49 protein-coding genes and 3 pseudogenes (1 of these 52 only partly in view) are annotated in these 57,072 nt (G+C 72.9%); 27 read left to right on the top strand and 25 right to left on the bottom strand.

From position 1 onward, the window contains the following. A protein-coding gene (locus tag AB0J72_RS14610; protein WP_363398743.1) for a VOC family protein crosses the window boundary here: on the bottom strand, positions 1-151 show its beginning. Its footprint begins 200 nt before the window's first position; only the first 151 of its 351 coding nucleotides appear in the window; the start codon lies at positions 149-151; the stop codon falls past the left edge of the window. Beyond that, positions 148-2,220, bottom strand: a complete 2,073-nt coding sequence (gene pta, locus AB0J72_RS14605) for a phosphate acetyltransferase (RefSeq protein ID WP_363398741.1) — start codon at positions 2,218-2,220, stop codon at positions 148-150. The genes AB0J72_RS14610 and pta overlap by 4 nt, the downstream gene beginning before the upstream one ends. An 18-nt stretch (positions 2,221-2,238) precedes the next feature. Between pta and AB0J72_RS14600 the strand changes: the two genes are divergently transcribed. Next, positions 2,239-3,357, top strand: a complete 1,119-nt coding sequence (locus AB0J72_RS14600; protein WP_363398739.1) for an acetate kinase — start codon at positions 2,239-2,241, stop codon at positions 3,355-3,357. Here the strand turns inward: AB0J72_RS14600 and AB0J72_RS14595 are convergent. Further along, positions 3,354-4,307: a CPBP family intramembrane glutamic endopeptidase gene (locus AB0J72_RS14595; protein WP_363398737.1), complete on the bottom strand. Its 954-nt coding sequence runs from the start codon at positions 4,305-4,307 to the stop codon at positions 3,354-3,356. The genes AB0J72_RS14600 and AB0J72_RS14595 overlap by 4 nt on opposite strands. A 447-nt stretch (positions 4,308-4,754) precedes the next feature. Beyond that, complete coding sequence (locus AB0J72_RS14590; RefSeq protein WP_363398735.1) at positions 4,755-6,146, bottom strand: aminotransferase class I/II-fold pyridoxal phosphate-dependent enzyme; 1,392 nt, start codon at positions 6,144-6,146, stop codon at positions 4,755-4,757. 163 nt (positions 6,147-6,309) lie between these two features. Between AB0J72_RS14590 and AB0J72_RS14585 the strand changes: the two genes are divergently transcribed. From AB0J72_RS14585 to AB0J72_RS14550, 8 genes are read left to right on the top strand one after another with little or no spacing between them, the layout of a single operon-like run. Beyond that, on the top strand, positions 6,310-7,149 hold the full coding sequence (locus AB0J72_RS14585) for a nitrilase-related carbon-nitrogen hydrolase (RefSeq protein WP_363398733.1): 840 nt from the start codon (positions 6,310-6,312) through the stop codon (positions 7,147-7,149). Then, complete coding sequence (gene hydA, locus AB0J72_RS14580) at positions 7,146-8,549, top strand: dihydropyrimidinase (RefSeq protein ID WP_363398731.1); 1,404 nt, start codon at positions 7,146-7,148, stop codon at positions 8,547-8,549. Before AB0J72_RS14585 ends, hydA begins: the two co-directional genes overlap by 4 nt. Before the next feature lie 17 nt (positions 8,550-8,566). Further along, positions 8,567-10,051 (top strand): CoA-acylating methylmalonate-semialdehyde dehydrogenase, encoded by a 1,485-nt coding sequence (locus tag AB0J72_RS14575; protein WP_363398729.1) that lies wholly within the window; start codon positions 8,567-8,569, stop codon positions 10,049-10,051. A gap of 3 nt (positions 10,052-10,054) precedes the next feature. Beyond that, positions 10,055-11,050 carry a TIGR03842 family LLM class F420-dependent oxidoreductase gene (locus tag AB0J72_RS14570; protein ID WP_363398727.1) on the top strand — a complete coding sequence of 332 codons (996 nt, stop codon included), beginning with the start codon at positions 10,055-10,057 and terminating at the stop codon, positions 11,048-11,050. Further along, positions 11,047-11,907, top strand: coding sequence for an ABC transporter permease subunit (locus AB0J72_RS14565; RefSeq protein WP_363398725.1), 861 nt, complete (start codon positions 11,047-11,049; stop codon positions 11,905-11,907). The genes AB0J72_RS14570 and AB0J72_RS14565 overlap by 4 nt, the downstream gene beginning before the upstream one ends. Continuing rightward, entirely contained in the window at positions 11,904-12,686 is a 783-nt protein-coding gene (locus AB0J72_RS14560) for an ABC transporter ATP-binding protein (RefSeq protein ID WP_363398723.1), read from the top strand. The genes AB0J72_RS14565 and AB0J72_RS14560 overlap by 4 nt, the downstream gene beginning before the upstream one ends. Next, positions 12,683-13,441 carry an ABC transporter permease gene (locus AB0J72_RS14555; RefSeq protein ID WP_363398721.1) on the top strand — a complete coding sequence of 253 codons (759 nt, stop codon included), beginning with the start codon at positions 12,683-12,685 and terminating at the stop codon, positions 13,439-13,441. The genes AB0J72_RS14560 and AB0J72_RS14555 overlap by 4 nt, the downstream gene beginning before the upstream one ends. Positions 13,442-13,484: 43 nt before the next feature. Further along, complete coding sequence (locus AB0J72_RS14550) at positions 13,485-14,618, top strand: ABC transporter substrate-binding protein (RefSeq protein WP_363398719.1); 1,134 nt, start codon at positions 13,485-13,487, stop codon at positions 14,616-14,618. Here AB0J72_RS14550 and AB0J72_RS14545 read toward each other — a convergent pair. The 4 genes and pseudogenes from AB0J72_RS14545 to AB0J72_RS14530 form a co-directional block, all read right to left on the bottom strand. Beyond that, positions 14,593-15,162, bottom strand: a complete 570-nt coding sequence (locus AB0J72_RS14545) for a PfkB family carbohydrate kinase (protein WP_363398717.1) — start codon at positions 15,160-15,162, stop codon at positions 14,593-14,595. The two genes, AB0J72_RS14550 and AB0J72_RS14545, sit on opposite strands and share 26 nt — an antisense overlap. A gap of 143 nt (positions 15,163-15,305) precedes the next feature. Beyond that, positions 15,306-15,632, bottom strand: a pseudogene (locus AB0J72_RS14540) (PfkB family carbohydrate kinase); the annotation flags it as partial. Between the two features lie 270 nt (positions 15,633-15,902). Further along, positions 15,903-16,538: a response regulator transcription factor gene (locus tag AB0J72_RS14535; protein WP_360561707.1), complete on the bottom strand. Its 636-nt coding sequence runs from the start codon at positions 16,536-16,538 to the stop codon at positions 15,903-15,905. Then, on the bottom strand, positions 16,490-17,788 hold the full coding sequence (locus tag AB0J72_RS14530; protein ID WP_363398715.1) for a sensor domain-containing protein: 1,299 nt from the start codon (positions 17,786-17,788) through the stop codon (positions 16,490-16,492). The genes AB0J72_RS14535 and AB0J72_RS14530 overlap by 49 nt, the downstream gene beginning before the upstream one ends. Before the next feature lie 130 nt (positions 17,789-17,918). Here AB0J72_RS14530 and AB0J72_RS14525 point away from each other — a divergent pair, with 130 nt between their 5' ends. The 3 genes from AB0J72_RS14525 to AB0J72_RS14515 are packed head-to-tail and all read left to right on the top strand — an operon-like array spanning position 17,919 to position 21,137. Then, on the top strand, positions 17,919-18,890 hold the full coding sequence (locus AB0J72_RS14525; protein WP_363398713.1) for a DUF4034 domain-containing protein: 972 nt from the start codon (positions 17,919-17,921) through the stop codon (positions 18,888-18,890). 2 nt (positions 18,891-18,892) lie between these two features. Further along, the gene (locus tag AB0J72_RS14520) at positions 18,893-20,746 is read left to right on the top strand and encodes a M48 family metallopeptidase (protein ID WP_363398711.1); all 1,854 of its coding nucleotides are present in this window, start codon (positions 18,893-18,895) and stop codon (positions 20,744-20,746) included. A gap of 10 nt (positions 20,747-20,756) precedes the next feature. Further along, positions 20,757-21,137: a hypothetical protein gene (locus tag AB0J72_RS14515; protein ID WP_363398709.1), complete on the top strand. Its 381-nt coding sequence runs from the start codon at positions 20,757-20,759 to the stop codon at positions 21,135-21,137. Between the two features lie 22 nt (positions 21,138-21,159). Here AB0J72_RS14515 and AB0J72_RS14510 read toward each other — a convergent pair whose 3' ends face one another. Then, positions 21,160-21,555, bottom strand: coding sequence for a hypothetical protein (locus AB0J72_RS14510; protein ID WP_363398707.1), 396 nt, complete (start codon positions 21,553-21,555; stop codon positions 21,160-21,162). Positions 21,556-22,978: 1,423 nt separating this feature from the next. On the opposite strand from AB0J72_RS14510, the gene AB0J72_RS14505 reads away from it, so the two are divergent. Together AB0J72_RS14505 and AB0J72_RS14500 are read left to right on the top strand one after the other, a co-directional pair. Further along, positions 22,979-23,536: a hypothetical protein gene (locus AB0J72_RS14505; RefSeq protein ID WP_363398705.1), complete on the top strand. Its 558-nt coding sequence runs from the start codon at positions 22,979-22,981 to the stop codon at positions 23,534-23,536. Beyond that, positions 23,446-24,474, top strand: a complete 1,029-nt coding sequence (locus AB0J72_RS14500) for a hypothetical protein (RefSeq protein ID WP_363398703.1) — start codon at positions 23,446-23,448, stop codon at positions 24,472-24,474. Before AB0J72_RS14505 ends, AB0J72_RS14500 begins: the two co-directional genes overlap by 91 nt. Before the next feature lie 46 nt (positions 24,475-24,520). Here the strand turns inward: AB0J72_RS14500 and AB0J72_RS14495 are convergent, their stop codons facing one another. After that, complete coding sequence (locus tag AB0J72_RS14495; RefSeq protein ID WP_363398701.1) at positions 24,521-25,867, bottom strand: aspartate aminotransferase family protein; 1,347 nt, start codon at positions 25,865-25,867, stop codon at positions 24,521-24,523. A gap of 67 nt (positions 25,868-25,934) precedes the next feature. Here AB0J72_RS14495 and AB0J72_RS14490 point away from each other — a divergent pair, with 67 nt between their 5' ends. After that, entirely contained in the window at positions 25,935-26,564 is a 630-nt protein-coding gene (locus AB0J72_RS14490) for a pyridoxamine 5'-phosphate oxidase family protein (protein ID WP_363398699.1), read from the top strand. Here the strand turns inward: AB0J72_RS14490 and AB0J72_RS14485 are convergent. From AB0J72_RS14485 to AB0J72_RS14460, 6 genes are all read right to left on the bottom strand, one after another. Next, positions 26,552-27,133, bottom strand: a complete 582-nt coding sequence (locus AB0J72_RS14485) for a DUF4240 domain-containing protein (protein ID WP_363398697.1) — start codon at positions 27,131-27,133, stop codon at positions 26,552-26,554. The genes AB0J72_RS14490 and AB0J72_RS14485 overlap by 13 nt on opposite strands. Beyond that, positions 27,126-27,242, bottom strand: coding sequence for a transposase (locus tag AB0J72_RS14480; protein WP_363398966.1), 117 nt, complete (start codon positions 27,240-27,242; stop codon positions 27,126-27,128). Before AB0J72_RS14480 ends, AB0J72_RS14485 begins: the two co-directional genes overlap by 8 nt. 880 nt (positions 27,243-28,122) lie before the next feature. Further along, the gene (locus AB0J72_RS14475) at positions 28,123-28,881 is read right to left on the bottom strand and encodes an alpha-ketoglutarate-dependent dioxygenase AlkB (RefSeq protein ID WP_363398695.1); all 759 of its coding nucleotides are present in this window, start codon (positions 28,879-28,881) and stop codon (positions 28,123-28,125) included. Beyond that, on the bottom strand, positions 28,865-30,067 hold the full coding sequence (locus AB0J72_RS14470; RefSeq protein WP_363398693.1) for a hypothetical protein: 1,203 nt from the start codon (positions 30,065-30,067) through the stop codon (positions 28,865-28,867). Before AB0J72_RS14470 ends, AB0J72_RS14475 begins: the two co-directional genes overlap by 17 nt. After that, the gene (locus AB0J72_RS14465) at positions 30,064-30,693 is read right to left on the bottom strand and encodes a hypothetical protein (RefSeq protein ID WP_363398691.1); all 630 of its coding nucleotides are present in this window, start codon (positions 30,691-30,693) and stop codon (positions 30,064-30,066) included. Before AB0J72_RS14465 ends, AB0J72_RS14470 begins: the two co-directional genes overlap by 4 nt. A gap of 70 nt (positions 30,694-30,763) precedes the next feature. Next, positions 30,764-31,732: a zinc-binding dehydrogenase gene (locus AB0J72_RS14460; protein ID WP_363398689.1), complete on the bottom strand. Its 969-nt coding sequence runs from the start codon at positions 31,730-31,732 to the stop codon at positions 30,764-30,766. A 29-nt stretch (positions 31,733-31,761) separates the two neighbouring features. Here AB0J72_RS14460 and AB0J72_RS14455 point away from each other — a divergent pair, with 29 nt between their 5' ends. Both AB0J72_RS14455 and AB0J72_RS14450 read left to right on the top strand, forming a co-directional pair. After that, a complete protein-coding gene (locus AB0J72_RS14455) occupies positions 31,762-32,535 on the top strand; it encodes a putative protein N(5)-glutamine methyltransferase (protein ID WP_363398688.1) in 774 nt (257 codons plus the stop codon). A gap of 56 nt (positions 32,536-32,591) precedes the next feature. Then, the gene (locus AB0J72_RS14450) at positions 32,592-33,350 is read left to right on the top strand and encodes a serine protease (RefSeq protein WP_363398686.1); all 759 of its coding nucleotides are present in this window, start codon (positions 32,592-32,594) and stop codon (positions 33,348-33,350) included. 46 nt (positions 33,351-33,396) lie between these two features. Here AB0J72_RS14450 and AB0J72_RS14445 read toward each other — a convergent pair whose 3' ends face one another. Further along, positions 33,397-33,891, bottom strand: coding sequence for a DUF892 family protein (locus AB0J72_RS14445; RefSeq protein ID WP_363398684.1), 495 nt, complete (start codon positions 33,889-33,891; stop codon positions 33,397-33,399). Between the two features lie 131 nt (positions 33,892-34,022). Here AB0J72_RS14445 and AB0J72_RS14440 point away from each other — a divergent pair, with 131 nt between their 5' ends. From AB0J72_RS14440 to AB0J72_RS14430, 3 genes are all read left to right on the top strand, one after another. After that, positions 34,023-35,447, top strand: coding sequence for a cellulase family glycosylhydrolase (locus tag AB0J72_RS14440; RefSeq protein ID WP_363398682.1), 1,425 nt, complete (start codon positions 34,023-34,025; stop codon positions 35,445-35,447). Positions 35,448-35,547: 100 nt separating this feature from the next. Next, positions 35,548-36,954: a bifunctional 3-(3-hydroxy-phenyl)propionate/3-hydroxycinnamic acid hydroxylase gene (locus tag AB0J72_RS14435; RefSeq protein ID WP_363398680.1), complete on the top strand. Its 1,407-nt coding sequence runs from the start codon at positions 35,548-35,550 to the stop codon at positions 36,952-36,954. Then, on the top strand, positions 36,923-37,462 hold the full coding sequence (locus AB0J72_RS14430) for an RNA 2'-phosphotransferase (protein ID WP_363398678.1): 540 nt from the start codon (positions 36,923-36,925) through the stop codon (positions 37,460-37,462). The genes AB0J72_RS14435 and AB0J72_RS14430 overlap by 32 nt, the downstream gene beginning before the upstream one ends. On the opposite strand, the gene AB0J72_RS14425 is transcribed toward AB0J72_RS14430, so the two are convergent. Beyond that, complete coding sequence (locus AB0J72_RS14425) at positions 37,449-37,859, bottom strand: hypothetical protein (RefSeq protein WP_363398676.1); 411 nt, start codon at positions 37,857-37,859, stop codon at positions 37,449-37,451. The genes AB0J72_RS14430 and AB0J72_RS14425 overlap by 14 nt on opposite strands. A gap of 119 nt (positions 37,860-37,978) precedes the next feature. Between AB0J72_RS14425 and AB0J72_RS14420 the strand changes: the two genes are divergently transcribed. The 3 genes and pseudogenes from AB0J72_RS14420 (at position 37,979) to AB0J72_RS14410 (ending at position 42,070) form a co-directional block, all read left to right on the top strand. Next, positions 37,979-39,754, top strand: coding sequence for a DEAD/DEAH box helicase (locus AB0J72_RS14420; RefSeq protein ID WP_363398674.1), 1,776 nt, complete (start codon positions 37,979-37,981; stop codon positions 39,752-39,754). A 305-nt stretch (positions 39,755-40,059) separates the two neighbouring features. Further along, positions 40,060-40,719, top strand: a pseudogene (locus AB0J72_RS14415) (IS5 family transposase); the annotation flags it as partial. A 148-nt stretch (positions 40,720-40,867) separates the two neighbouring features. After that, positions 40,868-42,070, top strand: coding sequence for a hypothetical protein (locus AB0J72_RS14410; protein WP_363398672.1), 1,203 nt, complete (start codon positions 40,868-40,870; stop codon positions 42,068-42,070). 32 nt (positions 42,071-42,102) lie between these two features. Here the strand turns inward: AB0J72_RS14410 and AB0J72_RS14405 are convergent, their stop codons facing one another. The 5 genes from AB0J72_RS14405 to AB0J72_RS14385 all read right to left on the bottom strand — a co-directional run bounded on the left by AB0J72_RS14405 (position 42,103) and on the right by AB0J72_RS14385 (position 48,090). After that, complete coding sequence (locus AB0J72_RS14405; protein WP_363398670.1) at positions 42,103-43,320, bottom strand: adenylosuccinate synthetase; 1,218 nt, start codon at positions 43,318-43,320, stop codon at positions 42,103-42,105. 3 nt (positions 43,321-43,323) lie between these two features. After that, positions 43,324-44,286 carry a hypothetical protein gene (locus AB0J72_RS14400; RefSeq protein WP_363398668.1) on the bottom strand — a complete coding sequence of 321 codons (963 nt, stop codon included), beginning with the start codon at positions 44,284-44,286 and terminating at the stop codon, positions 43,324-43,326. Positions 44,287-44,299: 13 nt separating this feature from the next. Further along, positions 44,300-45,247 carry a serine/threonine protein kinase gene (locus AB0J72_RS14395; RefSeq protein ID WP_363398666.1) on the bottom strand — a complete coding sequence of 316 codons (948 nt, stop codon included), beginning with the start codon at positions 45,245-45,247 and terminating at the stop codon, positions 44,300-44,302. After that, a complete protein-coding gene (locus AB0J72_RS14390) occupies positions 45,244-45,993 on the bottom strand; it encodes an NUDIX domain-containing protein (RefSeq protein ID WP_363398964.1) in 750 nt (249 codons plus the stop codon). Before AB0J72_RS14390 ends, AB0J72_RS14395 begins: the two co-directional genes overlap by 4 nt. Before the next feature lie 141 nt (positions 45,994-46,134). Next, positions 46,135-48,090, bottom strand: a complete 1,956-nt coding sequence (locus AB0J72_RS14385) for a BTAD domain-containing putative transcriptional regulator (RefSeq protein WP_363398664.1) — start codon at positions 48,088-48,090, stop codon at positions 46,135-46,137. A 604-nt stretch (positions 48,091-48,694) separates the two neighbouring features. On the opposite strand from AB0J72_RS14385, the gene AB0J72_RS14380 reads away from it, so the two are divergent. Beyond that, on the top strand, positions 48,695-48,817 hold the full coding sequence (locus AB0J72_RS14380; protein WP_363398662.1) for a hypothetical protein: 123 nt from the start codon (positions 48,695-48,697) through the stop codon (positions 48,815-48,817). A 39-nt stretch (positions 48,818-48,856) separates the two neighbouring features. Here the strand turns inward: AB0J72_RS14380 and AB0J72_RS14375 are convergent, their stop codons facing one another. Next, the gene (locus AB0J72_RS14375) at positions 48,857-49,222 is read right to left on the bottom strand and encodes an MmcQ/YjbR family DNA-binding protein (protein WP_344502548.1); all 366 of its coding nucleotides are present in this window, start codon (positions 49,220-49,222) and stop codon (positions 48,857-48,859) included. Positions 49,223-49,393: 171 nt separating this feature from the next. Between AB0J72_RS14375 and AB0J72_RS14370 the strand changes: the two genes are divergently transcribed. From AB0J72_RS14370 to AB0J72_RS14360, 3 genes are all read left to right on the top strand, one after another. Further along, positions 49,394-53,014 (top strand): DUF4132 domain-containing protein, encoded by a 3,621-nt coding sequence (locus tag AB0J72_RS14370; protein ID WP_363398659.1) that lies wholly within the window; start codon positions 49,394-49,396, stop codon positions 53,012-53,014. A 286-nt stretch (positions 53,015-53,300) separates the two neighbouring features. Further along, positions 53,301-54,413, top strand: coding sequence for an AAA family ATPase (locus AB0J72_RS14365; protein WP_363398657.1), 1,113 nt, complete (start codon positions 53,301-53,303; stop codon positions 54,411-54,413). A 5-nt stretch (positions 54,414-54,418) separates the two neighbouring features. Next, positions 54,419-56,950 carry a DUF5682 family protein gene (locus tag AB0J72_RS14360; protein ID WP_363398655.1) on the top strand — a complete coding sequence of 844 codons (2,532 nt, stop codon included), beginning with the start codon at positions 54,419-54,421 and terminating at the stop codon, positions 56,948-56,950. A gap of 23 nt (positions 56,951-56,973) precedes the next feature. Here AB0J72_RS14360 and AB0J72_RS14355 read toward each other — a convergent pair. Continuing rightward, a pseudogene (locus tag AB0J72_RS14355) lies at positions 56,974-57,069 on the bottom strand (pentapeptide repeat-containing protein); the annotation flags it as partial. Positions 57,070-57,072 lie beyond the last annotated feature (3 nt).

The raw sequence follows: 57,072 nt of genomic DNA, 5'->3' as shown, positions 1-57,072 counted from the left end.
GCTGGAAGCTGAGCTTCGTCGTGCCGTCGCCGATGTCGACCCAGTCGCCGTCGACGCGGGTGATGGGCAGGTCGAGCAGCTCGGAATAGAACCGGGCGAGGGCATGCGGATCAGGAGAGTCGAGCACCACCGAGGTAAGTTTCGCCGTCATCCCTCCATCGTGCCCGACGGGTATGACAAAAAACCCTGGGCCTGGATCGCCGTGATGGCGACGGTGTTGACGATGTCCTTGACCGTGGCGCCGCGGGACAGGTCGTTGACGGGTTTGCGCAGGCCCTGCATGACGGGGCCGACGGCGACGGCGCCGGCGGAGCGCTGGACGGCCTTGTAGGTGTTGTTGCCGGTGTTGAGGTCGGGGAACACGAACACGGTCGCCTGGCCGGCGACGGCGCTGCCCGGGAGCTTGGTGGCGGCGACGGAGGGGTCGATCGCGGCGTCGTACTGGATGGGCCCCTCGACGGGAAGTCCGGGGCGGCGGGAGCGGACGAGCGAGGTCGCCGAGGCCACCTTCGTCACGTCGGCGCCGGCGCCGGACGTCCCGGTCGAGTACGACAGCATCGCCACCCGCGGGTCGATGCCGAACTGCGCGGCGGTCGAGGCCGACGACAGGGCGATGTCGGCCAGCTGCTCCGCGTCGGGGTCCGGGTTGACGGCGCAGTCGCCGTACACCAGCACACGATCCGGCAGGAGCATGAAGAAGACGCTGGAGGCGACGCTCAGGCCCGGCACCGTCTTGATGATCTCGAACGCGGGCCGGATCGTGGCGGCGGTGGTGTGCGTCGCGCCCGAGACCATGCCGTCGGCGAGGCCGAGGTGGACCATCATCGTGCCGAAGTAGCTGACGTCGCGGACCACGTCCCGGGCCAGATCCAGCGTTACACCCTTATGTACCCGTAAATCCGCGTAAACCGGGGCAAAGCGCTCCAGTAGCGGGGAGGTCGCGGGGTCGATCACGGCGGCGTCCGAGATGTCCAGACCCAGGTCCCGCGCCTTCGCGGCGATCACCGCAGGGTCCCCCAGCAGCGTCAGCGCGGCCACACCCCGGCGCAGCAGGATGTCCGCCGCCCGCAGGATCCGCTCCTCCGTCCCCTCCGGCAGGACCAGGTGCCGCTTCGCGGCCCGCGCCCGGTCGATCAGGTCGTACTCGAACATCAGCGGCGTCACGCGCGTCGACGCCGTCAGTTCGAGGGCCGCCTCGAGGGCCGCGGTGTCCACGTTCGACTCGAACGCCCCGAGCGCCGCCGCCACCTTCCGCGGGTTGGCGGGGCCGAGCCGGTGCTCCATCCGCGTCGAGGCCGCGATCGTGTCGTAGCTCGCCGCCGGTACCGACAACACGGCGAGACCGGTGTTGAGCCGCTCGAACAGGGCGAGGGCCGCCGGGTCGGGCGCAATCCCGAGCGTGAGCACGATCCCGGCGAGCGGCACGGTCCCCGACGCGTGCGCGGCGGCCGCGGCGACGAGCAGGTCGGCCCGGTCGCCGGGGGTGATCAGCAGGCAGTTGGCGGTCAGGTGGTCGAGCAGGGCCGGCACCTGGGCGGCGCCGACGACGTAGTCGAGCACGTCGCGCTCGAGCGACGCGGGGCCGGCGCTGACGACGGTCGCGCCCAGCGACGCGGCGACCTCCGCGACCGTCGGCGCCGCGACCGTCGCCACGTTCGGGATCGTGTAGCAGGGCACGGGCAGCGCCGGCGGCTTCTCCGACGACTTGTTCACCACGACCGCGGCGACGGTGGCGTCGTGCTCGACCAGCCCGTGGTACGCCTGCCGCGCCACCGACTCGACCGTGTCGGCGTCCAGGCCGGCGCCGTTGACGACGGCGACCACGACCGCGCCGAACTCGTTGGCCAGGCGGGCGTTGAGCGCGAGGCTCGGCGACTGCTCGTCGTCGAGGTCGCTGCCGATGACGACGACGGCGTCGTGGTCGCGGGCGATCGGCCGGAACCGCTCCACGATCCGCCCGACGAGGCCTTCGCCGTCGCCCGCGGACAGCATCTGCGCGGCCTCGGCCGCCGTGACGCCGAAGAGCTCCTGCTGGTCGCTGTCGATGTGGTACCGCTCGCACAGCAGCGCCAGGGTCGAGTCCTTCGCCGTCCCGTCGACGAACGGGCGGAACACCCCGATCCTGGGCACCTTCCGCGACAGGAGCTCGGCGAGGCCGAGCGCCACGGCGGACTTGCCGGATCCAGGTCCGTGTTCGACCAGGTACACGATACGAGCCACACCGCTAGTCTGCCTGTCATGATCCTCGTGCTCAACAGCGGCTCGTCGTCGGTGAAGTTCCGCGTCGTCGACCTGTCCGACCCGGCGGCCGCCGGACCCCACGGTGTCGTCGAGCGGATCGGCGAGCCCGGCGGGGTCGCCGACCACACGGCCGCGCTCGGCGAGATCCTCGGCGGCCTGGACACCGCCGGCATCGTCGCCGTCGGGCACCGGGTCGTGCACGGCGGCTCCACGTTCACCGAGCCGGCCCTCGTCGACGACGCGATGTTGTCGGTACTGCGGGAGCTCACGCCCCTCGCGCCGCTGCACAACCCGGGTGGCGTCGCCGGCATCGAGGCGGCCCGCGCGGCGCTGCCCGGCGTCCCGCACGTCGCGGTGTTCGACACGGCGTTCCACGCCTCCCTGCCCGCGGAGGCGCGCACCTACGCCCTGGACCGGGACCTCGCCAAGCGTTTCGGGATCCGGCGGTACGGCTTCCACGGCACCTCGTGCGACATCGTCTCCCGGCGTACCGCGGCGCTGCTCGGCCGCCCGCTCGCCGCGCTGAACATGATCGTGCTGCACCTGGGCAACGGCGCCAGCGCCACGGCGATCCGCGGCGGCCGCAGCGTCGAGACGTCGATGGGCCTCACCCCGCTCGAAGGCCTCGTGATGGGCACCCGCTCCGGCGACGTCGACCCCGCGGTCCTGAGCTACCTGCACCGCGCCGCCGGCCTCTCCGCCGCCGAGGCCGAGGAGCAGCTCCAGCGCCACGGCGGGCTGAAGGGCCTGTCCGGCGCCAACGACATGCGCACCGTCCTTGCCCGGCGCGAGTCAGGCGACCCGGACGCGTCGCTGGCCTTCGACGTGTACTGCCACCGGATCCGCAAGTACGTCGGCGCCTACCACGCGGTGCTGGGCCGCCTGGACGCGATCGCCTTCACCGCCGGCGTCGGCGAGCACGCCGCACCGGTCCGCGCCGCCGCCCTCGACGGCCTGGACACCTGGGGCATCACGGTCGACCCGGCCCGCAACGCCGCGCACACCCCGATCATCTCCCCGGACGGCGCCCCCGTGACGGTGTGCGTGGTGCCGACCGACGAGGAGCTGGCGATCGCCGAACAGGTCCGGGCCGTGACCGCGCCGGACGGGCACTAGACCGGCTCCGGCTCCACGACGTTCGACCCCACGGTGTACGACCCTGCGGCCGGCTCCGCGCTGACGGTGACGAGGCCCCGGCGGCGCGCGAGCCGGGTGACGACCGCGGCGTACACCAGGTTCACGACCAGGTTCAGCGCGAAGATCTGCCAGTCCAGGTCGTCGTAGGTCCCGGAATAGGTGAGCCAGCCGAACAGCGCGTCGTAGCCGAGGCCGGTCAGGTAGAGGCACGTCATCAGGGCGATGCCCGCCTCCAGGCCGCCGGTGCGCACCGCCAGCCAGCCCAGCACCGCCCCGGTGACCAGCCAGTCCGCGAACGACCACGGCCCGTCGGTGCCGAATGCGGCGGCGTAGAGGACCGCCTGGACCGCGATCGCCTGCCACGGCTTCGCACCGAACGCGCCGGCGGCCTGCAGCAGCCAGCCCCGGAACGCGTACTCCAGCGCGACGGCCATGAGCACCGTCGGCCCGAGGAAGATCAGGACGTTGCGCCCGAACTCACCGGCGCCGACCGGCGTTCCGTTGTCTCCGTCGCCCATCGCCTCGTAGACGAGTTCGCCCCCGGCGATCCACCCGACCGTCGTCACCGCCGCCACGAGCAGGCACCCGCCGAGCCAGCCCAGGCGGACCCGGCCGGTCACCGACGCGAGCGTGCCGACCGGGCGGTTCTGCACGTCGCGGGCGGCCAGCAGCGCCGCCGGCAGGAGCAGTCCGACGGTCAGCACGGACAGCCAGGCCGCGCCGGTCGGGCTGATCCTCAACACGCCGTTCACGCCGGTCAGCTCGTGCACGATGACGCTGACCGCGTCGACGGCGACGCCGAGAGCGGGCAGGGTTCCGAACCAGGCGACGGCCAGGATGAGCGTGCCCGCGACCGGCCGCCACCACCGGTGCGCCTCGGTGCGGGCGAGGCGATGGAACGGCGTCCCCGGCTCGGGCAGGCTCAGCATGCGCACATCAGAGCAGGACGGTGACTGGCACCCGCAGGTGGCGAGTGTCCGCCGGGTGGGCGTCCAGGAACCCCGGGACGGGCGGCCGGCGAGCGACCTGATCTCCTGGGCCCGGCCCGGCCGGCGGCACCAGCGCCGCTGCAGGATCGGGCGCCGACCTGCGAATCGGCGCCCCGCACGTCGGCGGTGGCACGCACGGCACGGCGGCCGTCGGCAGCGCGAAGGGCGTGTGCCGCGTCGGCCCGTCGAGCGTGGTCGGTCGAGCGTTCGGCCCGTCGAGCGTCCGGCGGGCGTCCGCCGGATGGGTGCATGCGGATTGGGCGACCACGGGATGCCGCGCATGCGCCGAAGCGGGCGCGCCAGCGCTGGCCGTGCGAGCGCAGCGAGCATGGGGGCCGCGGGTGGGAACCCCCGCCCCGCGCCGGGAGGCGCGGAGTATTACAGCGTTCAGCGCCAGCCGCGGGGGTGGTTGGCGGTGCGGGGGCCGCTGCCGCGAGTGGTGGCGCCGGCGGCTTCGGCGAGGATGTCGGCGAGGTCGTCGAAGCCGTCGCGGACCAGGCCGGCCGTGATCCGGACGTGGTCGCTGTCGAGGTGGCTCACCTCGAAGGGGGCGCCGGGGGCGACCGCGATGCCGTGTGCCGCCAGGGTGAGCATGGCGACCTGCTGGTTCGCCACGGCCATCCAGAGGTTGATGCCGTCGGCGGCGGTGGCCGTGACGCCGCGGGTGTCGAGGGCGTCGAGCAGGGCGGTGCGGCGGCGGGCGTACTCGTCGCGGGCGTGGACCACGGCGTCCACTGTGGACGGGTCGGTCAGCAGTTCGACGAGCACGGCCTGCAGGAGGCGGCTGGACCAGCCGGGGCCGAGCAGGCGGCGGTCGGCGACGGCGGTGACCACGGCGGCGGGGCCGCCGATCGCGGCGAGGCGCAGGTCGGGGCCGTGGCTCTTGGAGAAGCTGAGCACGTGGACGGTCCGGTCGGGCAGGCGGCGGCCGAGGCTGACCGGGGGCGCGGTCGCGATGTCGCCGGCGTGGTCGTCCTCGATGACGGTGACGCCCGGGTGACGGGCCAGGACGCGGGCGAGCTTGTCGGCGCGGGCCTGGGTCATGCTCGCGCCGGTCGGGTTGTGGGCGCGGGGTTGCAGGTACACGGCGACGGGCTCGCACTGCGTCACAGCGAGCGCGAGGGCGTCGGGGCGCATGCCGTGCTCGTCGATGGCGACGCCGACGACCGTGGCGCCGACGGCTTCGAGGAGGTCCAGCATCGGCGGGAACGCGGGGTTCTCCACCAGGACGTGGTCGCCGAAGCGGACCACGGTGCCGGTGATCCGGTCGAGGGCGTCCATCGCCCCATCGACGACGGTGAGCTGGTCAGGCGGGAACGGCCACCGCGCCCGCAGGACGTCCTCCAGCGCGGGCAGGACCGCGCCGTCGAGGTAGCTGGTGGTCAGCCGGGCGTCGCCGATGCGGCGCAGCGCCTCGGTGAGCGACGGCAGCAGGTCGTAGTCGGGCACGCCGGTGGAGAAGTCGCGCAGCAGCTCCGAGGGGCCGAGCTCGCCGACGCGTCCGCCGAGCTGCGCGTACCGCAGACGCTGGCGCGGCAGGGAAGGCGTGGCCACGAACGTGCCGGAGCGGCCCCGGGTTTGGATCGCGCCGGCGCGGGCAAGGCTGCGCCACGCCTCGGACACGGTGGTGGGGCTGATGCCGAGCTCGCGCGCGACGTCCCGCACGGTCGGCAGGCGGGAACCCGCGGGCAGCGTCCCGGCGGTCACCAGGCGGCTGACGGCGGCGGCGATTCCCCGGGCGCTGCGGTCGTCGACCGCCCCGGCGATGAGCGCGAGCAAATTACATCTCCGAAACATTCTGTAACGCTTGGACCATTGTCCGCCTAGATTTGTGTCGTTAGTGTCCTACGGCATCCGACCCGAGACAAGGTCAATGCCGCAGAGACCGCAGCACGACCGCCGCTGAAGCCCAGCACCGCCAAAAGCCCAGAGAGGGGCAGCCATGGCAGACGTGATCCGGGCCGCCATCGTCCAGACGAGCTGGACGGGCGACAAAGAGTCGATGATCAAAGCCCACGAGGAGTACGCGAGGCAGGCCGCGGCGCAGGGCGCCAAGGTCATCTGCTTCCAGGAGCTGTTCTACGGACCCTACTTCTGCCAGGTGCAGGACAAGGCCTACTACGAGTACGCCGAGTCCATCCCCGGCCCCACCACCGAACGGTTCCAGGCCCTCGCCGCCGAGCTGGGCATGGTGATGGTGCTGCCGATGTACGAGCAGGAGCAGCCCGGCGTCCTGTACAACACCGCGGCCGTGGTGGACGCGGACGGGAAGTATCTCGGCAAGTACCGCAAGAACCACATCCCGCAGGTGAAGGGCTTCTGGGAGAAGTTCTACTTCCGTCCGGGCAACCTCGGCTACCCCGTCTTCGACACCGCGGTCGGCAAGGTCGGCGTCTACATCTGCTACGACCGGCACTTCCCGGAGGGCTGGCGGGCGCTCGGTCTCAACGGCGCGCAGATCGTCTTCAACCCGTCCGCGACCAGCCGCGGCCTGTCCGCGTACCTGTGGCAGCTGGAGCAGCCGGCGAGCGCCGTCGCCAACGAGTACTTCATCGGCGCGATCAACCGCACCGGCGTCGAGGACCTCGGCGAAAACGACTTCTACGGCACGTCCTACTTCGTCGACCCCGAGGGCAAGTTCGTCGGCGAGGTCGGCGACGCGCACAACCCCGAGCTGATCGTCCGCGACCTCGACATGGGCCTGCTCGCCGAGGTGCGGGACCGATGGCAGTTCTACCGGGACCGGCGCCCGGACGCGTACGGGGACCTGGTGAAGCCGTGATCCTGATCAAGGGCGGGACGGTCATCGGTCCCACGGGCGCGCTGCTCGCCGACGTGCTCGTCGTCGGCGAACAGGTGTCGGCGATCTTCGCTCCCGGGCAGGGGCCGACCGAGGGCGACTTCGAGACGATCGACGCGACCGGCAAGTACGTCATCCCCGGCGCCGTCGACGCGCACACCCACATGGAGCTGCCGTTCGGCGGCACGTTCGCCAGCGACACGTTCGACACCGGCACCCGCGCCGCCGCCTGGGGCGGCACGACCACCATCATCGACTTCGCGGTGCAGCGCACCGGCGAGGTGGTGCAGGACGGGCTCGCCGCCTGGCACGGCAAGGCCGACGGCAACTGCCACATCGACTACGCGTTCCACATGATCCTCGGCGGCGTCGACGACGAGTCGCTCAAGGCCATGGACACCCTCGTCACCGACGAGGGGATCACCAGCTTCAAGCTGTTCATGGCGTACCCCGGCGTCTTCTACAGCGACGACGGCCAGATCCTGCGCGCCATGCAGAAGGCCCGCGACAACGGCGCCATGATCATGATGCACGCGGAGAACGGGCCCGCGATCGACGTCCTGGTCAAGCAGGCCCTCGAACGCGGCGAGACCGACCCGATCCACCACGGCCTCACCCGCCCCGAGGCCCTGGAGGCGGAGGCGACCAGCCGCGCGATCTGGCTCGCCGGGGTCGCCGCCGACTGCCCGCTCTACATCGTGCACCTGTCTGCCAGCAAGGCCCTGGAACAGGTCGCCGCCGCCCGCGACCTCGGCCGCAACGTCTTCGCCGAGACGTGCCCGCAGTACCTGTACCTGACGCTCGAGGACCAGCTCGGCGCGCCCGGCTTCGAGGGCGCCAAGTGGGTCTGCTCGACGCCGCTGCGCAGCAAGCACGAGACGCACCGCGCCGACCTGTGGCAGGGGCTGCGCACCAACGACCTGTCCGTCGTGTCCACCGACCACTGCCCCTTCTGCTTCAAGGACCAGAAGGAGCTCGGCGTCGGCGACTTCTCGAAGATCCCCAACGGCATCGGCAGCGTCGAGCACCGCGTCGACCTGCTGTACCAAGGCGTCGTCGACGGCAAGCTCAGCCTCGCCCGCTGGGTCGAGACGATCGCGACCACCCCCGCGCGCATGTTCGGCCTGTTCCCCCGCAAGGGCATCATCGCCCCCGGATCCGACGCCGACATCGTCCTGTACGACCCGGCGGCCCGCACCCGCATCGGCGTCGAGACGCACCACATGAACATGGACCACTCCGCCTGGGAAGGCTACGAGATCGCCGGGAAGGTCGACACCGTCATGTCCCGCGGCCGCGTGATCGTGAAGGACGGCGCGTATCACGGCGGCAAGGGCCACGGGCAGTTCGTCCGCCGCGGACTCTCCGACTACCTGATCTGAAACCGAGGCAACAAGACATGCGTGAGATCAAGCATTGGCTCGACGGTGCCGCCGTGGAAGGCACCAGCGGCCGCCAGTTGCCGGTCTGGGACCCGGCGACCGGCGAGCAGCAGGCGTACGTCGTCGCCGCGACGAAAGCGGAGACCGACAGGGCGGTCGCCAGCGCCCTGAAGGCGTTCCCGGCGTGGCGGGCGGCGTCGCTGTCCCGGCGCGCCGAGGTCATGTTCCGGTTCCGTGAGCTGGTGGACGCCAACCGCAAGGAGATCGCGGCGCTCGTCAGCGCCGAGCACGGCAAGACCGTCGCCGACGCCGCCGGCGAGGTGGCCCGCGGGCTGGAGAACGTCGAGTTCGCCACCGGCGCCCCGCACCTGCTCAAGGGCGGCTACAGCGAGCAGGCGTCCAACGGCGTCGACGTGTACTCGATCCGCCAGCCCCTCGGGGTGGTCGCCGGCATCACCCCGTTCAACTTCCCGGCGATGGTCCCGATGTGGATGTTCGCCAACGCGCTCGTCTGCGGCAACACGTTCGTGCTCAAGCCGAGCGAGAAGGACCCGTCCGTCTCGCTGCTCCTCGCCGACCTGCTCCGTCAGGCCGGGCTGCCCGACGGTGTGTTCAACGTCGTGCAGGGCGACCGGGAGGCCGTCGAGACCCTCCTGGTCCACCCTGACGTGCAGGCGCTGAGCTTCGTCGGCTCCACCCCGATCGCCAAGGCCGTCTACGAGGCCGGCACCAGGGCCGGCAAGCGGGTCCAGGCGCTCGGCGGCGCGAAGAACCACATGGTCGTCCTGCCCGACGCGGACGTGAGCTCCGCCGCCGACGCCGCGGTGTCCGCCGGGTACGGCTCGGCGGGGGAGCGCTGCATGGCGATCTCCGTCGTCGTCGCCGTCGGTGCCGTCGCCGACCCCCTGGTGCAGGCGATCAGCGACCGGATCGGCCGGATCGCGGTCGGCCCGGCCAGCGACCCGGCCGCGGAGATGGGCCCGCTCATCACCCGCGAACACCGCGACAAGGTCGCTGGCTACCTGAGCGAGCCCGGGACGGCCGAGGTCGTCGTCGACGGCCGCGACGCCCCGGTCAGCAGCGGCCCCGGGTTCTTCCTCGGCGCGTCACTGGTGGACAAGGTCAGCACCGACTCCCCGCTGTACACCGACGAGATCTTCGGCCCGGTCCTGTCCGTGGTCCGTGTGGACTCCTACGACGAGGCCCTGAAACTCGTCAACGACAACGAGTACGGCAACGGCACCGCCATCTTCACCCGCGACGGCGGCGCCGCCCGGCAGTTCCAGTACGACGTCGTCTGCGGCATGGTCGGCGTCAACGTCCCCGTTCCGGTCCCGGTCGCCTACTACAGCTTCGGCGGCTGGAAGTCCTCGCTCTTCGGCGACCTGCACATGTACGGCCCCGAAGGAATCCAGTTCTACACGCGCAGCAAGGTCGTCACCTCGCGCTGGCCCGACCCGGCCACGTCGGAGGTCGACCTGGGCTTCCCCAAGGTGAGGTGACGTATGGACGTAGGGGTGGTGCTCCAGTGTGACCCGCCTGCCATGCAAACGGTCGAGCTCGCGAAGCAGGCGGAGGCGGCCGGGTTCAGCCACGTGTGGACGTTCGACTCGCACGTGCTGTGGCAGGAGCCGTTCGTCATCTACAGCAAGATCCTCGCCGACACCGAGCGGGTGATCGTGGGGCCGATGGTCACCAACCCCGGCACCCGCGACTGGACCGTGACGGCGTCGCTGTTCGCCACCCTCAACGAGATGTACGGCAACCGCACCGTCTGCGGCATCGGCCGCGGCGACTCCGCGGTGCGGGTCCTCGGCAGCCGGCCGACGACCCTCGCCGAGCTGCGCGAGTGCGTGCAGGTCATCCGCGAGCTCGGCAACGGCCGGGAGGTGCACCTGCGCGACCGGGACCTGCGGTTCGCGTGGGCGCCCGACAGCCGCCTCGAGGTGTGGGTCGCCGCGTACGGCCCGAAGGCCCTCGCGCTCACCGGCGAGGTCGGCGACGGGTACATCCTGCAGCTCGCCGACCCCGACATCGCCGCCTGGATGATCAAGGCGGTGCGGGACGCGGCCGAGAAGGCGGGCCGCGACCCGGCGGCGATCAAGTTCTGCGTGGCCGCGCCCGCGTACGTGGGCGACGACCTCGAACACCAGCGGGAGCAGACCCGGTGGTTCGGCGGGATGGTCGGCAACCACATCGCCGACATCGTCGAGCGGTACGGCAGCGACGGCGCGGTCCCGACGGCCCTCACCGACTACATCAAGGGCCGCAAGGGCTACGACTACGCGGAGCACGGGCGGGCCGGCAACCCGCACACCGACTTCGTGCCCGACGAGATCATCGACCGGTTCTGCGTCCTCGGCCCGGTCGAGCAACACCTGCAACGGCTCAACGAGCTGAAGGAACTCGGCGTCGACCAGTTCGCCGTGTACCTGCAGCACGACGCGAAGGAATCGACGCTGCGCGCCTACGGCGAGCAGATCATCCCGGCGCTGTCATGAAGAAGGTCCTCGGTGCTCTCGGGGGGCTGGTCGTCTTCGCCCTGTTGTGGGAGGGGTACAAGGCGGTCGGCGACCCCGAGGGCACCGCGGTCCTCGGCGTGAAGGTGCTGCCCCGCGCCGACGACCTGTCGATGCCGCACCTGTGGACGGTCGCGCAGCGGCTGGGGCGGCCGGAGCTGACCGGCGGCCGCCCCGTGTGGCAGGTCGTCGCGGACGCCTGCCTGTTCACCCTGGGTGTCACCGCGGTCGGTTTTCTCGCCGGTACGGCGATCGGCTTCGTCCTCGCCACCGTGATGCAACGCTTCCGGGTCGTGGAGCGGGGCCTGCTGCCCTACGTGGTGCTGTCGCAGACCGTGCCCCTGGTGGCGCTCGCGCCGCTCGTCGCCGGCTGGAGCGGCGCCCTGTCGTTCGGTCCCTACCCGTGGCAGGACTGGATGACGGTCGCCGTCATCGCCTCCTACCTCGCGTTCTTCCCCGTCGCCGTCGGGCTGCTGCGCGGCCTGCAGTCCCCGTCGGCGTCGGGCGTGGAGCTGATGCGCTCCTACGCCGCCGGCTGGTGGCGCACGTACCTGAAGCTGCGGCTGCCCGCCGCGCTGCCGTTCCTGTTCCCCGCGCTGCGCCTCGCCGGCGCGGCCGCGGTCGTCGGCGCGGTCGTCGGGGAGATCTCCACCGGCACCCGCGGCGGGATCGGGCGGCTCGTCATCGAGTACTCCAGGGAGGCCACCTCTGACCCCGCGAAGGTCTACACCGCCATGCTCGGCGCCGCCGTCCTCGGCCTCGTCGTCGCCGGCACCGTCAGCCTGCTCGAGCTCCCGCTCATGCGCCATCGACGGAGGGTCGAGGTGAACGTCGTATGAGCGCCGTCTCGATCGCCGGTGTCAGCGCTGTCTCGATCGCTGGTGTCAGCAAGGTGTTCAACGCGGGTCGCCCCGACGAGGTGACCGCGCTGTCCGACGTGGACCTGACCGTCGACAGTGGACAGTTCGTGTCGCTGATCGGGCCGTCCGGGTGCGGCAAGAGCACCCTCCTGCGGCTCATCGCCGACCTCATCGAGCCTACCGCGGGCACTGTCACCGTCGCAGGGAAACCGGCCGCGCAGGCCCGCCGCGACCAGGAGTACGGCATCGCCTTCCAGCAGGCCGGCCTCTTCGAGTGGCGCACCGTGCGGCGCAACGTCGAGCTCCCCCTCGAACTGCGCAAGGTGCCCAAGGCGGAGCGCCGGCAGCGGGCCGAGGAGATGCTCGCCCTCGTCGGCCTCGCCGACTTCGCCGGGCACTACCCGGCCCAGCTGTCCGGCGGCATGCAGCAGCGGGTCGCGATCGCGCGGGCCCTGGCGGTACACCCGCCGCTGCTGCTCATGGACGAGCCCTTCGGCGCCCTCGACGAGATGACGAGGGAACGGCTGCAGGGCGAGCTGCTGCAGATCTGCGCCAAGACCGGCACCAGCACGGTCTTCGTCACGCACTCGATCTCCGAGGCGGTGTTCCTGTCCGGCAAGGTCGTCGTCATGTCCGCGCGGCCCGGCCGGATCACCGCGACCGTCGACATCGACCTGCCGGCCCGCGACGAGGCGGCCCGGCAGTCCCCGGCCTACTTCGAGCACGTCACCGCGGTCCGGAAGGCGCTGCGGGCATGAAGTACCTCCGATCGGTCCTGCCCCCGGTGCTGGTCGGCGTCGTCGCGGTCGTCCTGTGGGAGGTCGTGGTCACGGCCGGGCGGATCGCGCCGTTCATCCTGCCGGCACCGTCGGCGATCTGGGCGCAGCTGGTGGAGCAGCGCGGCAACGTGCTCGACGCCGCGCTCGCCAGCGGCGCCAACGCCCTCGTCGGGCTCGTCGGCGGCACCGCCGTCGCGATCCTCGCCGCGCTCGCCACCAGCCGGTCGAAGCTGCTCAGCGACGTCGCCGTGCCGTACGCGGCGGTCGTCAACGCGCTGCCGATCATCGCCCTCGCCCCGATCCTCAACAACATGTTCGACTCCACCAGCAGCCTGCCGCGGCGGGTCGTCGCCGGGATCATCGTGTTCTTCCCGGTCTTCATCAACACGCTGCGCGGACTGCGGGAGGTCGACCCCACCCACCGCGAGCTGATGGCCAGCTACGCGGCGGGCGGCTGGACGTTCGCCCGGCTCGTGCGCCTGCCCGGCGCGCTGCCCTACGTGTTCACCGGACTGCGGCAGGCGTCCTCCCTCGCCGTCATCGCCGCGGTCGTCGCCGAGTACTTCGGCGGCCTGCAGGACGGGCTGGGGGCGCGGATCACCTCCGCCGCCGCGTTCACCGCGTATCCCCGAGCGTGGGCGTTCGTGGTCGGCGCCTGCGCCCTCGGCCTCGTCTTCTACCTGACCACGCTCCTCCTGGAGCGTCTGGCAATGCCCTGGAAGGCCCGTTCGTAGTTCGTTCGTGGTTTTTTCGATCGTAGTTTTTCGAGGAGCGCCCATGCGGATCAGGTCCCTCATCACCGGCGCCGCCGTCGCGAGCCTCGCGCTCGCCGGCTGCGGCACCGCCGACACACCGACGACGACCACCACCGGCAGCGGCGGCGTCACCACCGTGAAGCTGCAGCTGCAGTGGTTCTTCCAGGCCCAGTTCGCCGGCTACATCGCCGCCGTGGACAAGGGCTTCTACAAGGAGCAGGGCCTCGACGTGCAGCTCATCGAGGGCGGTGTCGACATCGTGCCGCAGACCGTCCTCGCGACCGGCAAGGCCGACTACGCCGTCGCCTGGGTGCCGAAGGCCCTCGCCTCGCGCGAGCAGGGCGCCGGCATCACCGACGTCGGGCAGATCTTCGCCCGCTCCGGCACGTACCAGGTCGCGTTCGCCAGCAGCGGCATCAAGTCCCCGGCCGACTTCAAGGGCAAGAAGGTCGGCAACTGGGGCTTCGGCAACGAGTTCGAGCTCTTCGCCGGCATGACGAAGGCCGGCCTCAACCCCGGCAAGGACGTCACCCTCGTGCAGCAGCAGTTCGACATGCAGGCGCTGCTGAAGAAGGAGATCGACGTCGCGCAGGCCATGTCCTACAACGAGTACGCGCAGCTGCTCGAGGCCACCAACCCGGCGACCGGCGCGCTGTACCAAGCTTCGGACTTCTCCATCATCGACTGGAAGACCGTCGGCACCTCGATGCTGCAGGACGCCGTCTGGGCCAACACCGACAAGCTCAAGGACAAGGCGTACCAGGACCAGACGGTCAAGTTCCTCACCGCGACCATCAAGGGCTGGGCGTACTGCCGCGACAAGCCGGAGGAGTGCCGCGACATGGTCGTCGCGAAGGGCTCCAAGCTCGGCAAGAGCCACCAGCTGTGGCAGATGAACGAGGTCAACAAGCTCGTCTGGCCCGCCGCGAAGGGCGTCGGGCTCGTCGACGAGGCCGCCTGGAACCAGACCGTCGACATCTCGATGACGACGAAGAACCAGGTCGGCGACACCGTCCTGAAGAAGAAGCCCGAAGGCCTGTCCTACACCAACGACTACATGCAGAAGGCGATCGACGCGGCCAAGGCCGCCGGCGTCGACGTCCTCGGCACCTCGTTCACCCCGCAGACGGTCACGCTGACCGCCGGCGGGGCGTGAGCCCCGGGCGGCCGCCGGCGTGCGTCACGACGCGCCCGGCGGCCGCCACCGCCTCCCGCGCCGCCTCCCGGGGCGTCGCCCCGTCCAGCAGCGCGGCGGTCAGGGCGGCCGTGAGCGCATCACCGCCGCCGGTCGTGTCGACGGCCTCACCGCCCGCGTGGGTGACCAGCTCGTGGCCGCTGGCCGCGTTGGGGACCAGCTCGTGCTCGCCGGCCGCGTGGGGGACCAGCTCGTGCCCGCCGGCCGCGTTGGGGACCAGCTCGTGCTCGCCGGCCGCGTGAGGGATCAGCTCGTGGCCGTCGGCCGCGTTGGGGACCAGCTCGTGCTCGCCGGCCGCGTTGGGGACCAGCTCGTGCCCGCCGGCCGCGTGAGGGACCAGCTCGTGGCCGTCGCGCCACACGAACAGGTCACCGCCGTCCGCCAGCGCGAACGCGAGCAGGCGCGGCCCGGCGTCCAGCAGCGCCGGCGCCGCCGCCAGGACCTCCCGCTCGCGCGCCGGCCCGCCGAGCAGCACCGCCGCCTCGTGCGCGTCGGCGCGCAGCACGTCGGCGCCGCGCAGGCCTCGACCGACCGGTCGGTGACGGCACCGTCGAGGACGGTCAGCCCGCCTGAAAGTTCCACGGCGGCACGGACCGCGTCGAGGGGCTGCTGCTGCACGAGCACCGCGCCGGCGGCGCGCAGCACGTCGCCGGCGGCCCGCACGTCCGCCTCGGTCAGCAGGACACCCTGCGGCAGGTGCTCCAGGTAGCGCCACCGGCCGCCGTCCTCCAGGACCTCGACGATCAGCCCGGTCGCCGTGCCCGGTCGCCGCACCACGTGCGTCACGTCGATGCCGTCGAGCGCGGCCCTGGCCAGCAGCGCGTCGCCGACCGGGTCGTCGCCGGCCACCGCGACGAGCGCCGTGGCGACGCCGAGCTGCGACAGGCCGACGGCCTGGTTGGCGCCCTTGCCTCCGAGCTGTTCGAGCCGCTGCCGGACCGCGCCCGACGCGTGCACGTCCGGCAGGCGCTCCATGACCATCACGAGATCGCGGGCCAGCTGCCCGACCACCACCGCACCCATACCGCGTCCGTTACCCCGGCCGTCGCCGGTTGACGCGTCGCCGGTGGACCGTCGGAGATCGATTACGGACCGGGGCGGTGCCGCGCTGCCGTCTTCTTGGCACGGTACAGGACCGTTCCTAATCGATCTCCGATCGCGTCACCTCCCGTCGCTCAGCGTGAATGTACGCCGAATCAGAGCAGGCCGCGTGGCCCGTCACCCATCGTTGAGCACTCGATCGCGCTACGCGTTGAGGTAGGCGAGGACCGCGAGGACGCGGCGGTTGTCGTCCTCCGACTGGGGCAGGCCGAGCTTGGCGAAGATGTTGTTGATGTGCTTGCCGACGGCCTTGTCGGTGACGAAGAGCCGGGACGCGATCGCGGCGTTGGAGCGGCCCTCCGCCATCAGGCCGAGCACCTCGCGCTCGCGCGGGGTGAGCGCCGCGGTCGGGGTGCTGCGGGCCAGCAGCTGGGACACGACCTCCGGGTCCATGGCGGTGCCGCCGCCGGCGACCCGGCGGACCGCGTCGACGAACTCGCCGACGGTCGCGACCCGGTCCTTCAGCAGGTAGCCGACGCCGCCGCGGCGGTCGGAGAGCAGCTCCCGCGCGTACAGCTGCTCCACGTGCTGCGACAGCACCAGCACCGGCAGGCCCGGCACCGCGGCCCGGGCGGCGATCGCCGCGCGCAGGCCCTCGTCGGTGAAGGTCGGCGGCAGCCGCACGTCGACGACGGCCACGTCAGGCCGGTGCTCCAGCAGCGCCGCGTGCAGCGCCTCGCCGGTGTCGACGGCCGCGGCGACCGTGAAGCCGTACGAGCTGAGCAGCCGGATCAGCCCGTCGCGGAGGAGGGCGAGGTCCTCGGCGATGACAACGCGCACGGCAGCTCCATGGTCAGCACGGTCGGACCACCGGGCGGGCTGTCGACGCGCAGGACGCCGTCGAACGCGCCCAGCCGGCGCGCGACCCCGGTCAGCCCGGAGCCGCTTCGCTCCTCGGCGCCGCCGACACCGTCGTCGCCGACGGTGATGTGCAGCGCGCCACCGAGGTGGGTCAACGATACCCACGCCGCCGACGCGTGCGCGTGCTTGACGACGTTGGTGAGGGCCTCGGCGACCGCGAAGTACGCCGCGGACTCCACCGGCGCGTCGGGGCGGCCGTCCAGGTCGACGGTGACGGTCACCGGCAGGGGCAGCGTCAGGGCGAGGGCCCGCACGCCGCCGTCGAGGCCGCGTTCGGCGAGGACCGGCGGGTGGATGCCGCGCACCAGGTGCCGCAGCTCCGCGAGCGCCAGCCCGCTCGCCTCCCGCGCCTCGGCGATGAGCGCCTGCGCGGCGGCCGGGTCGCGGGCGACGAGGTCCTCGGCCATCCCGAGGCTCATCGACAGCGACACGATCCGCGCCTGCGCGCCGTCGTGCAGGTCACGCTCGATCCGGCGCAGCTCCGCGGCCTGCGCGTCGACGACGTGGGTGCGGGTCTCGGTGAGCCGGTCGACCCGCGCGGCGAGCGCGGCGAGGGCGGCGCCGCGGGTCGGGGCGAGCAGCAGCCGGTCGAAGTGCGCCAGCGTCCACAGCAGCCACGGCCCGGCGTACAGGGCGCCGGCGGTGACGAGCGCACCCTGCGGCGGGACGCTGACGACGTCGAGGGTGTCGGAGATCGGCCAGGTGACGCCGTAGCCGTACCGGCCGGTCGCGGCGTCGATGATGATCGCCACCCCGAGGAGCCCCTCCAGGCCGTACACCAGCAGCACCGGACCGGCGAGACCCAGCAGCAGCCCGACGGGGGCGCCCGCCAGGAGCCACAGCAGGTCCCGCCACGTCGCCGGGTCGCGGACCAGCCACCACCACCGGCGCGGGGTCCCGACGAACGCGCCCGCGGGCAGCGGCCGGTACGGCCGGGGGATGTCGACCCACGACCAGTCGCGCGCCGCCCGCCGGTGCAGGTCGGCGTACGCCCGCACGAGCATCGCCACCAGCGGCGCCAGCACGAGCCCCAACCCGATCACGCTGAGCGCCAGCGACACCACGGACAGGATGAGCAGCACCAGCTTCACCGGCGGCGACAGCAGCCCGAGCAGCGCGACCCGCCCGATCGCGACGGCCCCGGCCCGCACGAACGCCTTCACCCTCATGCCGCCATTCTCGCGGCGCCGCGGCCCGGAGACAGTGGGCTTAGCCCTACCGTCGCCGGGCCGATAGCAGCCGTGGACGGCGGACCCTATAGTTCTGGGCCGTTGACCGTCACGGGGAGGAACAGGTTCGATGTGGCCATTCCGGCGAAGAGCCGCAGACAGGATCGAACACCTGGACGTCGACCCGGCGCAGGGCGACCCTGAGGCGACCCGGCTCATCGCGGCCGCGAAGCGCGGCGACTGGCAGGCGGCGGCGGAGACGCTGCGTGACGTCGAACACCCCGACGACCGGTACTTCTACTGCCGCGTCCTCGGCGAGCACGCCGGCGACGGCGCGTGGATCGACGAGTGGATCGCCGCGGCGCCCAGCAAGGCGACCCCGCTGACCGTCAAGGGGCTGCACGCGATCGACTGGGCGTGGCAGGCCCGCGGCAACGGCCGCGCCTCGACGGTCAGCGAGGACGCGTTCAAGGTGTTCTTCCGCCGGCTGAAGCTCGCCGAGGACTGCCTCGACGACGCGACCGACCTCGACGCCGACGACCCGACGCCGTGGGTGGGGCTCGTCACACTCGGCCGGGCCAGGCAGCTCGGTCTCGACGAGACCCGCCGCCGGTTCGACGAGGCGGTCCGCCGGCACCCGTTGCACCGCGACGCCCACTCGCACATGCTGCAGCAGCTGTGCCGCAAGTGGAGCGGCTCGCACGAGCTGATGCACGACTTCGCCGAGTCCGCGGCCGCCGCCGCACCGCCCGGCTCGCCGCTCGGCGTCCTGGTCGCCGACGCGCACATCGAGCACTGGCTGGACCTGCCCGAGGGCGAGGACGGCGAGTACATGCGCAGCCCCGAGGTCGGCGAGCGGCTGCGCCTCGCCGCGGACCGATCCGTGCGGCACAACCGCTACGAGCGGCGCCCCGGCTGGGCCGCCGGCGACAACGCGTTCGCGATGGCGTTCACGCTCAACGGCGACCGGCCCGCCGCCGCCGAACGCTTCGACGTGCTCGGCGACCGGGTGACGCGCTGGCCCTGGTCGTACCTCGCGACCCCCGACGTCGCGTTCACCAGGGCCCGGTCGACGGCGCGCGCCAGAGACCGCACGGCCTGACGATGACCGTCGCCGTCCGCGCCTTCCTGTCGCTGATCATGCTGGCCGGCTTCTACGTCCTCGCCCTCGTACAGTTCGCGGCCGGGCTCGCCCTCGCGATCTGGGCGGCGAGCCTCACCACCGGATACATCGGCGTGAAGGTCGGCGTGGCGGTGTTCATCGCCACCGTGTGGGCCGTCGGCTACGGCACGTGGAAGGCGCTGCGCGCCGACGGCGCGGGCCCGCAGGGCATCCCGCTCACCCCGCACAACGCGCCCGGACTGTGGCAGACGGTGCACGAGCTGGCCGCGGCGGTCGGCACCCGCGCCCCGGACGAGATCCACCTGGTGCCGGAGGTCAACGCCGCCGTCAGCGAACGAGCCCACCTGATGGGCCTGATCGGCGGGCGCCGCCACCTGTACGTGGGGCTGCCGCTGCTGCAGACGCTGACCGTCGCGCAGCTGCGGTTCGTCCTCGCGCACGAGCTCGGCCACTACTCCGGCAGCCACACGAGGTTCGCCGGCATCTCGTACCGCGGCCGCGTCGCCCTCGCCCGCACCATCGGCCACCTCGGCACGTCCAACGTCGCCGGCTGGGTCTTCCGCGCCTACGCCGCGCTGTTCCTGCTCGTGCACAACGCCGTCAGCCGCCGCCAGGAGCTCGAGGCGGATCTCGCCGCGGTACGCGTGGCGGGCCGGCTGCCGGCGGCGAGCGCCCTGCGCGAGGTCGAGGTCCTGGACCAGGTGTTCGGCTTCTACCTCGGCACCGTCGTGCGCCCCGGCCTGGACGCCGGCTACCTGCCCGACGACGTGTTCGGCGGCTTCCCGCCGCTGCTGCGCGCCCGCGCGGAGGAGGTCTCGGCGGTGCGCGCCCGGCTCGTCACGGCGGCGCGCCCGCACGACCGCTGGGACACCCACCCGCCGCTGCCCGCCCGCGTCGAGGCCGTCATGGCCGCGCCGGAGTCCTCCTTCGCCGCCGCCGACGGGCCCGCCGCCGCCCTCGTCGCGGACCTGGCCGCCGCCGGCCGTGCCCTGCAGGCCGTGGCGCTGCCGGCCGCCATGGTCCTGCCCTGGGACGAGTTCCGTGCCGCCGTGCAGACCTCCGACCTGCAGGAACAGTCCGACACGATGCTCCGCGCGTTCAGCCGCGCCGTCGGCCGGCCCGTCCCCGACGTCGGCGCCGTCCTGGACCTCGTCGCCGCCGGCCGCCTCGACGACCTCGCCGGCCCACTCTTCCCCGACGCGACCCGCCGCGAGGCCCGCACCCGCTTCGCCGCGCCGCTGGAGACCCTGCTCCGCCTCGCCGCCGTCCGCTCCGGCGTGGCCCGCTGGCAGGTGTCCTGGACCGCGTCCGCCTTCCTGGTCGACCTCTCCGGCGCCCGCCTCGACCTCTCCCAGCCGGCCGGCCTCGCCTGCGACCCGGCGACCGTGGCCCTCGCCCGCCAGCAGCTGCACGCCCGCGGCGTCGACGTCACCACCGCCCGCCACGTCCGCCAGCGCGTCGGCACCGAGCACGCCGGCATCCTCGCCGGCATCACCACCGCCATCGTCGACGGCTCCCGCGCCGACCTGCTCATCCTCAGCCACGGGCTGCTCGTGCTGCCGGGGATGCCGCGGTACAAGACGGGCATGGCCCGCTACCGGATGCGCCGCTGGCTCGCCGACGGCAACCCCCGGGAGCTCGCCGCCACCCCCGGCGCGCGCTTCATCCCGTACGAGGAGATCACCGCCGCCACCCGCACCACCAGGCTCCGCTTCCGCTGGCAGCTCACCCTCCACGACGGCACCCTCGTCGAGATGCGCAACGGCCCCCAGAGCGAAGAACACGCCGACGCCAAGTCCGTCTTCACCAAGGCCATGCACGACGCCACCACATAGCCTCGACGGCATGCGAGTCCGCTACTCCCACCGCACCGACGAGCTGGACCTGTCGGGCACCCCCGCTGAACTGCACCACCTCGCCACCCTGATCCGCGCCGGCTCCGGCACCTGCCCACTCGACACCACCACCGACCCGTCCCCTTACGACGCGTCCCTGTCCAGCATCACCATCACCCACACCACCACCGGCAAGGCCTCGATCACCGTCTCCCAGGACAGCACCACCCTCCAGATCCACGGCGCCCTGCCCGCACTGGACATCCTGGCCTCGAACGTCGAGGCTCCTGCCGAGCCCGGCCCCCTGCCGTACCACGTCCACATCGAACCCCTCCCCGGCGACCACTTCCTGTCCGAGGACTCCCAACCCCTCGTCGTCTCCACTCCCTGACAATTCCGAGGCCCCGCTGGGGTCATGTCCGGTCGGTGCGGGACAGGACGCCTGTGATGGTTCGGCCGTTGTCGTAGCGGTCCGTGCGAGGCAGCGGCACCTCGGCCAGCTTGCCGTCGTACAGCATCCACAGGCCGAAGCAGTCGTCCTCCTCATCGCGGATGAGGACCTGGACCGACTCCGGCCGCGGCCAGGGCAGCGACTCGAGGAGCGGCAGCAACCCCGCCCAGGTCTGGCGCTGGAACTGGATGACCCAGGCGTAGCACTCGGACGAGCCGAAGTTCGTGCCGTAGAACTGGTTCTCGTCGACGCGACCGAAGCACTGGTGCCACCCGCGCTGCGGGTCGGGCACCGTGAGCGGCTCCATCACCTGCTCCGCTTCCTTCGCCAGCACGATGACCTCGGTGAATCTGCTCATCCGCGAAGTATCGCGACCATGATCGACCGCCGCCAGCAGGTTTGTGGGCGAGAGGGGAGTCACTGTCCCACGACTGGGCCGCCGTCGCGATGACCGTGACCTTGACGGCGGAACAGCAGGGGACGCATCACCGGTGGTGGGGGATGCCGTCGGCAACCGGCGATCCCCGCGAAGACTCGGTGCGGATCCAGGCAGCAAGCGGCGCGCCACCGGCAAGCGGCGCGCCACCACGTGTGTGGGCATCCGCGGTCGGCCGGCAGACGTGGGAGGGTCGGCGGGGCACGGGACGCCGCTGGACCGGTGGAACTCAACGCCGGTGGAGTGGACGAAGGCGTTGCCGCCGACGGGCACGGCGCGGCTCGGGTGCGCCACCCGATGGACCGAGATGGGAACCGTTGTCGCCGGTGGACCTGGACCGGCGGGCGCTGCCGAGGGTGCAGGCGGCGCAGCGAGTGCCGCCGGGTGCCGAGGACGGCGGTCGCAGGCGGCGCCGATGCCGGTGCGCCGGACTGCGCGCTCGCGTGCGGATCCGTCGAACGCCTGACTGGCTGGGTGCCCCGCAGACGTCACCGCCGGGGTGCCCGCAGACGAGGTCAAGTCCGCTGCCGACGTCGCAGACAAGGGTGGCACCAGCGTTGCCGATGCGGTCGAGCCCGCTGCCGATGTCGCAGCCAAGGGCGTCGCCGCTGGGGTGCCCGCACACGTTACCGAGACGGCCGAGCGTGCTGCCGCCGTCGCGACCGAGGGCATCACCAGCTGGACCGTCGCGAGCGCCGGTGGCGAAGCGGCTGAAGGTGGCGGTGCAGCCGGATCCGTTGCCCGCTGGGTGGTTGGCGGCGCTGGCCCGACCGCCACGGACGTTGCCGGCGAGGTGGTCGAGTGTGCGGCCGAGGGCAGCACGGGCTGGATGGCGCACGCGGTGCCGGTGAGGCGGTCGGAGGCGTCGGCGGTGGCGCGGCCTGGAGGCGTCGGCTGGGGTGCGGTCGGCGGGGGCGGCGGGGTCTCGGTCGGAGCGGGCGGCGGGGGCGCGGTCGGAGGGGACGCTGGTGGCGCGGCCGGACGTGTTGCCGGTGCAGTAGTGAGGGTGCGGGCGTTGCGGAGGCGGGCCAGCTTCGTGGCGTGGCGGGCGGCGAGGCCGTGCGTGCGGGCCTCGGCGAACTCCGCCTTGGCGCGCGTCCTGGCCTCGCGCCGGCGGCTGTACTCCTCAGCGGCGGCGGCCCGGCGAGCGGCGCCGACAGCGACCCAGTCGACCTCCGAAACCCGCGGCGCCGGACCGGAAAGCGGTGCGGACAACGAAAAGTACGACCGTGGCATGAGCGACCTCCCCCTTGAACCGCTCACCACCCATCCTCCCCCCAACCACACCCCCCGCACACCGGCCGAAAGAAGGGGAACCCGGGCGGAGGTCGCCGCGTGTGCAGGTGTGACGATTCGCAGACGGACCATCCTTGTGGCCGGGGCGACCGCCGGCACCGCGCTCGCGTCCGGAGCGCCCGGGGTCGCCACGGCAGCCGCGGCCGCCGGGACAGCCGGGACGGCCGAGATCACCGTCGTCGCCGTCGGAAGGGCCGGCGGTGGGGCGGCGAAGGCGTTCCTGGAACTGGTCCGCACCGACCGGCCCGCCGAGCCGATCGGGATGCCGTTCGAGGGGACGATGCGGGTGCCGGTCGAGCGGGGGACGTACCTGGTCTCGGTGGAGGTGCAGGAGGACCGCGTGCGGACCTGGCTCGTGCAGCCGGGAATCCGGGTCGACGGGCCGGTGACAGTGACCGCCGACGCGCGGGCCGGGCGGCCCGTGGCGATCGCCGTGCCGCGGCAGGATGCGGTGCCGGAGCTGCTCGAGGTCAGGTACAGGATGCCGGTCAGCGGTGGTGAGACGTGGGAGAACCGGTGCGCGGGGACCTGCGTGGCGTGTACTTCGGGGCGCTGGGCGGGGAGCGGCCGGTCGACGGGTTCCGGGTCATGGTCGCGGTCACCATGACCGCCGCCGGCGCCGCCTACTTCCTGGCCTGGATGGTGTACGGGCGGCTGCCCGCTGGTCTCGCCCGCACCCTGACCCCCGGGCAGCTGAGCACGGTCAGGAGCCGGTTCGGGGCGAGGGTCGGCGGCGCGGGCGTCACGTACACGAGGCCGCGGATGCCGGGCGGAGGCGGGGTGTTCGCCGCGGCCCTGCCGATCGAGGTGCTCCCGGCGCACCGCGACGACCACTACAACCTCGACGCGGGCGGCGTGACGTGGCGGACGACGTTCGAGGAGCCGGCCGCCGGCGTGCGGCTGGAAGGGCCGGCCGGCACGGCGTGGAACGAGGGGGTCGCGGCGCCGAGCGTCGAGGTGCAGGAGCTGCCCGAGCAGTGGGTGTCGCGCAACGGTGACACGCTCGTCGTCGCGGCCCGGCTGCACGGGGACGGCGCCGGGCATCCGGGGAGCGTCGAGTACGCGCGGGCGCGGACGGCCGTGTACCGCGACGGCGTGCTCGTCGCCGAGGCCGGCGCCGCGGAAGGGGTGTTCGAGGTGCCGCCGGAGCCGGGCCTGTTCCGGTTGGAGATGCGGGCGGAGCCGGCGGCGTTCGGGACCGTCGTCGACGTCGCCTGGACGTTCCGGTCCGAACATGTGCCCGGCGGGGACTGGCGGCGGATGCCGCTGCGCGCGGTGTCCTTCGCCCCTGTACTGCGTGCCGACGGCACCGCCACCGCCGGTCGGGCGTTTCGCTTCCCGTACCGGATGACGACGCAGGCGACGACGGCGGTGCGGCCGGGGGTGGAGGTGTCCTACGACGACGGGCGCTCGTGGTTCCCGGCGCTGGTGACCGCCACGCACGTCGCGGTCGCGCACCCCGGCGGCAAGGGCTGGGTGTCGTTGCGGGCCACGGCCGAGGGGCTGGAGCAGACGACGCTGCGGGCGTATCCGTTCGCACCCTGACCGGGACGGAGGCGCTGCTGGAAAGATCCCAGCAGCGCCCGACCGGTCACGCCACGTGCGCGTCGGCCGCGTCGAGGGCGTCGTCGATCGCGTCGATGCCCTGCAGCAGCTCCTCCTCGGTGACGACCAGCGGCGGCACCACGTGCAGCCGGTTGAAGTGCGTGAACGGCCACACGCCGCGGGCCTTGCAGGCGGCGACGACGTCGGCCATCGGCTTGGCCGCGGCGCCGGACGCGTTGTAGGGCACCAGCATCTCGCGGGTGTCCCGGTCGCGGACCAGCTCGATCGCCCAGAACAGGCCCAGGCCGCGCACCTCACCGACCGACGGGTGCCGGTCGCGCAGCTTCTCCAGCCGCGGCCCGACGACCCGCTCGCCGAGGTCCTTGACCCGCTCGGGGATCCGCTCGTCGCGCATCACCTCGATGGTCGCGACGGCCGCCGCGCAGGCCAGGGGGTGGCCCGAGTACGTGAGGCCGCCGGGGAACGGGCGCTCCGCGAACGTGTCGTACACCTTGTCGCCGAGCACGACGCCGCCCAGCGGGACGTAACCGGAGTTGACGCCCTTCGCGAACGTGATCAGGTCCGGCACCACACCCCACCGGTCGACGGCGAACCACTCCCCGCACCGGCCGAACCCGCTCATCACCTCGTCGCAGATCAGCAGCGCCCCGTGCCGGTCGCACAGCTCGCGCACCCCGGCGAGGTACCCGGGCGGCGGCACGAGGATCCCGTTGGTCCCGACGACCGTCTCCAGCACGACGGCGGCGATCGTGCCCGGCCCCTCGAACATGAACACCTCCTCGAGGTGCTGCAGGGCGCGCTGGGTCTCCTGCTCCGGGCTGTCGGCGTGGAAGGAGGAGCGGTAGGGGTACGGGCCGAAGAAGCGCACGACGCCCGGCATCGCGGGCTCGTTGGCCCAGCGGCGCGGATCGCCCGTGAGCGTGATCGATCCGGTGGTCGCGCCGTGGTACGACCGGTACGCGGCCAGGATCTTGTGCCGCCCGGTCGTCAGCCGCGCCATCTTGACGGCGTGCTCGTTGGCCTCGGTGCCGCCGTTGGTGAAGAACACGTGCGACAGGTCCCCGGGCGCGACCTCCGCGATGAGCCGCGCGGCCTCGCTGCGCGCCGGGTTGGCGAAGCTCGGCGCGACCGTGCACAGCAGCCCCGCCTGCTCCTGGATCGCGGCGACGACCCGCGGGTGCTGATGCCCGAGGTTCAGGTTCACCAGCTGTGAGGAGAAGTCGAGGTACCTGGTGCCGGCGGCGTCCCAGAACGTGCTGCCGAGGCCGCCGGTGACGACGACCGGGTCCAGCGCCCGCTGCGCCGACCAGGAGTGGAAGACGTGCGCGCGGTCGTCACGGTAGGCGTCCGCGTCGGAGATGTGTCCGGTCATGAGCCGACGCTAATCGCACACGTCCGGCCGTACAATAGCTTCATCGTTACAGGTTGTTACGGGTCCTATGCTGAGGACCATGCAGATCACCTCGACCGCTGAACTGGAGGACCTGCTCGGGTCGCCGATGCCCCGGGCCGCGAGCAAGGAACGCAGCACCCTGGCACAGACCGACCGGGACTGGCTGGCGCTGTCGCCGTTCGTCCTCGTCGGCACCTCCGACGCCGACGGCAACTGCGACGTCTCCCCGAAGGGCGACCCGCCCGGCTTCACCCACGTCATCGACGACCGGACCATCGCCCTGCCGGAGCGCCCCGGCAACCGGCGCGCCGACAGCTTCCACAACATCCTCGCCAACCCTCACGTCGGCCTGATCTTCCTGATCCCGGGCCGCCGCGAGACGCTGCGCATCAACGGCCGCGCCCGCCTGCTCACCGACGCCCCGTGGTTCTCCTCGATGGTCGTGGAGGGCCACCGTCCGATCCTCGCCCTCGTCGTCGACATCGACACCATCTTCTTCCACTGCCAGAAGGCATTCATGCGCTCCAACCTGTGGAAGCCCGAGACCTGGACCCCCGAGGACCTGCCGTCCCACGCGAAGCTCATCAAGAGCGTCCAGAACACCAACGAGTCACTCGAGCAGCTCGAGGAGTACTACGCCGAGGACCGCTACACCCGCGGCCTCTACACCTCCTGACCCTTCCCCCCTCCCGCGAACAGCTCGGTGAGGTCGGGGTACAGCCGCTCCAGCCGCCCGGCCTCACCGAACCCCGCCGGCCACCGCGCGTCGGGAATCCCGCGCGGCCTCCGCTCGAACGCGTCCGGAAACTCCACGAGCGCCGCGTACCTCGGATGCAGCTTGGCCAGGACGACCTCGAACGCGGCCTCACCCACGCCGAGCAGCTCCTCCGCGTGCGGATAGTCCTCGTCCGACCAGCGCTCACCCCGCATGCCCGCCAGCCGCCGCACCTGCGGATGCTCGGCCAGCAGGTCAGGATCGTCCAGCACCCACTCGAACATCTCCCGCCCCAGCGCCACCACCCACGGCCGGAAGCAGTAGAAGTTGTCCTCCGACACCTCGGCACCGGTGATGATCTGGGCCGCCTCCCACAGCTCACAGGTGAGCAACCGGTCGCACTTCTCCACCATCATCGTGTGGAACCGCACGATGTCCCCGACCGGCAACCGCGCCAGCCGCGCCTCCAACGCCCGGAACCGCCGGTCCCCGGCCGACTCGACCGCCCGCCAGAACGCATCCTCATCCACCGCTCCATGATCCGGCAGCCCTCGCCCACTGCTTGAAGTACCAGGAGACCGTCTGCCATGGCGGGAAGGCGCGTGGCAGGTACTGCCAGGCGCAGCCGGTGCGGACCACGTGCAGAACCGCGTCCACAATGGATTTGCGTGGATGCTTTCTGGCCTACCACCGCGTTTGGGCGCTGGGAGCAGCGGCCCGACCAGCGCCCACTGCTCGTCGGTCAGGTCTGTGGGGTACCGCCACGGCCGGAGGCTCCGGCCACGTTGGCGGCATCGACATCGGTGGTCACGTAGGCACGCCGATGCACCTCATCGGATCTTGTCCCAGTGCAACTCGAACGCCTTACCGCAGCTCACACATGGAATCATGGCGTTGATGGGGGGCCGGCTCCAGACTTCACGCTCCGCGTCGGGTGGGATCCGGGGGCTTGGCTCGGTGGCCCAGCCGGCGTCGTAACGTCGTACCGCTTCGACGAACTCCGCGGGCGGCCGGTAGACGTAATGCCAGATCAGCGCTGGCGCCGCGAACATCACGCCCGGCCGGGCCGGCACCCTGATCTCGCGGAACGCAAGCCAGGGCCGCCCGTCTGGCCGCGGATCGGCGACGGGATCCGCGTCCGACGGGCAGAACTCACAGCTGTGGAGGCCTCGCGTAGGGCGTCAGGTCCGCGAAGTAGGTCACCGAGGCAAGATACGGCGTTGGGTGCGATAGGCGGCCGATGAGTTCGGTCATTCGGTCGAGACCTGCACGTCGGTCAGGCCCGATGAGTAACACCGCAGCCGTGACGTCCGGCTACCTCGACGACAAACAGACCCACTTCTCAAACACGCTCTGAGCAACGACGAGTGGGCTGTGCTGGCGCCGCCGGTCCCATGGCCGGCTGACCACCAAGGTCCAGGCTCTGCCCAACGGGCGCGCCGCCCAACCGACCCAACGGGTCATCCGCTTCCAGCGCCAGACCTGTCCCGCACCGACCGGACGACACGACCATGGTGGGTCACTCGAGGGGCGGGAGCAGGTCGCTGGCGCTGAGGGTGTACGTCAGGGAGGGGTAGGTGAAGTCCGTTTCGGTGTTCTCGCGGCGCCGCAGCTGGAAGAACTCGCGTTGCTGGGTGTCGTCGGCTGAGGTCAGGGGCGCGCCGGTGCGCAGGTGAGCGTGGCCGTCGTGGTGCTGGACGAAGGTCTTCGAGGTCCGGAAGGTCACGCCGAGCCAGCGGTTGTCGGGCATCTGGGCGGGTCTGTCCAGCACGATCCTGTGTCGGTGGCGCCGGTTGGTGGCGAGGGAGAAGACGATGACGCTGTTGTGGGGCATCGGGATCTCGAAGGTGTCGCCGGGGTCCTTCGGCTCGACGACCAGCTTCCGTGGCGGGTGCACCTCGGGGCGTTCGTAGCAGGAGAAGACCGCGATGGACGACCCGTCCGCCAGGTCGAGGGCCTGGTCGCTGTGGCCGCCCATGGTCGTGTACGCGTTCGTGTAGCTCTCGACGAGCGCGTTGTTGAAGGCTGCGGGGAGGGCCGCGAGTGTCTGGACGTGTCGCGCCAGCTGCTCGTACACCGGCGGAAAACGCTGCGCGGGGAGGCTGTAGCGGGTGGTGGTGCGCACGATCGGCACGTCGCCCGTCTCGGCGGTCGCGACCAGGACGGCGCCCAGCCGGCCCTTGCCCACCGGTTCGAACCGTGCCGACGCGAACAGCTCCTCGAACGGGTTCCCGTCGGTGGGCAGCGTGTACGAGCGGAACTCAGACCCGGGGTGCAAGGTAGTCCCCCGAGTTCATGCTGAAGCGCGGCTCGTCGCCGTAGTGGACGAGCGACTGGGTCCGGTTCTCCTCGGCGTACAACCTGCGCAGCTCGGCCATGCCCTCGGGGGTTGGCGGTCCGAGCTCGACCGGGCCGCCGTCCGTCTTGAGGAACGTCTGCCCGTTCCTGTGTACGGCCTCGGCGCTCGAGCAGCGGACCACATAACCGAGGCGGGTCGGCAGCAGCCCGGCGTCCAGCGTCGGGGGGCGGACCTCGTGCGTGTACAGCCGGTTCGTGGACAGCGGCATGAAGAACACGGAGCCGGGATAGAGGGTCAGGGTGAACTGCTCCGGAAGGTCGGCCGGCGCCTTGAGCCGGAACTGCAGCCTGGTGAGCCCGCTGACACCGTTCAGGCCGTGGTCGAAGGGGCCCAGGGGGCGCAGCTTGTCGAGCCCGTCGTAGAAGGTGCAGAAGGCCATGACGCCGTTGCCGGGCATGTCCTTGGTCTTGTCGGCGTGTGCCGAGATCTTGGCCTTGGACTGCTTGCGTTCGTCGGTGCCCGGGGTGTTGTGGTAGATCTGCGCGAGGACGTGGTTCAGCGGGGCGTGGCCGCGGAACACGTGGGCGGCCTCCCGGTTCAGGGCCTCGACGATGCGTGTGTCGGTCGCGGCGAAGTTCTCGGTCGGGCCTGAGAGGTTCGTCGAGCACCGGAGCAGGCGGAAGTGCAGCTCGTCGCCGTCCCGCGTGACGGGGGTCAGGTAGATCCCGGTGCGGTGCGCGGTGCCGGGCTTGGTGGACTCCGTGAGGGACTGGAACGCGTGCTCCGCGCTGATCCGGCCGAAGTGGCCGGCGCCGGGGTCGAAGAACCGCCGGTAGTACACGCCGGCGCCATGGACGTGGACAGGCACCTGCCCGGGATCGGCGACCGGCCACGGCGCGGAGCCGTGCGACAGCCCGTCGACCACGAACACCCGCGCGGCCCCGTCGAGCGCGTGCGCGCCGATGCTGGACACGTCGCCGCACAGGTAGACGGTCCTGCGATGCACGGCGGGCAGCTCCTCCGGCGTGCTCACGGCCCCGAAGAAGTCCCTGACCAGCGGATCGTCGTGCAGGGCCGCCGGCGCGACCAGGATGTTGCCCGTTTCATCGATGCGGGCCTCTGCGGTGTGCATGACGTTGTACCTGCCGTTCGAATGCGACGTCACGGGTTGGCACCGTCGGTGGTGCGTTGCAGGTCGAAGCCCCAGCGGACGAGCTCGGGAAGATCGTCGGCGGGGACGTCGTAGGGCAGCAGCGCGAGGGCGCAGCCGATGTCGTCGCCGGCGACGTCGAGCTTCGGGTCGTGGGCCGCTTGCAGGAGGACGTCGAGGGTACGGGGGTGCTTCCAGGACGCGAGGTCGACGATGCCGGCGGTGCGCAGCAACACATCCTCGGACGGGTCGAGCAGGAGGGTGGCGAGGCGTTCGGCGCGGTCGTCCCAGGGCAGCTCGCCGGGCACCCGCAGGGCCTGCAGGAACCGCTCCGGCGGCCGGTACCCGTGCACCTCGACGTAGTGCAGGAGCATGGCCGGAGCGGCGTACACCTCGCCGTCGTGGGCGTAGTAGTGGTACTCGCCGTTGCCGCCGCCGGGGGTGGTCTCTCCGGGGCACCACGGGCAGACGTGCCGGCCGAGCATCACGCTGGACAGCACGCGGGAGGCGGCGCGCAGGGGTCGCGGGTCGGCGTCCGGGGCGGGCGGTCGCGGGGTGAAGGAGGGTCCCAGCCAGCCGATGTTGCGCATCGAGAGCGGGAACTCGTAGTACTCGTACGGCGACAGGTCGGGGTACTCCACGGCTACCGCACCGCCTGGATCAGGAAGCGGTGGGTGTGCACGACGATCGGGCCGGCGGCGTCCACGGACATCAGGCCAGCCCGACGAGCTTGCCGACGTGGGTGCCCCGCTCCAGGTCGGTGTGGGCGGTGCGGATGTCGTCCATCGCGTACGTGTGGACCGGGCCGAGGGTCAGCTCGCCGGCGGCGATCCGGTCGAGGAACCGCTGCAGGACCGCGGGCGGCAGGTCGCTCGCCTCGCCGCCGTAGGCGGTCAGGCGGACTCCGGTCGGCAGGTAGCCGATGGGGTAGAAGTCGCGGACCAGCCACTCGTTGGACAGCATGCCGGTGAAGCAGACCGTGCCCCGGACGCGGGTCGCGGCCAGGGTGTCAGGCAGGGTAGGGGTGCCGACGAGCTCCAGGGCCGCGTCGACGCCGTCCGGGAACAGCGCCCTGACCTGAGCGGCGACCGAGCCGTCGTCGACGAGCGGGTGGGTGACGCCGACCGCGGTCAGCGCCGCGAGGCGGCCGGGGGAGCGGGTCGTGGACAGCACGGTCGCCCCGAGGTCGCGGGCGAGCGCGGCGGCGGCCAGGCCGACCGACGACGTGCCGCCGCGGATCAGCAGCGTCTGGCCGGGTCGCAGGTCCAGGGCGGTGACGACGGAGCCGTACGCCGTCTGCAGCGTCTCCGGGACGGCGCCGATCGCGGGCCACGGCAGTTCGGACGCGAACGGGATGACCTGCGCGGCGGGCACGACCGTGTACTCGGCGTAGCCGCCGTCGAAGGTGCGGCCCATCCCGCCCATCATCGTGGCGACCTGCTGGCCGACCTCAAACGCTGAGTCACCCGGGTCGTCCACCACGCCCGTCGCCTCGATGCCCGGGACGCGGGGGAAGACCACGCCCTCCGCGAGGCCGAGGCGGGTGTGCAGCTCCGACCGGTTGAGCCCGAACGCCTTGACGCGGATCCTGACCCAGCCGGGCGGCGGCGAGGGTGTCGGCACCTCGACGACGCTCAGGTTGGACACGGGACCGGGGCCGGACAGCATAACCGCGCGCACACGTCAGAGTAGCAACGCTAGAGTGCGGCGTGCCCACGGTTATTGACCGGCTGCGCGCCGCCGGATGCGTGTTCGCCGAGGATGAGGCCGCGCTGCTCACCGAGGCGGCCGGCGGCGACGACGAACGACTGGAAACGCTCGTCGATCGGCGCGTGCAGGGGTACCCCATCGAGTACCTCGTCGGGTGGGCGTCGTTCGCGGGCGAACGGTTCGCCATCGAGGACGGCGTGTTCATCCCGCGCCACCGCACCGAGCTCCTGGCCGTCACCGCGCGCAAGTTCATCCACAGTGGACACACGGTGCTGGACCTGTGCTGCGGCACGGGGGCGCTCGGCGCGACCGCGACCCGCGGCACAGAGCGCACCCGGCTGGTGGCGACCGACGTCGACCCGGCCGCGGTGGCCTGCGCGCGGCGGAACCTCCCGCACGCCGAGGTGTACGAGGGTGACCTCTTCGACCCGCTCCCGGAGGACCTGCGCGGGCGGGTCGACGTGCTGCTCGCGAACGTGCCCTACGTGCCGACGGCGCAGATCGCGTTCCTGCCCGAGGAGTTCCGGGTGCACGAGCGGCGGGCCGCGCTCGACGGCGGCGACGACGGCCTGCGCGTGCTGCGCCGGGTCGCGGCCGAGGCGCCACGCTGGCTGACCGGCGACGGGCGCCTGCTGACCGAGGCCGGCGACGCCCAGCTGGACGCGGTCCACGCGGTCCTCGCCGGGTGCGGCCTGACGCCCACGACCGTCACCGACCCGGAGACCGAGACCAGCGTCGTGGTCGGCAGTATGAGCCGGACGATATATCCATAAGTATCGAATCGATGGATACCATCCTCCCCATCATCCACTCGTTGGGGAGGCTACGGATGGTTCGAAGGTTCCTGGCGGTCCTGACCGCCGTCATCGCCACCGTCGGCGTGCTGCCGGGCGTCGCGCACGCCCAGCAGGACGTCGTCGGCGGCACCCGTGCGGCGCAGGGCGAGTTCCCGTTCATGGTGCGGCTCTCGATGGGCTGCGGCGGGGCGCTGTACAGCCCGCGCCTGGTGCTCACCGCCGCGCACTGTGTGGGCGGCACCGGCACCAACACCAGCATCACCGCGACGCTGGGCGTGGTCGACCTGCAGTCGGCCAGCCGCATCCAGGTCAGGTCCAACTACGTGTACCGGGCACCCGGGTACAACGGCAACGGCAAGGACTGGGCGCTGATCCGGCTCGCGTCGCCCGTCAGCGGCCTGGCCACGCTGCCGATCGCGACGAACACCACGTACAACACCGGCACCTTCACCGTCGCGGGATGGGGTGCGGCGCGCGAGGGCGGCGCGCAGCAGCGCTACCTGCTCAAGGCGACCGTGCCGTACGTGGCGGACTCGACCTGTGACAACTCCTACCCGGACCTGATCCCGAACGACGAGATCTGCGCCGGGTACGCCGCCGGCGGCACCGACACCTGCCAGGGCGACTCGGGCGGCCCGATGTTCCGCCGCGACGCCGCCAACGCCTGGATCCAGGTCGGCATCGTCAGCTGGGGCAACGGCTGCGCCCGCCCGAACTACCCGGGCGTCTACACGCAGGTGAGCACGTTCGCCTCGGCGATCGCCTCCGCTGCGGCGAGTCTCGGGGGCTGACCCCGGAGGACCGGAGGGGGCCCGATGTCGGGGCCCCCTACGGGCCTCAGATCTGCATCGCCACCCGCTGGCCGAGCTCGTGGCTGATCCGCTCGAACGTCCCCGCGTTCTCCTGCTTCTGCACCAGGTTGGTCTGCAGGATCTGCGCGCACTGCGTCTCGCCCATGAGCAGCGCCTTGTCGATCAGTCCGCGGTAGCCGGCGATGCCGAAGTGCGCCAGCTTCGTCTCCGCGTCCACGGCGTAGATCTCCATCGCCTCCGTGGAGGGCTGCTGGCCGGCGAACGCCTGGAACTCCGCCCGCATCCCGTCGAGCGTCGAGCACGGCACCTCGACCGGCTCCATCTCCATCATCGCGAAGCACGTCTCGATGTTCTGGATCTTCTGCTGTCCCTGCTGCTGCTGGGCCCGCAGAATCTGGGCGAGGGGGCTGTGTTCGGCCTGGCCGAGCATCTCGCCGACGAGATGGTTGCTCTTGCGCTCGGCGTCGTACATGCCGGACAGCTCGTAGAGGAACAGGTCGGACGGATTGTCGATGGTCATGCGGCCTCAGCTACCCGACGCTGCAAGTTTCACACCGCCGCGGCGGCCGACCTGGGGGCCGGCGCTGACATCGTTGACCGTGAACTGAAGCGCTTCATATGTTGCGTCCAACACCCCCTAGGAGGACCAACATGAGAACGCGGATCACCCTCGCGGCGGCCCCAGTGCTGGCGATCGTGCTGGCGGTCGCGGTGTCGGTGCTCGTCGCCGTGCAGCCGGCGTCGGCGGCGACCGGCTTCACCGTCAGCAACGGCCGGCTCTACGACGCCAACGGCGCCGAGTTCGTCATGCGCGGCGTCAGCCACGCGCACACCTGGTACCCGACGCAGACCAGCTCGTTCGCCAACATCAAGGCGCTCGGCGCGAACAGCGTCCGGGTCGTGCTCGCCACCGGCGACCGCTGGACCAAGAACGACACCGCCGACGTCGCCAACGTCGTGTCGCTGTGCAAGGCCAACCGGCTCATCTGCGTCCTGGAGGCGCACGACACCACCGGCTACGGCGAGCAGAGCGGCGCGATCACCCTCGACCGGGCGGTCGACTACTGGCTGAGCGTCAAGAGCGCCCTCGCCGGCCAGGAGAAGTACGTCATCGTGAACATCGGCAACGAGCCCTACGGCAACAACGCCGCCACCGTCGCCAACTGGGCCACCGACACCGCCAACGCGGTCAAGCGCCTGCGCAGCAACGGGTTCGAGCACACCATCATGGTCGACGCGCCCAACTGGGGCCAGGACTGGTCGTTCACGATGCGCGACAACGCGGCGACCGTCTTCGCCGCCGACCCGCTGAAGAACACGGTGTTCTCGATCCACATGTACGGCGTGTTCGACACCGCCGCGGAGATCAACGACTACCTCAACCGGTTCGTCACCGCGAAGCTGCCGATCGTCGTCGGCGAGTTCGGGTTCAACCACTCCGACGGCAACCCCGACGAGGACACCATCATGGCGACCACCCAGTCGCTGCGGATCGGCTACCTGGGCTGGTCGTGGAGCGGCAACGGCGGCGGCGTCGAGTACCTCGACATGGTGACCGGCTTCAACCCCGCGCAGCTCACCAGCTGGGGCGAGCGCATCTTCAACGGCGCCAACGGCATCAAGGCCACCGCCAAGGAGGCCACCGTCTACGGCGGGGTCACGTCGCCGACGTCGTCGGTGTCGCCGTCCCGTTCGGTGTCCCCGTCGCCCTCCCGTTCGGTGTCGCCGTCGCCGTCGAGGTCGTCGTCCCCGCCGCCGTCCGGCGCGTGCAAGGTCGCGTACAGCGTCACCAACCAGTGGCAGGGCGGGTTCCAGGGCGACGTGAAGGTGACGAACACCGGTACCGGAGCGATCAACGGCTGGACGCTGACCTGGAGCTACGCGAACGGCCAGGTCGTCACCCAGTCGTGGGGCGCCACCTACGCCCAGTCCGGCGCCGCGGTCACCTGGACCAACGTGAGCTACACGGCGAGCATCCCCTCCGGTGGCACCGTGACGTTCGGGTTCCTGTCCAACTGGAACGGCACGAACACCGCGCCGACCGCGTTCACGCTCAACGGGACGCGCTGCGGATGAGCGGCCAGCGGAGCGGCTCGGGCCGCTCATCATGGACGCAGTTTGGCGCAGGCCGACGCCGCAGCGCAGCGGAGGCGGCGGCCTGACGTAACCTCGCCGCGTGGACCCAGTGGTGATCGTGGGGGCGGGACCGGTCGGTGCCGCCTCCGCGATCCTGCTCGCCCAGCGCGGCGTGCCGTGCCTGCTGCTGGACCGCTACCCCGAGCCGTACCCGCTGCCCCGGGCCGTCCACGTCGACGACGAGGTCATGCGCATCCTGCAGGAGCTCGGCGTCGCCGACGCGTTCGCCGCGGTCAGCCGGCCGGGGCTGGGGCTGCGGCTGCTCGACGGCAGGCACCGGGTGATGGCCGAGTTCCGCCGCGACCCGGGGCCCGGCCCGCACGGCTGGCCGCAGGCCAACATGTTCGACCAGCCCGACCTGGAGCGGCTGCTGCGCGCGCGGGTCGCCGAGCTGCCGCTGATCGAGTTCCGCGGCGGGGTCACCGTCACCGGGGTCACGTCCACCTCGGTGACCCTCGCCGACGGGTCGTCGCTGCGGGCGTCGGCGGTGCTCGGCTGCGACGGGGCCAACAGCACCGTCCGCGAGGCCATCGGCGCCGAGCTGGAGGACCTCGGGTTCGAGGAGCGGTGGCTGGTGGTCGACGGCGTCACCGACCGGGACCTCGACGCGTGGGGCGGCGTCCACCAGATCTGCGACCCGCGTCGCGCCGCCACCTTCATGCAGCTGGGGTCTCGCCGGTACAGGTGGGAGTTCCGGATGCACGACGGCGAGCCGCCGCTCGACGTGGACCAGCTGCTCGCGCCCTGGCAGGCCGGTGCGGCGGTGACGGTGGTCCGGGCGGCGCAGTACACGTTCCGGGCCAGGATCGCGGCCACGTGGCGGCGCGGCACGGTGTTCCTGCTCGGCGACGCGGCCCACCAGACGCCGCCGTTCATCGGCCAGGGCCTCGGCGCCGGCCTGCGCGACGCGTACAACCTCGCGTGGAAGCTGGCGGCCTGGCGCGTCTCCGGCGACCCGTCGGTGCTCGACTCGTACCAGCGCGAACGCAAACCGCACGCGAAGGCGCAGATCCGGCTCGCGATCGTGGCAGGGTGGGCGATGACCGGGGGCCAGGACCGCGCGGCGGCGGTGCGGCGGGTCGTGCTCGGCGCGGTGTGGCGGCTGCCCGGCCTGAAGGGCCTCGCACTGCGCTCCACCAGCCCGCCGCTGCGCGGGGTCGGCCCCCTCGCCCCGCAGCCGTTCGTGGTGCGCGCCGGCCGGACGGTCCGGCTCGACGAGGCGCTCGGCGACGGCTGGGCGGTCCTCACCCGCCCCGGCGTGGTCATGAAGCACGGCGGCGCCACGGTGATCGCGGTGACGCCCGAGTTCGACCCGTCCGGCGCGCTGCGGCGCTGGATGGGCCGGCGCCGCGCGGTCCTGATCCGGCCGGATCGCGTCGTTATCCGGTTGCGGCGGGGCCGACAATGGAACGGCCATGGATCACCAGCAGCTGGTCAAGCTCAGTAAGCGGATGTCGAAGGCGCTGCGCCACGACCCCGCGCGGGTCGGCCTGACCCTCGACCCGGGCGGCTGGGTGCCCGTCGGGGTGTTCCTGGACGCCATGGGCATCACCCGGGCCGACCTGGACGAGGTCGTCGCCGGCAACGACAAGCAGCGCTACGCGGTCGAGACGGGACCCGGCGGCGTCGAGCGGATCCGCGCCAACCAGGGGCACTCCGTGCCGGTCGACCTGGGGCTCACCCCGCAGGAGCCGCCGGAGGTGCTCTTCCACGGCACCGGCGCCGCCGCCCTGCCGTCGATCCAGGCGACCGGCCTCAACCGCGGCGGCCGCCACCACGTGCACCTGTCACCCGACACCGCGACCGCCCGCCGGGTCGGCACCCGCCGCGGCGGCGCCGTCGCCGTGCTCACCGTCCTCGCCGGGGAGATGGCCCGCGCCGGCCACGTGTTCTACGTCTCGGGCAACGGCGTGTGGCTCACCGACGAGGTGCCGGCCGCGTTCATCCGGCTGTGAGCTTGCTGTCCAGGAGCTTCTGCAGGGGGATCGACTCGCCGTCGCGGCCGCCCTCGCCGACGATGAGCCGGGGCGCGTGCGGCTGCGGCGTCACCCCGGTCAGCCACGCCGTCGCGCTCGACGGCACCAGCAGCGAGTAGTACCGGCCGTCGTCACCCACCGCGATGGTGTGCTCACTGTTGAGGTACCAGCCGCGCAACGGCGTACGGTAGGAACGACCGCCATACGAGCGGGCCCGCAGCGACTCGGTCGGCAGGCCCGCCGCGAGCGCGTCAGCCACGAACCGCTCGATCAGCGCCGCCGCCTGCTCGGCTTCCGCGGCGCGGCGCCGGTCGAGTTCGGCCCCGTGGTGCGCCACCGCACGGGCCCGCTGCGCCTGCCAGTCGTCATCGGCCACTCGCTCGTTGTACCAGTCGGCTGGTCGCAGGTCACATCCAGGCGGACCGCTCAGGCGGCGGGACGCCGGGCCTGGGATGCTGGTAGAAGCCACGAATTTCGCGATTGAGGAGCCCCACCGTGACCGAAGACACCGGCTTCGCCGAACTGGGCTTGCGGGACGAGCTGCTCAAGGCGCTGACCAACCTCGGCTACGAGGAGCCCACCCCGATCCAGCGGGAGGCGATCCCGCCGATGCTGGAGGGCCGTGACCTGCTCGGCCAGGCGGCCACCGGCACCGGCAAGACCGCCGCCTTCTCGCTGCCGCTGCTGCAGACGATCCCGTCGCCCGGCGGCGACAACCCTTCGGCGCTCATCCTCGTGCCCACCCGCGAGCTGGCCGTCCAGGTGTCCGAGGCGATCCACCGCTACGGCAAGGACCTCGGCACCCGCGTCGTGCCGATCTACGGCGGCCAGCCGATCGGCCGCCAGCTGCGCGCCCTGGAGCACGGCGTCGACGTCGTCGTCGCCACCCCCGGCCGGGCCCTCGACCACATCAGCCGCGGCACGCTGCACCTGCACGACCTGCGCGTCGTCGTGCTCGACGAGGCCGACGAGATGCTCGACATGGGCTTCGCCGAGGACATCGAGGCGATCCTGCAGGAGACCCCCGAGGACCGGCAGACGGTGCTCTTCTCCGCCACGATGCCGCCGCGCATCGACGGCCTCGCCCGCAGCCACCTCAACGACCCGGTCCGGATCGAGATCGGCCGCGCGCCGACCCCCGCCGGCGAGGCTCCGTTGGTGCGGCAGGTGGCGTACGTCGTCAGCCGCGCCCACAAGCCCGCCGCCCTCGGCCGCATCCTCGACGTCGAGGCCCCGGGCGCCGCGCTGGTCTTCTGCCGCACCCGCGACGAGGTCGACCAGCTCACCGAGACGCTCAACGGCCGCGGGTACCGTGCCGAGGCCCTCCACGGCGGCATGGGCCAGGAGCAGCGCGACCGGGTCATGGCGCGCCTGCGCAACGGCACCGCCGACCTGCTCGTCGCCACCGACGTCGCCGCCCGCGGCCTGGACGTCGAGCACCTCACCCACGTCGTCAACTACGACGTGCCCTCGGCCCCCGAGTCCTACGTCCACCGCATCGGCCGCGTGGGCCGCGCCGGCCGCGAGGGCATCGCGATCACCCTCGCCGAGCCCCGCGAGCACCGCATGCTGAAGACCATCGAGCGGATCACCAAGCAGCGCATTCTCATCGAGAAGGTCCCGACCGTCGCCGACCTGCGGGCCCGCCGCCTCGAGCTCACCCGCGCCGCCATCCACGAGCTGCTCGCCGCCGACGGTGAGGCCCTCACCCAGTTCCGCGTCGTCGTGGAGACCCTCAGCGACGAGTTCGACCTGATGGAGATCGCGATGGCCGCGGTCAAGATCGCCCACGACGCCACCGGCATCGGCGAGGGCGACCAGGAGGAGATCCCCGACATCACCCTCCGCGCACCCCGCGAGCCCTCCGACCGTTTCGGTTCCGGCTCGGGCTCCGGCTTCGGCGGTGGCCGGCCCGGCGCGGGTGCGGGCTCGGGAGACCGCCCGGGCCCCGGGCGCCGGGTCGCGGTCCGCGACGCCGACGGCCGTGGCCGGGGCCGCGACGCGGGCGGCCGCCGCGTGCCGGCCGGCGGCATGACCAGGCTCTTCGTCGGCGCGGGCCGCGCTGCCGGCATCCGCCCCCAGGACCTCGTCGGCGCCATCACCGGCGAGTCGAGCCTGAGCGGCCGCGACATCGGCGCCATCGAGATCACCGACCGCTTCTCCCTGGTCGAGGTCCCCGAGGGCGCCGTCGAAGAGGTCATCGACACCCTGCGCCGCACCACCCTGAAGGGCCGCCGCCCCGTCGTCCGCCGCGAGCGCTTCAACCACTGACCCCCGCGCCCGCCTTCCGCGAACCCGCCGCCGAACCATTCGGCGGCGGCCCGATGCTCGGGACCGCGCCAGGCACGATGCTCGGGACGGCGCGGGGAACGGTGCGGGGTAGGACGAGACCAGCCCACCCAGCCGGGCCATGACGTCCGCGACGGCGGGTGACCACCCACCGGTGACCGACGCCGCACCCGCCCCGCCGAGCCCGCGTGATGGGGGACCGCCGCCGCTTGTGCCGACCTCGGACGGTCGGCGTCCTAGGCCCTGTCCTGTCGATCATGGGGTAGGTGATCGATGATGTGTCGGGTGGTTCGTCGTGGCCTGATGTGCCGGAACGGTACGGGCCGTGGAAGACCTGACACGAGCGGCTGCGGCGGTGGACCGCTGACGGTACCTGGGCGCGGGTTCTGGCCGCGGCGCAGGTCCACGACGACGGCCAGCCCGTGGAGTGGACGGTGAGCGTGGACTCCTCGATCGTGCGGGCGCACCAGCATTCGGCTGGAGCCGGTAAGGGGGATCCACCGGCGTCGGGCACAGCGGTGCAGCGGTGCAGCGGCGGTCGGTACGCAGGACGGTGAGGCGATCGGCCGGTCCCGCGGCGGGCTGAGCACCAAAATCCATCTCGTCGTCGACGGTCGTGGCCGGCCGTTGTCGATCCTGCTCACCCCTGGGCAGGCCGGGGACAACCCGCAGCTGCTCAACCTGCTCGGCGGCATCAGCATCGCCCGGCCCGGCCGCCCGCCGCGGCGCCGGCCGGACATGCTCATCGCGGACAAGGGTTGCGCCCACGACCCGACCCGCCGAGCGTTGCGGCAACGACGCGTCCGGCACACCATCCCGGAACGATCCGACCAGATCGCCTGCCGGGCCGGCAAAGGCAGCCTCGGCGGACGGCCACACCGGACTTCGACCCAGCCGTCTACCGGCGCCGCAATGTCGTGGAACGCTGCTTCAACCGTCGGCCCTGGTCGAGCCGCGGTGGCAGCCGGCAGTGCGCGGCGGCCTCGATTGAGACGCGTGCCCTGCTGTGGTGTGCGTGGCGGCCTGCCCTGGAGGCGCTGATGCCGGGCTCGCCGCGGGTCCGGCGCCGGTGACGATCACGGAGGTGGCCGCCGGATGATGTGGGTTGCGCTGCGGGTGCTTCGTCCGTACCTGGTCGGCGCCGTTGTGGTGAGTGCCGTCGCCGCCGGGTACGTCTGGTTCGCGGCCGGCGTCGTGCAGCGGCAGCTCGACCGGGCCGGGGTGCCGGGGTGTGGCGACCCGAACGAGTGCTACCCGCACGGGGCGGCGCTGGACGCGGTGCTGGGGATGGAGGTCGTCGCGGAGTTCGTGCCGGGGCTGCTCGGGCTGGTCCTCGGTGCGGCGCTGCTTGCCCGTGGGGGCGGGGGCGACCCGCCGGCGGAGCGCGGGCGCTGGGTCCTCGTCAGGTCCGGCTGGGTGCTCGCCGCCGGCCTGATCTGCTGCGGCGCGGTCGCGGCGGCGCACCGGTCGGTCGCGACCCGGTACACCGTGCTGGCCGACGACACGTATGAGCTGCTCCAGCTGCTGCATCTCAACAACGCCGCGTACATGGTGGCGCAGACCCTCGTGATCGCCGCGTTCGCCGGGGTCGTCGGCCTCGGCGACGGCCGGGTGCCGAGGACGCTGGTGCTGACCGCGCTGGCCGGGCCGTTCGTCGTCATGGTCGGCGACGGGGTGGCGGCGCTGTTGTGGACGCTGCTCGGCGCGCTGACGGGGTGGACCGGTTCGGCGGGCGGCGACCTGTTCGTGCTCGACCCGTTCGCCTACACCGCGGGCGTGGTGCTCGCCGCCGGTGCGGTCGCGCTGGTGCTGCTGGCGCGGCGGGCGGCGACCGGGAAGGGGGGTCAGAGGGGGAGCGCCTCACCCGGCAGGTTGAGTGTCAGGGACGCGCCGCTCGGCGGGGTGTCGAAGTCGAACGTCGAGGTGGCCGTGGCGCCCGGCCGGACGTCGAAGGCGCTGGTCGTACGGGAGCGAAGGACGACGGCACCGGCGGACACGCTGATGTCCGTGGCGGCGACGTGGCGCGGCGCGCGGCCCGGGTTGCTGAAGCGGACCGTGATGCTCATGTGGTCGCCGGTGAGCACGTCGACGTCCGTGACCACCGTCGCGGGGGCGGCCCGGTGCGGCGCGGACGGTCCGGCCTCGGCGAACGTGGGGGACACGACGCCGGCGACGCCGCCGATCGCGAGGCCCGCCGCGGTGGCGAGGAGGACCGCGTTGAGCGTGCCCCGACCGAGTCCCATGACCATGCGTGTCCCTCCCGAAGGTTTCGACAGGCAGCGTCACACGACCGGCTGAGGTTCGACTGTGGTGCGACTGAGGTGCGGGCTTCAGCATGTCACCCGGGCGGCCACCGGCGGTGCCGAATCGGTGGACGTCTTGTCCTCCGAGCGGGGGCCGTGCGACTCCAGCACCACGGGCGCCGACAGCTGCTCCTCGACCGCGGCGGTCCAGTCGTCCACCGGGACGAGGCGCGGCCGGCTGGACGCCATCGCGCGGGTGAGGCGCTCCTGCCGGTCCAGGTCGCCGGTCCGGCCGCGGGTGGGCTTGACGCCGTCGTAGTCGACGCACATCCGCAGGTCCGGATGCGCCGAAGCGGTGTCGAGGTGGGTGAGGGCGAGCCCGTCGACGCCGCCGCAGACGTCCAGGGCGTACCGGTGCGCGACCGCGTCGAAGTGGCCGACGCGGAACGCGCCCTGCCACGGGTTCGCGGGGTTGTTGGGGTCGGTGACGGGCAGCGTCGGGTCCTCGGTGACGAGCGGACCCGCGCCGTGGCGGGTCGTGAACGTCCGCAGGACCCCGAGCCGGTAGGCGGGCTCGCCGGCCAGGAGTGTCTCGGCGTTGGCGAACGTCGTCGTGCTCCAGGTGGTGTACGGGTGGAACCCGTGCCACTCGTCCAGCAGTACACCCTGCGCGCCCTCGAACACGCACGGCCCCTCGATCCGCAGTCCGTCCACAATGGACACAGTGGCGGCGAACGCCGTGTACGCCTCGACGCACGCGTCGACCGGCGGGCCGTCCACACCCAACCTGGAGCGGAGCCGGCCGAGCTTCGCCCGCAGCAGCGGCGGATCCGCGCAGTCGCCGGCCCGCGGCGCGTCGTCGGGGTGGCGCAGCGCGTACGCCATGGACTCCCCGACGCCCATCCCGCACGAACCGTGCCGGTCGGCGCCCCGGGCGAGCTCCTTCGCCCGGTTCGCCTCGCGGTGATACGGCGTGGACAGCAGCGCCGCCCGGTCGACGGTGAGCCGGGACCACCCGTCGTGGACGCCGAGTCCCACCAGGTGGTCGGCCTCGGCGGCCAGGGCGAGGGGGTCGACGACCATGAACCGCGAGAGGTGGGTCCGCACGCCGGGCCGGAACGTGCCCGACCCGAACTGTGCGAACGTGTGCTTGCGGCCGTCGCCGAGCACGACGGTGTGCGCGGCCTGGGCGCCGCCGTTGAAGCGCACCACGGTGTGCACGTCACGGGTGGCGCAGAGGTGGTCGACGACGGTCCCCTTGCCGCAGTCCCCGTATCCGAGGTCCACCACGATGACGTGCCGCATGGCTTACAACCGTTCCACGCTGGTGGTGCCGGACATGGTGGGCGCCGAGCCGGTCGCGACGGGCGCGCGGCCGCCGCCGATGCGGGCGAGGGCCTTGCCGACGGTCGCGGTCGCCGCCGAGCCGACCTCGCGCAGGTCCTCGAGGCCCTCGTCCAGGTCGATGGAGTCCTCCCCGAGGCCGACCGTGAGGGCGATGGTCTCGCACACCGCGTCCAGGTCGTCGAGGGCGATGACGTTCTGGCCGAGGAGGTCCTTCCAGAAGTCCAGGATGGTGGTGTTGCCGGCGTAGGACGAGCCGGCGGGCAGGATGTAGTACGTGTCGTACATGCGGCGGACCTCGTCGACCATCGCCCGCAAGCCGATCGCCTCGCCGAGCTTGTCGCCGATGACGTCGCGGACCTCGCCGGGCTTCACCCGCGAGTAGGCCTGCTCGTCGCCGATGATGAAGAGGTACCCGCGCTTGCCGCGCTTGGAGTAGCAGTCGATGCTGGTGTGCCGGGCCATGAAGTACATCGCGAGCTCGTAGGACTCGGTCATCTGCCCGCCGCCGCCACCTTCGAGCACGAAGCGGCCGAGGTCCTCGTCGAGCCGGTTGTCCGACTCGAACTGCCCGACCTGCAGCGGCACCCGGTCGCAGGTGGCGTCGCCGATCGCGCCGAACAGGATCTGCGGGTCCTTCACGTATCCCTTGCGCAGCAGCAGGCCGAGCAGCTGCGGCAGCTTCTGCTGCAGCACCCGGGGCACGGAGCCCATCGAGCCGGTCACGTCGAACAGGACGGCGATGGCGACCGAGTCGGGGTGCTCGTCGGAGTCCCGGCTCTCGCGCTTGCCGACGCCCTTCGGGTCGAGTGCACTGTGGACGGTGCGGGCGCCGGAGTCGCTGTACGCGAACGCGCTGGCGCCGGTGGCGCGACGGTAGCGGTCGGCGGCGTCGTAGACGTCGGTCGACCAGATCCCACTTCCCATGAGGGTCTCCTTCTCAGAGCGTGAACGGTCGGAACTTGCGGGGGCCGTACAGGCGGTGCAGCAGGTCGTCGAGCTCGCCGAGCAGCTTCCAGGCGTCGTCGGGGCGCTGCCTCGGTGACGCGAGCCGGCAGCCGTCGGCGAAGCGCCGCAGTGCCTGCGGGGCGCGGTCGCCCATGAGGTCGGCCATCAGCCGGGCGGCCATGGCCAGGTCGGTGTACGGGCCGGGGGTCTCGCGGGCGAGCACCTCGGCCGGGTAGTGGTCGCGCCGGTGCGGCACGATCGCCGGGATCCGGTCGCCGGGCTCGGTGACGCTGTAGCACCAGTCGACGAGCACGACCCCGTGGTCCTCCGGCTGGATGAGGACGTGCTCGGGCACGACCGCGCCGTGCACGACGCCGGCGCGGTGCGCGAGGCCGAGCGCTACGAGCAGGCGCCGCCACATCCACGCCGCGTCGCGCGGGTCGAGCCCGTTCGGCCGGCGCAGCGCCACCTCGGCGAGGCTGTGCAACCCCGTTGCGGAGGTCGCAACGACGTTGCCGCGCCTGGTCGTGGCGTCCTCCTTGTGGCGGAACGTGTCCACGAGCCGCGGCACGTAAGGCAGGTAGCGCGGGTCGCCCCGGTCGGCGATCCGTTGCAGCGCGGTCGCCTCCCGCGCCATGAGGTCGTTGCACGCCGGGTCGCGGACGAGCTTCAGATGGCCCTCCGGCACGGCGTACAGGTTGGCCAGGTCGCCCTCGAAGGCGAGCGTCGCGGTCGAGTAGGCGCCCTTGGCGCTGCGGATCGTGCCGTGGTTGCGCCACAGCTCGGTGAGCCGGGCGAACGCGGCGGCGCCCTGCGGACCGGCCACGTCGGGGTGGGTGAGGCGGGCGAGCCGCCGGTAGGTGCCGGCCGGGTCATCACCGTCGAACAGGCTGCCGCCGGCGGACTCGATCAGTGCGATCGCCTCGGCGGTGGTGGTCATCGCACCGTCTCCTCTCGGCTGGGCATCAGCAGCGCGGGGTGCAGCAGGCGGGCGTCGCCGGCGCGGTAGAGCTTGGCCCGCGGCCCGCCGCGGGCGCCGCCGCGCTCCGTGGTCGTGTTGGTGCTCTCGACGAACCCGGGGACCGACAGCACCTTGCGGTGGAAGTTGCCGGCGTGCAGCGGCTCGCCCCAGACCGTCTCGTACACCGCGCGCAGCTCGGCGATCGTGAACTCCTCGCCGACGAACTTCGTCGCCAGGGGCGTGTACTCCAGCTTCGACCTGGCGCGCTCCAGTCCGTCGGCGACGATCGTGCCGTGGTCGAACGCGAGCTCCGAAGGCCGCTCGTCCATCGGCACCCAGGCCGCCTCGCGGGCGTCGGAGCCGGACACGGGATCGGGCAGGTCCGGCGCGAACGCGACGTACGCCACCGAGAACACCCGCATGCGAGGGTCGCGGTCCGGTGCGCCGTACGTGCCGAGCTGCTCCAGGTGCAGCCGGCGGTGCGCGGTGGCGACGCCGGTCTCCTCGGCCAGCTCCCGCGCGGCGGCGGTCGGCAGGTCCTCCCACTGCCCGACGAACCCGCCCGGCAGCGCCCACATGCCCTCGCTGGGCGGGCAGGCGCGCCGCACGAGCAGCACGTTGAGCACGCCGTTGCGGATCGTGAACGCCACGATGTCCACGGTCACCGCCACCGGCGGGTAGGCGCGCGGGTCGTAGCTGGCGAGGAAGTCGGCGTCGTTCACGATGAGTCCTTCTCAGATAGAGTATTTCTCGATCTGAGAACAACATACGACGCGCCGCTCCCTGGCGCAACGAGGATTTCCTGTCGCGTTTGCGGCTGATGTACGGCGCTGCTTGTCGGGTTGTCGTGCCTCGTCCGGCCGGCGCTACGCGGTGGCGAGGCGATCCCGGAGGTGGTGGCCGTGGGCGGCGGAGATCTGGGCGGCCACGGCGGACCGGACCAGGTCGCTGCGGTGCCGGACGCTGCCGCCGGGCCCTTCCACCAGCAGGTGCGCGTGGACGAGCCGGTCGACCGCGGCCAGGACCTCGTCGAGGTCCAGCCCACCGGCCGCGGCCAGCTGCTCCACCCGCAACGTGCCGAGCGCCGCGGTCAGCCGCAGGATCTCCCACGCCGCCGGCGGCATCCACCTGGTCCGCTGCCTGGCGAGGTGCATCGCGACCGCCTCCGCGATCGCCGGATCCCCGCCCTCGGCCGCGCCCGAGGCTCCTCGCTCGGCCGCTCCCGTGGCCCCGCCCGCGGCTCCTCCCGTGGCCCCGCCCGTGGCTCCTCCTGTGGCCCCTCCTGCGGCCGCGACGAGCGCGGGGATGCCGCCGCTGGCCTGCAGGACGTCGACCGGCAGGTCGCGCTCGCCGAGCGGGTCGAGCCGCAGCACCAGGTCCGCGTCCAGCGCGTGCAGGGGACGGTCCGCGATCGCCGACGGGTAGCGGTACGACACGACGACCCGCACCCCGCGCTCCCGCAGCCACCGCAGCTCGCTGACCGAGTCCGCGTCGAGATGCTCCGCGTCGTCGACCGCGACGACACACCCACCCATGTCCGCGGCGATCGCGTCCAGCTCGGCGGGGTGCAGCGTGCGCCGCTCGTGCATCGCCGCGTCGAGGGTACGGTCCGCGGGCCGCCCCAACTGGTGCAACGCCGTGCGCAACCAGCCGAGCCGCAGCGCCCCGCCGGGCCCGGGCCCCCGCCCCAGCCCGACCCGCTCCGGCGCCTCGTCCCGCAGCCGCCCCAGCAGCGCCGACTTCCCCGCCCCGGCCGGCCCGACCACGTGCACGACCCCCGGCCCGTCACGCAGCGCGGCCAGCTCACCCCGCCGCCCCACGAACCCCGCGGCGTCCTCCGACCCGCCCGCCGCCTGCCTGCCGGTTTCCCTGCCTGCCTCCCTTACGAGGGCGAGCCGCCGCTCGACCAGCTCCGCGGCGCCGCTCTCCCCGGCATCGGACGTGGCCGCCGCGGCACGCCGGTCGGCCTTGCGCCGGTCCCCGCCCCGGCGGCGGTCGCCGTTCGCCGCGCTCTCCACCGGTCGGGCCGCGGCGGTGTTGAGCTCCGCCAGAAGGCGGTCCCGCAGCGACGTCGTGTCGGCGGACGGGGCGATCCCGAGGTCGTCGGCGAGCGCCCGCCGGCACAGGTCGAACCACCGGACGACCTCGTCGGCCCGGCCCAGCGCCGCACCGGCGACCATCGCCAGCCGGTACCCGCGCTCGGTGAACGGCTCCAGCTCCGTCGCCTCCCGCGCCAGCCGCAGCGCCCTGGCCGGGTCCGCGGCCGCCGCCGGCTCGGCCAGGTCGAGCAGCGCCGCGACGAGCACCGCCTTGACCTCGGCCCGCGCGGGCGCGGCCCAGTCGGCGTACTCGTCCTCCACGAACGGCAGCTCCGGCGCCAGCTCGACGATCCGCTCCCGCACGTCCAGCTGCCCCGGCCGTCGCTCCGCGACCTTCGCGGCCACCCGCAGCTCGGCGAGGTCGAGCCGGGCCCGGTCGGTGGCGAACACGTACCCACCGGCCCGCGTCACGATGAACGACCTCGCCGTCGGCACCCCCGGCTGCAACGCCCGCCGCAGCACCGACACGTAGTGCTCCAGCGCCGCCGTCGCGTTCCCGGGCAGGTCCACCCCCCAGACCGCGTCCGCGAGCGCATCCTTGGACTGCACCCGGTCATGCCGCGCCGCGAGCACCCCCAGCACCTGCCGAGCCCGCCGCGGCAGGTCATCCCCGGTCATCCGCCGGCCGTCACCGTCAATGATCTCGATCTGCCCCAGCACCCGCACGTCCACAGCCGCCGCAATCGGCAGCCCCCGCCACACCTTGAGCGGTTCCCCCCACACGGCCGCCCCTCCACTGGGCCGCCCCTCCACCCGGCCGCCCCTTCACCGGGCTGCCTGGCTGCCGCTCTGCCGGGCTGCCGCTCTGCCGGGCTGCCGCTCGACGTGGCTGCTTCTTCGCCCGGCTGCCACTTCGCCCGGGCGGATTGCCGCAGCTGGAACGGCTCCTTGGACAAGCGACCTCTCCAGCTGGCGCCTTCCCCGCATCGACGGTGCCGTGCAGACGAGCCGACTTTTCTTCCGCAGGAGGGCCTCACTCAGCGGGGTGAGTTCGATTCAGCCTGGCGCGCCTCCGCTTCCGCCGGACCGGTTCGCCCTCCGCCGGACCGGTTCGCCCTCCGCCGGGCCGGTGCCGCTCCCGCTGGGTCGGGTCCGCTCCGCCGAGCAGGTTGCCCTCTGCCTGAGCGCGTTGCCGCTGCGGGCGCGGCTCCTCCAACGGCGTCGCGCATCGCCCTCCGCCGAGCGTGCTTGCCCTCTGCGGACATGGTCCCTGCGCCGGTTTGGTCCCTGGCTGCCGACACGGCCCCGCGTGGCGCGCTCGGCGCGGCGGGCTTGCCTTCAGCTGGGCCACAGGCCGGCTTCAGGCCGTCATGGTTTCCTCCCGCGTATGAAGATCATGGCCAACGTCGCCCCGGTCGCTCGTCTGTCGTCGCGCATCGTCCTCGCGGTCGCCTTCCTCACCGCGCTGAGTGCCGGGCTCGTCATGATGGTCGTGTCGGCGCTGCGATAGCCGGACCGGGTGGCGGAGGCTCACTCTGTACATCACCCGCTAACTCAACGCGAGATCCAGACGTGCCACGATCGGCCGCGGTGCGGTCATCCGCCACGCCTCCGTGATCAGGTCGGCGAGCTCGTCCTCGTGCGCCTTGCGTAAACGCACCTGCACCCAGCCGAACCGGCCGGACACGTGTGACTTCTTGTAGGCCCGCGGGTCGTCCTCGACGAGCGCCGCCTGCTCCTCACGGGACGTCTTGACCAGCATGGTCCAGTCGTCCTCGCACAGGTAGGCGAACCCCCGGTCACGCACCCGGAAGCCGAGATGGTTGCCGTGCTGGCGCTGCTCCACCTCGGGCAGCGTCAGGACCATCCGGAGCGCCTCGTCGACGCTCACCCCGCGGCTGGTTCGGATTCCCATGTCTGTAGGTGTAACAGGAGGGTCTGACACTTTTCCGAGGATCCGATTTTCCCCATTTGCTCAATTTCGTGATCAAAGCCGTTCCCGCAGCGTGCGGCCGCCTCACCCGAAATTGTCGGTGGGCGTCGCTATGGTGACCGCCATCCGAAACGGACCACGGGGAGGCGGCACATGGGCACGTTCGGGGTTCCGGCCTCCTGGCTGAGCGACATCCTGCCGCGGCGCGGCGGGGCGCCCGCGGGGTTCAGCCCGAGCGCGACCTGGGCCGCCGACATCGCCGCGCTGCTCGACAAGCGCCCCAGCCTGCGCGCCGCACTCACCAACGCCGGCACCCCCGCCGACGTGAGCGCCGAGGGCCTCGCGCACCTCGACGGCGACGCCGCCAGCACCCCGCTCGGTGCGGCCGCGGTCGTCGCCGCGTATGTCGGGCCGCCCGACGAGCGCTGCCGGGCCGCCGCGGCGGTGTTCGCCGACGGGTGGGTCGCCGGCCGAGGGCTGCCGTTCGCCGTCGAGGCCGCCATGGAGCTGCAGGGCCTCGGCTATGGCAGCTTCGGCGCCGGCACCACCCTGGTCGGGCAGCCCGTGGTCCGTTACCTGCGGGGCTCCGAGGGCGCGTTCCCCGTCCTGGCGCGGGTGCGGGCGGCCCTCGCCGCGGCGCCCGAGGAGGAGTACCGGGCGCTCGTGCGGCGGCTCGCCGCCTGGCGGGAGCGGTCGGCGACGCACCGGGTGGTGACGGCGTTCCTCGCGCCGACCGAGACGTCCTGGGTCGAGGAGGAGGTGCGCGGTCACGTCGTCGGCGACGACTGGCACACCCGGCTGACCCTCGCGTCGGTGACGACCGCAGAGCAGGCCGAGACCCTCGTCGGGTCCTATCCGCCGTGGGGGCTGTTCGCCGACACCGCGCTGCTGCACACGATCGCCGAAGGGCTCGGCGTCGCCGTCGTGCCGCCGCTCGTGGTGTGGCTGGACCGGTTCGGGTCGTCGTCCGCCGACGCCCGGCGGGCCATGCTGTCGACCCTCGCCGTGATGCCGACCGACGAGGCGCTCCAGGCCCTCGTCGACCGGGCCGACAAGCGCGACGTCCCGGCCGCGCTGACCGAGGCGTGCGACCGGTTCCCGCGGCGGGCGGTGCGGCTGCTCGCCGAGGGCGCGTCCCGGCCGCGGATCGCCCAGCGGCTGCGCACCCACGTCGCCCGGCACCGTGCCGCCGCCGAAGAGGTCCTGCCGGCGCTCGCCGGCGCCGCCGCCACCAGGGTCGCCGCCGAGCTCGGCGCACTCGACCGCCGCGTCGTCGCGCCGCCCAAGGCGCTGCCGCCGCTGCTCGTCACACCACCATGGGTCTCGGTCCGGCGGACCGCCCGCAAACCCCTCGTCGTCCCGGGGCTGCGCTGCACCGACGAGCCGGCGATCGGCTGGGAGCCGGGGGAGCAGGCCGAATGGCTCGACCGGGCCGGCACCGCCGGCCAGTGGGGGCCGCTGCGGTCCGACTGGACCGCGCTCGCCCGCGACATCGAAGCGGGGCGGTGCGCCTGGTTCGACAGGTTCGGGTTCTTCCTCCGCGCGCCCATGGAGATCGCCGCGCCGGTCGCCGCCCGCTGGCGGCCCACCCGGCGCTGGGACCATGAGCGCTGGGCGCCCGCGCTCATCGCGCGGTTCGGCGTGCTCGTGCTGCCGCTCGTCCTCGAGGTCGACCGGTCGGGCGCGAGCCCGCTGCTGATGCCGTTCACCGGGCCTGAGGTCGCCGCCGCCGTCGCCCGCGGGCTCGACGGAGGCCGGGCCGCACGGCAGCGCGCCACCGACTGGCTGCGCCGGCACCCCGCGGCCGCCGCCCGGGCGCTCGTCCCCGCCGCGGTCGGCCCGGCCGGGTCCGCGCGCCGCCTCGCCGGCCAGGCGCTGCGCGTCCTCGCCGACCTGGACCTCCGCGACACGGTCGAGGCCGCCGCCCGGTCCTACGGTGCCGGCGCCGCCGCCGCGGTCACCGACCTCCTCGACACCGACCCCCTGCTGGTGCTTCCGGGCCGCGTGCCGGCGCTGCCCGACTGGGCCGACCCGGCCGCCCTCACCCCGATCGAGCTGCGCGGCGGCGCCGGCACGGTCCCGCCCGACGCCGCGCGGCACGTGCTGACGATGCTCGCAATGTCGAAGCAGGGCGAGCCGTATGCCGGCCTGGCCGTCGTCGCCGAGGCGTGCACCCCGGCGTCGCTCGCCGCGTTCGCGGTGTCGCTGCTGGAGTGCTGGGTCGAGGCCGGCGCCCCGCCGCGCGCCGGCTGGGTTCTGGAGGCCCAGGCGCTGCTCGGCGACGACGAAACGGCCCGCCACCTCGCTGCGTACGTCCGAGCCTGGCCCGTCGAGGGCGCCACGACCAGGGCCGCCTCGGCCGTCGACGTCATCGCCAGGATCGGCACCGAGGGCGCCCTCACCCACCTGCACCGCCTCACCACCACCGTCCGCGCCAAGCCGATCCGCGTCCGCGCCGAGGAGCGGCTGGCGGAGGTCGCCGCGTCCCTCGACCTGTCCCCGGACCAGCTTGCCGACCGGCTCGTCCCCGACCTCGGCCTCGACGCCGCCGGCACCCTCACGCTCGACTACGGTCCACGCCGGTTCACGGTCGGGCTCGACGAGCAGCTCAGGCCGTTCGTCATCGACGGGACCGGCGCCCGTCGCAAGGACCTGCCGAAGCCCGGCACCCGCGACGACCCCGCCCTCGCCCGCGCCGCCGCGCAGCGCTTCACGCTGCTGAAGAAGGACGCGCGGGCCGTCGCCGCCGACCAGGTCACGCGTTTCGAGCACGCCATGGTGTCGGGCCGCCGCTGGTCCGCCGCCGAGTTCCGCCGCCTGATCGTCGACCACCCGCTGGTCTTCCACGTGGCCCGCCGCCTCGTCTGGGCCGTCTTCCCCGCCGAACCGTCCGCCGGGCAGGCCGAGCTCGCCGGTCCACCTGGCAGCTCTGCCCTGGGACGCGACCGCGCTCTCGTGGTGGGTGGCCATGCCGTCTCGGCAGGTGACGCCGCTTCCGACGACACCGTGTCGTCCCGCGCCATGCTGGGCGCCGGGTTTGAGGTCTCGGTCGCTGGCTCGGGTGGAGGTGGCGGGCCGGGGCGGGGTGCCACCGCGCTCAGCGCCGGGATCGGGGTCGCTGGTTCGGGTGGAGGTGGCGGGCTGGGGTGCGGTGTCACCGTGCTGAGCGCCGGGGTCGAGGTGGCGGCCGTCGGTTCGGGTGGAGGTTTCGGGGCGGCGCGGGGCGTTGTGGGGGTGCGGGTGGCGGAGGATCGGACGTTCGCCGGGGTCGGTGACGAGCCGGTGACGCTGGCCGACGACGCGGTGGTCGGGGTCGCGCATCCGCTGCACCTCGGTGACGGGGTGGCCGCGTGGGCCGGGGTGTTCGCCGACTATGCGATCCTGCAGCCGTTTCCGCAGCTCGGGCGCGGGTCCCATGCGCTCACCGCCGAGGAGGTGGACCGTGACGTGCTGGTCCGGTTCGTCGGCGTGAAGGCGCCGAGCGGGAGGTTCGCCGCGTTGCTCCGCGGCGCGTGGCGGCGCACGGGCAGCGGGCTGCGGGACGGGTGGGGGTCGATCGAGCGGGACCTCCCCGGTGATCGGATCGCCGTCGTCGAGCTGGACCCCGGGCTGCACCACGCCGACCCGACCGTCGACCCGGTCCAGGCGATCACCGACGTCTGCGTCGTGCGGGGTCACGCCGGCCACCTGGGGACGGAGCGGCTGCGGCTCGCCGACCTCGACCCGATCGGGGCGTACGAGCTCGTCCGTGACCTGGAAGCAGCGACCGCATGACCGAGGACACCACCAGAGGAACGGGCTCGCCTGACGAACTACGCCCGGCTTGCGTAGGGGAACGGATCGGGCAGATGGAGCAGGTGCAAGGTGGCGTCGCGGGTCCGGGCCGGGTCGTGGGAGCGGGTGGGCGCGGCGTGACGGGGTTGGCGGGGTTGGGGTTTGTGGAGGTATGGGTCGGTGGGGGTGGCGTGGCCAGGTGGGAGAGGGACGGGCCGGGCATGGTCGGCGGGCTAGGCCCCGTTACCGTGTCCGAGATCATCAGAGACCTGCGGGAGGTCAGGCTGTGAGCGCTGCGCACGAGTTGCTGGAGGAGGGCACCGCTGTGCAGCGGCCGCCGGCCGAGGTCCGGTACGCCGACGAGCTGGCGAAGCTTCGCGACACCGACAGCGGGGAGCGGCCGCCGGGGTGGGCGTTGAGCTTGACGGCCGCGCGGCGGTTCATCGTGGGGGACCCGTCGGCGGGGATCAGCCGTAAGTTCGTCGGTGACCCGTCGCTGATCGACCGGGCCCTCGTGTCGCTCGCCACCAGCCGGGGGCTGATGCTGGTCGGTGAGCCCGGCACCGCCAAGTCGCTGCTGTCCGAGCTGCTGGCGGCGGCGGTGAGCGGGGAGTCGACGCTGACCGTACAGGGCGGGGCGGCGACGACCGAGGACCAGATCAAGTACTCGTGGAACTACGCACTCCTCGTGGCGGAAGGGCCCAACCAGCGGTCGCTCGTGCGGGCGCCGCTGCTGCGGGGGATGGCCGAGGGCAAGGTCGTGCGGTTCGAGGAGATCACCCGCTGCCCGCTCGAGGTCCAGGACTGTCTGCTGTCGCCGCTGTCGGACCGGGTGCTCGCGATTCCCGAGCTGACCGGGGCGGAGGCGATGGTGTTCGCACGCGACGGGTTCAACGTGATCGCGACCGCCAACACCCGGGACCGGGGCGTCAACGAGATGAGCGCGGCGCTGAAGCGGCGGTTCAACTTCGAGACCGTGTTCCCGATCGCCGACTTCGACACGGAGCTCGCGCTCGTCGAGGCGGAGGCGGGCGCGCTGCTGCGCCGGTCCGGGGTCACCGCCGCACCGCGCCGGGACGTGCTCGAGGTGCTCGTGACGACGTTCCGGGAGCTGCGGACGGGACAGTCGGCGCGCGGCGACACGATGGAGCGGCTGTCGGCGGTCATGAGCACCGCTGAGGCCGTTTCCGTCGCGCACGCCGTCGGGTTACGGGGCTGGTTCCTGCGCCGGGAGGCCGGCACCGCCGAGGACCTGGTGTCGTGCCTCGCCGGCACCGCCGCGAAGGACAACACCGAGGATCTGGCCAAGCTGCGGCGGTACCTGGAGCAGCAGCTGACCTGGCGGACCGGCGCGCAGTGGAAGGCACTGCACGCGGCCCGGCACCAGCTGCCGGGGTAGCGGCGATGGCCACCACGTTCATCGGCGTGCGGCACCACAGCCCGGCCTGCGCCAGGCTCGTCGCCGGCACGATCGCGGCGCTGCGGCCCGCGTACGTGCTCGTCGAAGGGCCCGCCGACATGAACGACCGCATCGGCGAGCTGCTCCTCGGGCACGAGCTGCCGGTCGCGGTGTTCAGCAGCTACCGCGACGACGAGCGGCACTGCGCGTCGTGGGCGCCGTTCTGCGCGTACTCGCCGGAGTGGGTCGCGCTGCAGGAAGGCCACCGGGCCGGCGCGACCGTGCGCTTCATCGACCTGCCGGCGTGGGACCCGGCTCTCGGGCAGCGGGAGAACCGGTACGCCGACGCCGAGCAGCGCTACGCCGAGGTCGTCGACCGGCTGTGCACGGAGTTCGCCGTCGACAACGTGGACGCGTTGTGGGACCACCTGTTCGAGATCCCGCCCGACGACGGGATCGCCGAGCGGCTCGCGGCGTACTTCGACCTGCTGCGCGGGGAGACCCCGGCGAGCGAGGGCGACGTGCGGCGGGAGGCGTACATGGCCCGCTGGATCCGCGCGGCCGCCGCCGACGCGGGGGACCGTCCCGTCGTCGTGGTCACCGGCGGGTTCCACCGGCCGGCGCTGATCCGCCTGACGGACGGGGGCACGGCGCGGTTCGACGTGCCGGCGCCGCGAGCAGGTGCGGACGGGGGTGGCGCGTCCCCCGGAGCGTCGGTGGGTGCCGGGGACGGGAACGCCGGGCGGTCCGACGTGCCGGCGCCGCGAGCAGGTGCGGACGAGAGTGGGGCGTCGCCTGAGGAGCCGGTGGGCGCGGCCGGGGGAGCCGCGCGGTTCGGCGTGCCGGTGCCGCGTGAAGGTGCCGCCGGGGGTGCCGCGTCGGTGGGTGGCGTGGGTGAGGGCACGGCGTGGCCTGAGGTGCCGGTGTTGCCGGAGGGGGCGGTCGGGGGCAGCTTCCTGGTGCCGTACTCGTTCCGGCGGTTGGACGCGTTCGACGGGTACCAGTCGGGGATGCCGTCGCCGGAGTACTACCAGCAGCTGTGGGACGGGGGGCCGCGGCAGGCCGCCGACCACCTGGCCGGGGCCGTCGTCGGACGGCTGCGGGAGCGCAAACAGCGGGCGTCGACGGCGGACCTGATCGCGGCGCGGGCGTCGGCGGCCGGGCTGGCGCTCGTGCGGGGACACCAGTACCCGGGCAGGACCGACATCCTCGACGGGCTTGCCGGGGCGCTCGTGCACGACGCGCTCGACGAGCCGCTGCCGTGGGCGACCCGTGGGCGGCTGCGGGCCGGCACCCACCCGGTCGTCGTCGAGATGGTCGCGGCGCTCAGCGGCACCCGCGTCGGCCGGCTGCATCCGTCGACGCCGCTGCCGCCGCTCGTGCACCACGCGGATGTCGAGCTCGAACGGGAAGGGTTCGGCGTCGGCGGTACGGTCACCGTCGCGCTCACCGAGGACGACGGCCTGCGGCGCAGCCGGCTGCTGCATCGGCTGCGGGTGCTGCGGATCCCGGGGTTCGAGCGGCGGCAGGGGCCGCGGACCGGGGTCGATCCGGTGCTGGAGGAGCAGTGGGACGTCACCGTCCATGAGCATCGGCTGGTCGCGTTGATCGAGGCCGGGGCGTACGGCGCGACCCTCGACGAAGCCGCCGCGGCCGTCCTCGCCGAACGGATCCGCGGGGCGGACGTCGCCGGTCTCGCCGACGCGTTGTTCGACGCGGCGCTGTGCGGCACGGTCCGCCTGTCGGACCAGGTGCTGCACGACCTGGGCGCGGCCGTCGGCACCGCCGGGGACCTCGGCGACCTCGGCCGGCTCCTCGCGGTCGTGCTGACCCTGTGGCGGCACGACCGGCTCCTCGGCACCGCCGGCAGCGTCCCCCTCGGCACGGTGATCGCCGCCGCCCACCAGCGGGCGTTGTGGCTCGCGGAAGGTGTACGGGGCAGCGCCTCCCCGGCCGACCCCGTCCGCATCGCGGCGGTCGTCGCGGTCCGGGACACCACGGTGCACGCCGGGCCGCGCCTCGCCCTCGACCGCGAGGCCGCACTCGCCGTGATGCGCCGGGTCGCCGAGGACCGGGAGTCCCCGCCCGACCTCCGCGGCGCCGCGTTCGGCTTCTGCTGGTCGGTGGACACCACCGACCCGGAGGACGGGGGCAGCGGCTGGGAGGACCCGGTGCGGGCGGTACGCGGCGCGGCGGCCCCGGGCACGGCCGGCGACTGGCTGGCGGGGCTGTTCGCGGTGGCGCGCGAAGAGGTGCTGCACGCGCCGCGGGTGCTCGACGTGCTCGACGACCTGATCAGCGGGATGGGCGAGGCGGAGTTCCTGATCGCGCTGCCGGCGTTGCGGCAGGCGTTCACGTACTTCCCGCCCCGGGAACGGGAGACCGTCGCCGGGCACCTGCTCGCGAGGCGCGGGCTCGGCGGGAGCCCCCGGGCGCTGCTGCGCAGGCGGAGCACCGACCCGGCGTTCGTCGCCGCCGCCCTGGAGCTCGAGGCCCGGGTCGACGCGGCACTCACCCGCGAAGGACTCCTGACATGAACCCGCCCAACCAGGACAGCGCCGCTCAGGACAGCGCCGCTCAGGACAGCGCCGCTCAGGACAGCGCCGCTCAGGACAGCGCCGCTCAGGACAGCGCCGCTCAGGACAGCGCCGCTCAGGAC

The sequence above is a fragment of the Dactylosporangium sp. NPDC049742 genome (assembly GCF_040674675.1).
In the GTDB taxonomy this organism is placed as follows: domain Bacteria; phylum Actinomycetota; class Actinomycetes; order Mycobacteriales; family Micromonosporaceae; genus Dactylosporangium; species Dactylosporangium maewongense.
The sequence above is the reverse complement of the archived record's forward strand: the minus strand, read 5'-3'. Positions and strand labels throughout refer to the sequence as shown.

Bases quoted from the DNA above. Each gene is read 5' to 3' on its own strand.
- AB0J72_RS14600 (WP_363398739.1), top strand. From the start codon at position 2,239: ATGATCCTCGTGCTCAACAGCGGCTCGTCGTCGGTGAAGTTCCGCGTC.
- AB0J72_RS14595 (WP_363398737.1), bottom strand. From the start codon at position 4,307: ATGCTGAGCCTGCCCGAGCCGGGGACGCCGTTCCATCGCCTCGCCCGC.
- AB0J72_RS14585 (WP_363398733.1), top strand. From the start codon at position 6,310: ATGGCAGACGTGATCCGGGCCGCCATCGTCCAGACGAGCTGGACGGGC.
- AB0J72_RS14575 (WP_363398729.1), top strand. From the start codon at position 8,567: ATGCGTGAGATCAAGCATTGGCTCGACGGTGCCGCCGTGGAAGGCACC.
- AB0J72_RS14570 (WP_363398727.1), top strand. From the start codon at position 10,055: ATGGACGTAGGGGTGGTGCTCCAGTGTGACCCGCCTGCCATGCAAACG.
- AB0J72_RS14565 (WP_363398725.1), top strand. From the start codon at position 11,047: ATGAAGAAGGTCCTCGGTGCTCTCGGGGGGCTGGTCGTCTTCGCCCTG.
- AB0J72_RS14560 (WP_363398723.1), top strand. From the start codon at position 11,904: ATGAGCGCCGTCTCGATCGCCGGTGTCAGCGCTGTCTCGATCGCTGGT.
- AB0J72_RS14555 (WP_363398721.1), top strand. From the start codon at position 12,683: ATGAAGTACCTCCGATCGGTCCTGCCCCCGGTGCTGGTCGGCGTCGTC.
- AB0J72_RS14550 (WP_363398719.1), top strand. From the start codon at position 13,485: ATGCGGATCAGGTCCCTCATCACCGGCGCCGCCGTCGCGAGCCTCGCG.
- AB0J72_RS14530 (WP_363398715.1), bottom strand. From the start codon at position 17,788: ATGAGGGTGAAGGCGTTCGTGCGGGCCGGGGCCGTCGCGATCGGGCGG.
- AB0J72_RS14525 (WP_363398713.1), top strand. From the start codon at position 17,919: ATGTGGCCATTCCGGCGAAGAGCCGCAGACAGGATCGAACACCTGGAC.
- AB0J72_RS14520 (WP_363398711.1), top strand. From the start codon at position 18,893: ATGACCGTCGCCGTCCGCGCCTTCCTGTCGCTGATCATGCTGGCCGGC.
- AB0J72_RS14515 (WP_363398709.1), top strand. From the start codon at position 20,757: ATGCGAGTCCGCTACTCCCACCGCACCGACGAGCTGGACCTGTCGGGC.
- AB0J72_RS14510 (WP_363398707.1), bottom strand. From the start codon at position 21,555: ATGAGCAGATTCACCGAGGTCATCGTGCTGGCGAAGGAAGCGGAGCAG.
- AB0J72_RS14495 (WP_363398701.1), bottom strand. From the start codon at position 25,867: ATGACCGGACACATCTCCGACGCGGACGCCTACCGTGACGACCGCGCG.
- AB0J72_RS14490 (WP_363398699.1), top strand. From the start codon at position 25,935: ATGCTGAGGACCATGCAGATCACCTCGACCGCTGAACTGGAGGACCTG.
- AB0J72_RS14450 (WP_363398686.1), top strand. From the start codon at position 32,592: ATGGTTCGAAGGTTCCTGGCGGTCCTGACCGCCGTCATCGCCACCGTC.
- AB0J72_RS14445 (WP_363398684.1), bottom strand. From the start codon at position 33,891: ATGACCATCGACAATCCGTCCGACCTGTTCCTCTACGAGCTGTCCGGC.
- AB0J72_RS14440 (WP_363398682.1), top strand. From the start codon at position 34,023: ATGAGAACGCGGATCACCCTCGCGGCGGCCCCAGTGCTGGCGATCGTG.
- AB0J72_RS14430 (WP_363398678.1), top strand. From the start codon at position 36,923: ATGGATCACCAGCAGCTGGTCAAGCTCAGTAAGCGGATGTCGAAGGCG.
- AB0J72_RS14410 (WP_363398672.1), top strand. From the start codon at position 40,868: ATGATGTGGGTTGCGCTGCGGGTGCTTCGTCCGTACCTGGTCGGCGCC.
- AB0J72_RS14405 (WP_363398670.1), bottom strand. From the start codon at position 43,320: ATGCGGCACGTCATCGTGGTGGACCTCGGATACGGGGACTGCGGCAAG.
- AB0J72_RS14400 (WP_363398668.1), bottom strand. From the start codon at position 44,286: ATGGGAAGTGGGATCTGGTCGACCGACGTCTACGACGCCGCCGACCGC.
- AB0J72_RS14395 (WP_363398666.1), bottom strand. From the start codon at position 45,247: ATGACCACCACCGCCGAGGCGATCGCACTGATCGAGTCCGCCGGCGGC.
- AB0J72_RS14380 (WP_363398662.1), top strand. From the start codon at position 48,695: ATGAAGATCATGGCCAACGTCGCCCCGGTCGCTCGTCTGTCGTCGCGC.
- AB0J72_RS14375 (WP_344502548.1), bottom strand. From the start codon at position 49,222: ATGGGAATCCGAACCAGCCGCGGGGTGAGCGTCGACGAGGCGCTCCGG.
- AB0J72_RS14370 (WP_363398659.1), top strand. From the start codon at position 49,394: ATGGGCACGTTCGGGGTTCCGGCCTCCTGGCTGAGCGACATCCTGCCG.
- AB0J72_RS14360 (WP_363398655.1), top strand. From the start codon at position 54,419: ATGGCCACCACGTTCATCGGCGTGCGGCACCACAGCCCGGCCTGCGCC.